We start from the raw sequence: 43,416 nt of genomic DNA, 5'->3' as shown, positions 1-43,416 counted from the left end.
GAGCCCATCACGCACCGCTCACCCGCTCTCGCCCAGAGTGAAACGGATCACCCATTCGAGGGAGTCGAGGCATGACACGGGCCCCACGGCGAACAGTGGCGTGCCCGCGCGGGCGTCCTAGGGGGACGGCGAAGGCCGTCAGACCGTGACGGCGAAGCGGGAGGCGTCGAAGACGCCTTCCGCGACGATCACGGCGGGCCCGGTCATCTCGACGGTGCCGTCCGGGGTCTCGCTGATCACCAGGCGTCCGCCGGGGACGTCCACGGTGTAGGTGACGGGGTGGCCCAGGACGGCCGGGTCGGCGCCGTCGCGGCGGGCCGTCGCGACCATCACGGCGCAGGCGCCCGTGCCGCAGGAGCGGGTCTCGCCCGAGCCCCGCTCGTGGACCCGCATGGCGACGTGGCGGGGGCCGCGGTCGACGACGAACTCCACGTTGACGCCGTCCGGGTAGGTGGCGGCCGGGGCGACGGCGGGGGCGGTGAACAGGTTCCCGGCGTCGGCGAGGTCGTCGACGAAGGAGACGGCGTGGGGGTTGCCCATGTTGACGTTGCGCGCGGGCCAGTCGCGCTCACCGACGGTGACGGTGACCTCGCCCTCGGGGAGCTCGGCCCGGCCCATGGCGACGGTGATCCCGCCGGGCTCGCCGTCGGGGCCCGGCTTGGCGATGTGGGCGTGCCGGACGCCGGCGCGGGTGGCGATCGCGAGGTCGCCCGCCTCGGCGAGGCCCGCCGCCTGGAGGTAGCGCGCGAACACCCGGACGCCGTTGCCGCACATCTCGGCGACGCTGCCGTCGCTGTTGCGGTAGTCCATGAACCACTCGGCCTCGTCGGCCATCGCCCGCGCCTCGGGGTGGGCGGCGGAGCGCACCACCCGCAGCACGCCGTCCGCGCCTATGCCCGCACGCCGGTCGCACAGGAGCGCGACCGCGGTCGGGGACAGCTCCAGGCGCCCGTCGTGGTCGGGGATGATCACGAAGTCGTTCTCGGTGCCGTGACCCTTGAGGAAGGCGATCTGCGCGGTGCTCACGCTTCGATGGTACGGGGCCTCGCCCGGGGGCCCTCCGCCGGTCCCCGCGCCGGTCAGCGCAGTCGCGCCACGCGCAGGACGGCGAGGAGGACCACCACGGCGACGACGGCCGTGTAGGCGGCCACGTACCGCCAGTCCGGGCGCCGCCCGGAGCCGCGCGGCGGCAGGCCCGGCCAGGTGTAGCCCACGCGACGGGCCGCCATCACGCCCCAGCCGGCGGCGCAGCAGCTGATGAGCAGGCCGAGTACCGCGACGAGGGGTCCGCCGTCGCCGAACTCGAAGGCGAGCGGGAAGGCGAACATCAGCGAGCCGACGGCGGCGAGCACGACGATGGGCGCGAGCTGCCACAGCCTCAGCCTGCGCGGCGGGCGCAGCTCGCGGAACGACTCGGGCGCCGTCGCGTCCGCCGTCGTCCCCTCGGTGTCGTCGGGGCCGTCCGGGGTGAGCACGTCCGGCTCTCCCCCGGCCACCGCCGGGAGGTCGCCCCAGGGCTGCGGCTGATGCGGTCTGTCACGAGGGCCGGCCTCCATCGCCACGCGCCCTCCCAACTCGGACTCCACGGCTCGATCGAAGCTTGATGATGGCACGTCGGACGCGCTCCCCAGGGCGTGCGGAGCGTCCCGATGCCATCACGTGATCAGGCTGTAATAGCCCGTTCGACCAACGCCAGCGCTCGCTCGGGAAGTTCCGCCCGTCGCTCGGCGGCGCCGCTCAGCCAGTGGACGCGCGAATCCCGCCGGAACCACGAGTCCTGCCGGCGCGCGAAGCGCTTGGTGGCGCGGACGGTCTCGGTGCGGGCCTCGTCCTCGGTGCACTCCCCCGCCAGGAAGGCGAGCACCTGCTGATAGCCGAGGGCGCGTGAGGCCGTGCGCCCCTCGCGCAGGCCCTCGCGCTCCAGGGCGCGCACCTCGTCGACGAGCCCGGCCTCCCACATCCGGTCCACCCGGACGGTGATCCGTTCGTCCAGTTCGGGGCGCTCGACGTCCACGCCGATCTGCAGGGCGTCGTAGACGGGCTCCTCGCCGGGCAGGTTCGCCGTGAAGGGCCGGCCGGTGAGCTCGATGACTTCCAGGGCGCGCACGATGCGGCGGCCGTTGCCGGGGAGGATCGCGCGGGCGGCGGCCGGGTCGGCGGCGGCCAGCCGGGAGTGGAGGGCGCCGGGGCCGAGCTCCTCGAGCTCGGCCTCCAGCCGGGCGCGGACGGCCGGGTCGGTGCCGGGGAAGTCCATGGCGTCGATGGTGCCCTTGACGTAGAGCCCGGAGCCCCCGACGAGGATCGGCGTACGTCCCTCGGCGAGCAGCCGGTCGATGTGGGCCCGAGCCAGTCGCTGGTACTCGGCGACGCTGGCGGCCTCGGTGACGTCCCAGATGTCGAGCAGGTGGTGCGGCACGCCCTGCCGCTCCTCCATGGTCAGTTTGGCCGTGCCGATGTCCATGCCGCGGTAGAGCTGCATGGAGTCGGCGTTGACGACCTCGCCGCCCAGGTGCTGGGCGAGGGCGACGCCGAGATCGGACTTGCCTGCCGCCGTGGGACCGACGACGGCGATGACCCGGGGTGCGGGAGCTGCGTTTCTCACCGCTTCAGTCTCCCAAACCTCCGGAGCACCCCACGAACGAGCGACGTGACGCGACGCGGGCGGCTTCGTTGCCTGTTGCGAGGTTCCGAGAGCCGGTTCGCGGACCGGCGTGCGTGAGCGGCGCCATGGGACGCCCCTGACGACGCGGGATTTCGCTCACACCAGTAAGGTAATGGAGTAGATATGGGCGTGTTTGCAAGGCTTCTCGGCAGGTCGTCGTCGAAGTCCTCGGCGTCAACGGAAGAGGCCGCGGCTGCCACTCCGACGGCGGAATCCACCGACGCCGCGGGGACGGCCGAGGCGCAGCCGGAGGCGGCGGCCGAGACCGAGGCCGAGGAGGCCGCGGAGGAGGCGGCAGACGGGGTGGAGATCCCGAAGCAGCAGTCGGCGGAGAAGGCGGCCGACAGCGAGGCCGGTGAAGGCGCCCGCAAGTAGTTCGGCGAGGAAAGACGAGGGGCGGCCACCATGGGTCTGCTGGACAATCTCAAGGCCAAGCTCGGCCCGTTGAAGGACAAGGCCGGCGATCTCGCGCAGCAGCACGGGGACAAGATCGAGCAGGGGCTCGAGAAGGCCGCCAAGGTGGTCGACGAGAAGACCAAGGGCAAGTACAGCAGCCAGATCCAGACCGGTACGGGCAAGGCCAAGGACGCCCTGGGCCGCCTGGCCGAGCAGGACGGCAAGTCCGGGGGCCCGGCCGGCGGGAAGGGCCCCGGGGCCTCCTGACCCTCGTCATCACCTTGAGTCGGCGACGGCCGTGGAGCACGCTCCACGGCCGTCGCCGTGTACGCGGCTCACGACCGGCGGCGGGTCACGACCAGGCGGCCACGAGGTAGCCCACGCCGTAGGGGGCCTCGTCGTACAGCAGGGCCCCGCCCAGTCCGGCGCCCTCCGCCGCGCCCGCCAGGACCTGCCAGGGGGCGCGTCCGGCCGCCTGGAGCTCGCGGGCGACTCCGGGGTCCAGGGCGGCCAGGGCGGCCGTGTCGGCGGCGCCCAGGGCCCGTGCCGCCTCGGCGTCGAAGGGCTCGGCCCGCTCGTCCAGGTATCCCGGCGCCTTGACCGTGCGGCAGGCGCTGCCGTCGCCCATCACCAGGAGTGCGGTCCGCTGGGGCGTGGCGGCCAGTTCCCGGCCGGTCGCCAGGCACCGCTCGCTCTCGAGCGTCGCTCCGACGCCCAGGCCCTCGACCGGCGCGGCGGCCCACTTCGTGCGCTCCAGCAGCCAGGCGGCGACGGCCAGGGACTGCGGGAGGGTGCGCTCACCGGCGGGTTCCCCCGCGCCGAGCCGCACGTCGAGGTCCACTCCCAGGCCGCGGAAGGACCCGGGGGAGCCCGGCGGGTAGGCGCCGTCACCGGCGTGCGGGGCGGGGCCCACGACGACGAGCCGGTCGGGCCGGGCGGCCGCCAGCACGGCCACCGCGTCCAGGCAGGCGGCCCGCAGGCCGTCCAGCTCGGACGCGGCCCCGGCGGCCACGTCGGGGACCAGCAGGGGCGGGCAGGGGCATACGGCGGCGGCGACGAGCATGGCCGCACCCTAGCAATTCGCGATCAACGCTCGTCGGGCTTCCCCGGACCGTCGTGCGGCCGTTTCCCCGCCGGGTTCCGCAGGCCCACCTGTGACCTGCGCGGACCCGTCACGTCCCGCTGTGCCGCCGTGCCCGCTCAGTCGCAGCCGCAGCCCGGGCCCGCCGCGGGCGCCGGCGTCGGCGCGGGGGCGCCGATGCGCGGGATGCCCAGCATCACGCCCTGGGGCTTCTCCGCCGGAGCGGCGTTGCGCTTCTCCCACGCGTCGCCCGCGGGCGTGCGGCGGACGGCCTTCGCCGCGCCCTCGGCCAGCAGGTGGTGCGGGGCGGCGTAGGTGATCTCGACGGTGACCACGTCGCCCGGGCGCACGTCCTCGTCCGGCTTGGTGAAGTGGACCAGGCGGTTGTCGGGGGCGCGGCCGGAAAGGCGCCGGGTGGCGTCGTCCTTGCGGCCCTCGCCCTCGGCGACCATGACCTCCAGGACCCGGCCGACCTGCTTCTTGTTCTCCTCCCAGGAGATCTCCTCCTGGAGGGCGACCAGACGCTCGTAGCGCGCCTGCACGACCTCCTTGGGGATCTGCCCGTCCATGGTCGCCGCCGGGGTGCCGGGGCGCTTGGAGTACTGGAAGGTGAAGGCGTTGGCGAAGCGGGCCTCACGGACGACGTGCATGGTCTGCTCGAAGTCCTCCTCGGTCTCGCCGGGGAAGCCCACGATGATGTCGGTGGAGATGGCGGCGTCCGGCATGGCGGCGCGCACCTTCTCGATGATGCCCAGGAAGCGCTCCTGGCGGTACGAGCGGCGCATCGCCTTGAGGACCGTGTCCGAGCCGGACTGCAGCGGCATGTGGAGCTGGTGCATCACGTTCGGCGTCTCGGCCATCGCGGCGATCACGTCGTCGGTGAAGTCGCGCGGGTGGGGCGAGGTGAAGCGGACGCGCTCCAGGCCCTCGATCCGGCCACAGGCGCGCAGCAGCTTGGAGAACGCCTCGCGGTCGCCCATGTCGGAGCCGTAGGCGTTGACGTTCTGGCCGAGGAGGGTGATCTCGCTGACGCCCTCGGCGACGAGCGCCTCGACCTCGGCGAGGATGTCGCCCGGGCGACGGTCCTTCTCCTTGCCGCGCAGCGCGGGGACGATGCAGAAGGTGCAGGTGTTGTTGCAGCCGACGGAGATGGAGACCCAGGCCGCGTAGGCGCTCTCACGGCGCGTCGGCAGCGTGGAGGGGAACGCCTCCAGCGACTCGGCGATCTCGACCTGCGCGTCCTCCTGGACGCGGGCGCGCTCCAGCAGCACCGGCAGCTTGCCGATGTTGTGGGTGCCGAAGACGACGTCGACCCAGGGGGCCCGCTTGACGATCGTGTCGCGGTCCTTCTGGGCGAGGCAGCCGCCGACGGCGATCTGCATGCCGGGCCGCTTCGTCTTCATCGGGGCCAGGCGGCCGAGATTGCCGTACAGCTTGTTGTCGGCGTTCTCCCGCACCGCGCAGGTGTTGAAGACGACGACGTCGGCGTCGCCCTCGGCGGTGCCTTCGGGCGCGCGGACATAGCCCGCTTCCTCCAGGAGGCCGGACAGCCGCTCGGAGTCATGGACGTTCATCTGGCACCCGTAGGTGCGCACCTCGTATGTCTTCGCACTCATCTCAATCGACCAGGGTACGTGGTCCCTCGGACAGCGTGCCCCCACGTTTCCCCGGTACCCCCGCCCCGTCCCGTGATCTCCGCCCCGAGCCGCTCCCCGCCGAGGCCTGGTCGACGCGGCGGCGGGCTGGCAGGATCCGAGCGTGCTTCCCCGATTCGCGCGCCCCGGCGGGCGTCGTGCCGCGCGGGCGGGCGCGGTGGCGGCCGCCGTGCTCGCCCTGCTGCTGTGGTCGCTGTGGCCGCCCGACCGGGGCCCGGAGCCGGTCGGGGAGATCACGGTCGCGACGGGGGTGCCGACCGGGGTGTACGAGAAGTACGGCGACGTCCTCAAGGAGGACCTGGGCCAGGACCTGCCGGCCCTGAAGGTACGGCTGCGGCACAGTCAGGGCTCCCTCGACAACCTGCGGCAGCTCGCGAGCGGCGAGGCCGACTTCACGTTCGCCACGGCCGACGCGGTGGCCACCTACCGGGACCGCAAGCAGCCGGGTGCCGGACGGCTGCGGGCGTGCGCGCGGCTCTACGACGACTACATGCAGCTGGTCGTGCGCAAGGACTCCCCCGTGAAGTCCACCCGGGATCTCGCGGGGCTGCGGGTGGGGGTGGGGGCGGACGGGTCGGGGGTGCAACTGATCGCCCGGCGGCTGCTCCAGGCCGCCCGTCTCGACTTCGAAAAGGACATCACGCCGGTGCGGGTGGGCATCGACCGGATGCCGGGGCTGCTGGAGAAGGGCGAGCTCGACGCGTTCTTCTGGTCCGGCGGACTGTCCACCAACGCCGTCAAGGTCCTGGGAGAGCGGCTGCCGATAAGGCTCGTCCAGCTCGGGGACCTCATCGAGCCCCTCCACCGGATGGGGCGGCAGACGCGCTACTACCGGTCGGCGATGATGCCGACGGACGCCTATCCCGAGCTGAACGCCCCCGGCGTCGTCCAGACGATCGCGATCGCGAACCTCCTGGTCACCAGGGACGACACCGACGCGGATCTCACCGAGAGCGTCACCCGCACGGTGATCAAGAGCCGTGACCACATCGGCAGCAAGGTGAACGCCGCGCAGAAAGTGGACCTCCGCACGGCCATCTTCACCGACCCCCTGGAGCTCCACGCCGGAGCGCGCCGCTATTACCTGTCGGCCAAGCCCTGAACCTGTTTCCGGTCGCGACGCCGTCGGCTCAGCCGCCATGGCGCGGTACGGCGATCGTCGCGCGCAGTCCGGTCGGCCTGTTCGGCTCGTACGAGAGCGTGGCGCCGCCGGCGGCGAGCAGGGCGCGGGAGATGGACAGCCCGAGGCCGGAACCGGAGACGTTCTGGTGGCGGCTGCTGCGCCAGAAGCGGTCGCCGATGCGGGCGAGCTCCTCCTCGGTGAGGCCCGGGCCGCCGTCGGCCACGGTGATGTCGACCCGGTCGCCGGAGACGGCGACGGTGACCTCGACACGGGCGTTCTCGGGCGTGAACTTGAGCGCGTTGTCCACGACCGCGTCGAGCGCGCTGGAGAGGGCGATCGGGTCGGCCCAGCCGGTCGCCGCGGACGGCCCCCGGTAGGTGAGGGCGATCTTCCCCCGGTCGGCGACCGGCGACCAGGCGCCCACCCGGTCGGTGACTATCTCGGCGATGTCGGTGAGCCGGCCGTCGCCGGAGGCGTGCTCGGCCAGGGCGAGGTCCAGCAGGTCGTCCAGGACGCGGGCCAGCCGCTTGCCCTCGGCGCGCACCGAGCCGACCTCCGCGTGGCCCTCGGGCAGATCGAGGGCCAGCAGGTCGATGCGCAGCAGCAGCGCGGAGAGCGGGTTGCGCAGCTGGTGCGAGGCGTCGGCGACGAAGGCGCGCTGCTGTTCCAGGACGTCCTCGACGTTGTCGGCCATCTCGTTGAAGGAGCGCGCCAGTCTGCGCAGTTCCGGGGGGCCGCTGTCGGCGACGACGCGGGACTTCATCCGGCCGGTGGCGATGTCGTGGGCGGCGACGTCGAGGGTGCGTACGGGCTTGAGCACCCATCCGGTGAGCCGGAACGCCGCCGCGACCGCCACCAGCATCGCCGCCGTCTCTCCGGCCGCGATGAGCAGCCAGTCGCGCAGGATGAGGGAACGCAGCCGGCCGGTGGGCGAGTCCGTGACGACGACGGCGACGACGTCGCTGTCGCGGATGACGGGCGAGGCGACGGTGAGCCGGTCGTGGCGCCAGGGCCAGATCTGTCCGGGGTCGCGGCTGCGGCGTCCGGCCAGCGCGTCCTGGAAGGCCGCCCAGCTCTCGCCGCGCCGGGGCAGGACCCAGCCCGCGGGGGCGACCGTCAGGGGCTTTCCCTCGCGGGAGAAGACGCCGGCGCGGATGCCGTAGAGCTTCTCGTAGCGGGCGAGTTCGTGCTGGAGGCTGAGCTGCCGGTCGCCGCTGTCGCCGACTTCGGGCGGCTCGGGGGTGCGGTAGCCGACGAACTGGGCGAGGGCGGCGAAGCGTGCGGTGTCGTCGATGCGGTCGACGACGACCCGCTGCTGGCGCACGGCGGCCATGCCGGCGGCCAGCGGGAGGCCGAGGGTCATCAGGATGCCCGCCATGAGCACGATGAGCAGGGGGAGGAGTCGGGCGCGCACGGGTGGCCGCGGCTACCGGACCGGGACGACGATCTTGTACCCGACGCCCCGTACGGTCTCGATGAGGGCGGGCATCCGCAACTTGGCGCGCAGCGAGGCGATGTGCACTTCCAGGGTGCGTCCGGTCCCTTCCCAGCTGGTGCGCCACACCTCGCTGATGATCTGTTCCCTGCGGAAGACCACCCCGGGACGCTGGGCGAGCAGGGCCAGCAGGTCGAACTCCTTGCGGGTGAGGGCGACGGCCGAGCCGTGCACGCAGACACGGCGGTTGGGGAGCTCGATGGTCAGGTCGCCCAGGCTGAGGACGTTCGCGTCGCCCTCGGGGGCGCGCGACCGGCCCGGCGCGCTCTCCTGGTGCGGGATGCGCCGGGCGACGGCGTGGATGCGGGCGAGCAGTTCACCGGTGTCGTAGGGCTTGACCACGTAGTCGTCGGCGCCGAGGTTCAGGCCGTGGATCTTCGAGCGGGTGTCGGCGCGGGCGGTGACCATGATGACGGGCGTGGTGGTGCGCTTGCGGATCCTGCCGCAGACCTCGAAGCCGTCCTGGTCGGGCAGTCCGAGGTCGAGCAGGACGACGCCGAAGGGCGACCGGTCGCCCGGCAGCAGGGCCTGGAGGGCCTCCTCGCCGCTCCTCGCGTGCGTGACGTCGAAGCCGTGCCGGCCGAGGACGGCCGACAGGGCCGCGGCGACGTGGTCGTCGTCCTCCACGAGCAGCAGTCTCATCGGCCTCCTCCGCGCGGCTCGGTGCGGTATCACCGCATCCACGCGGATGCGCTCCCGGTACGTCAAGGGGTTCTGCCCGCGCGAGGGCATCCGTTATCCAGCCGGTACCACGGAGCGAGGCGTTCCGGCGATCTGACGCTGTGTGTCCGGTTGAGTCCGGATCGTTATGCTCAATTTCAGCTCAGATGTAATGACGTTGGTCTTCGCCGCTCATTAGGGTCCTCCCCAACCGAGGAGGACGGAGCGAGGAGCGCCGATGAACGAGATATCGGTGACCAAGGACGTGGCGCCCGCCGCGGACGCCCTGGTCGTCCTGGACAAGGTCAACAAGCACTTCGGCGCGCTGCACGTGCTCCAGGACATCGACTTGACCATCGCCCGCGGCGAAGTGGTGGTCGTCATCGGGCCGTCGGGATCGGGCAAGTCGACCCTGTGCCGCACGATCAACCGGCTGGAGACGACGGACTCCGGTTCCATCACCATCGACGGGAAGCCGCTGCCCCAGGAGGGCAGGGAGCTGGCGCGGCTGCGCGCCGACGTGGGCATGGTCTTCCAGTCGTTCAATCTCTTCGCCCACAAGACCGTGCTGGAGAACGTGACGCTGGGGCAGGTGAAGGTCCGCAGGAAGGACCGGAAGTCGGCCGAGGCCACGGCTCGTTCCCTGCTCGACCGGGTGGGCGTGGGCGCCCAGGCGGAGAAGTACCCCGCACAGCTCTCCGGCGGCCAGCAGCAGCGTGTGGCGATCGCCCGGGCGCTGGCCATGGACCCGAAGGTGATGCTCTTCGACGAGCCGACCTCGGCCCTGGACCCGGAGATGATCAACGAGGTGCTGGAGGTCATGCAGCAGCTCGCCCGGGACGGCATGACCATGGTCGTCGTCACCCACGAGATGGGCTTCGCCCGCTCCGCCGCGAACCGCGTGGTCTTCATGGCGGACGGCCGCATCGTCGAGGAGGCGCGGCCGGACCAGTTCTTCAGCAACCCGCGCAGCGACCGGGCCAAGGACTTCCTGTCGAAGATCCTCCACCACTGAGCGCTCCGCGCCGCCCCTTCCCCGCCGCTTCACCGCCACCCGAGGTCCCGCAGACGCAAAGGATGTCCTCCATGAAGCTCCGCAACACCGCAGCGGCGGCCGCCGCCGTCATCGCGCTGGCCGCCTCCGCCACCGCCTGCGGCAAGTCGGGCAGCCCCGACGACAAGAGCGACAAGTCCAGCGGCGGCGCCTCCGCGGCCGCCGAGCTGCCGAAGTACCAGGTGAACTCCGCCGCGGACGTCAAGGGCTCGTCGGTCTTCGAGAAGATCATGGGCAAGACGATCACCATCGGCACCAAGGCGGACCAGCCCGGCCTCGGCTTCGAGAACCCCGGCACCAAGAAGCGCTCCGGCTTCGACGTGGAGATCGCCCGGATGATCGCGGCCGATCTCGGTTTCGACGAGGCGCACATCAAGTTCGTGACGGTCCCCTCCGAGGCGCGCGAGACGCAGATCGCCAGCGGTGGCGTCGACCTGTACGTGGGCACGTACACGATCAACGACGAGCGCAAGAAGCAGGTCGGCTTCGCCGGCCCGTACTACGTCGCCGGGCAGGACCTGCTGGTGAAGGCCGACAGCTCGATCAAGGGCCCGGACGACCTCAAGGGCAAGAAGGTCTGCTCGGTGACCGGCTCCACCCCGCTGAAGCGGATCAAGGAGGCCAAGTACGGCGTGGCCGAGGCCAAGGCGCAGCAGGGCTACCAGCTGTGCGTCCAGGAGCTGGTCAACGGTTCGGTCGACGCGGTCACCACGGACGACTCGATCCTCAAGGGCTACGCGGCCGAGAACAAGGGCGCGCTGAAGGTCGTCGGCAACCCCTTCTCCAAGGAGCCCTACGGCGTCGGCCTCAAGAAGGACGACACGGCGCTGCGCGAGGCGGTCAACAAGGCCATCGAGGCGCACGAGAAGAACGGCGACTGGAAGAAGGCCTACGACGCCACGCTGGGCCGCTCGGGCGTCCCCGCCTCCACCCCGCCCGCGGTCGAGCGCTACTGACCGGCGAGTGGTGCCGGACGACCGCCTCGCGATACCCGGAGAAGTGACGTGAACGTTCTGTCGGACAACTTCGCGATGTTCCGCGAAGGTTTCATCGGCACCGTGGAACTAACGGTGCTCAGCGCGCTGCTCGCCTTGGTGCTGGGCACCCTCGTCGCGGCGTTCCGCGTCTCTCCGGTGCCCGCGCTGCGCGTCTTCGGCACCACGTGGGTGACGCTGCTGCGCAACACCCCGCTGGTGCTGTTGTTCCTCGCCGTCACCCTGGGGCTGCCGGCGCTGGGGCTGAAGGGCTGGGACTCCTTCTGGCTCGCCGTGCTCGCCCTGGGCTGCTACACCTCGGCGTTCATCTGCGAGGCCCTCAGGTCGGGGATCAACACCGTGCCGGTGGGTCAGGCGGAGGCCGCCCGGTCGATCGGGATGACGTTCGGGCAGACGCTGGTGCAGATAGTGCTGCCGCAGGCCGCCCGCACCTCGATACCGCCCATCGGCAGCCTGCTGATCGCCCTGGCCAAGAACACGGCCATCGCCTCGGGCTTCAACGTCACCGAGCTCGGCTCGGTGCAGAAGACCCTCAACGCCGCGTCGGGCTACAACATTTACGTGATCTTCCTTTGGATCGCGATCTGCTACATCATCATCACCTTCACCATCAGCGGCCTGTTCCGGCTGCTGGAGAACCGACTGGCGGTGGCCCGATGAGCGGCAGCGTCCTCTACGACGTCCCCGGCCCCCGGGGCCGGGCCCGCAACCGCCTCTACGGCGCCCTGTCCACCCTCGCGATCGCCGGGCTGATCGGCTTCGTGATCTACCGGCTGGACGCCACCGGGCAGTTCCAGGCCGGGCTGTGGGACGACTACGAGTACACCGAGACCCAGCAGCGGATCGTCGACGGCCTGCTGACCACCCTCAAGACCTTCGCGATCGCGGCCGTCCTCTCGCTGGCGCTGGGCACGGTACTGGCCACCGCACGGCTCTCCGACCACCGGCCGGTGCGCTGGGCGGCCACGGTGGTGGTGGAGTTCTTCCGGGCCATGCCGCTGCTCATCATGATCTTCCTGCTGTACGCGGCGGTGTTCACCTCCGACCCGATGTGGGCCCTGGTGATCGGGCTGACGCTGTACAACGGCTCGGTCCAGGCGGAGATCTTCCGCTCCGGGATCAACGCCGTGCCCCGGGGGCAGAGCGAGGCCGCGTACGCGATCGGGCTGCGCAAGACGCAGGTGATGACGGCCGTGCTGGTGCCCCAGGCCGTCCGCTCGATGCTGCCGTCGATCATCAGCCAGCTCGTGGTGACCCTCAAGGACACCTCGCTCGGCTTCATCATCCTCTACGAGGAACTGCTGTTCGTCGGCAAGGCCTTCGCCCAGCAGACCCCGCCCGTGAACGGCGTCTACGCCTTCATCCCGATGGTCATCGTCTTCGGCTCGATCTACATCCTGCTGTGCCTGGCGCTGTCCTCCGTCGCCACGTGGGTCGAACGGCGCACACAGCGCTCCCGCAAGGGGAAGCCGCCGGCGCTGCCGGCCGCAGGCATCGTGCCGGGCGCCGAGCCCACCGCGGGCGCCTCCGGCGCGGACGGCACCGGGACCGCCTGAACGGACGGCGGTTGACGCCCCGTCGGTCGCACCGGACCGGCGGGGCGCACGCCTTCGGCGCGCCGTGACGGCGGCTCTGATCACTTGACGCACGCACCGGCAATGGGTTGCATACGTTCTGTGATCGCGCACCGTTTTCCCCCTGCCAGTCCCCGTACGTCCCGTACGCGCCACGCGTACGGCGAGGTCACCGTCCGTTCCGGGGGCGAGGGGGCCGCACCGTGGACCCGGTGATCGTCGTCGGGGCCGGGCCCGTCGGGCTCACCCTGGCCCTGGCCCTGGCCCGGTACGAGGTGCCCGTCACCGTCCTGGACGAGTCGCCCGGCGAGGCCGGTACGCCACAGGAGCGCCGCCTGGCCCGTACGGCCGTGCTGCGGCCGGAGACCGCCGCGCTGCTGGAGCGGCTGGGGTGCGTCACTTCGGAGGGCGCCCGCTGGTCGGGCTGGCGCACGCTGCGGCGCCGGACGGAAGTGGCGCGGATCCCATTCGCACCGCCCGGCGGCGCCGGAAAGGCCGCGGAACCCGCCGAGTTCGAGGACGCGTTCGAGGCCGGTGAGGCCGCCGAGGAGCGCCCGGGTGACGAGCCGCGCGCCGACCCTGCAGCAGAACCGTCTCCCCTGCATCTGCCCCAGCACGCCCTCGCACGCGAACTGCGGGCGGCGCTCGACGGCGAGGCGGACGTGCGGATCGTCCACGACAGCCGCGTGGCCCTCCTCGAACAGGACTCCTCCGGCGTCACCGCGCACACCCGGGGCGAGGGCGGTGGCGACAACGACACGGTGTGGCGGGGCAGTTATCTGATCGGCTGCGACGGCGCCCGCTCCGTCGTCCGCAAACTGCTCGGGGCCCGCTTCCCCGGGCGTACGGCCGTGGAGCGGTACGCGGTCGCCGCGCTCCGCGCCGAGCTGCCCTGGCCGGGCGAGGCCGTGCTGCACCGGTCGCCGCCGCGCGGCGGCGAGGTGACGGCCCGTCCGCTGCCCGACGGGGTGTGGCGGCTCGACTGGCCGCTGCCGCCCGACGGCGGGCTGGTCACCCCCGACGCGCTGCTCGCCCGCGTCGGCGACTCCCTGGCGGCGTGGTGCGGCGAAGCCCCGGCGTACGAGCTGCTGGACACCGGTGTGTACGCCGTGCACCACCGTCTCGCGCGCCGCTGGCGCTGCGGGCGCGCCTTCCTCGCGGGCGACGCCGCGCATCTGCTGGGCGCGCTGGGCACCCAGGGGCTCGACGAAGGGCTGCTGGACGCCGAGAACCTCGCCTGGAAGCTGGCGCTGGCCTGGCACCACGGCGCCTCCGAAGCCCTGCTCGACAGCTACCAGGCCGAGCGCCGGGAGGCCGTCGCAGCCCGGCTGCGCGCCGCCGACCGGATGCTGCCCGCGGTACGCGGCGAGGGCGGCTGGCGGACGGTGCGGCGCACCCTCGTGCCGGGCGCCGCGCGCTCCCACGACGCGCTGCTGACGGAAGGCCACTTGGGGCGCGGGCTGCTGGGCGCGCCGGCCGTCCACTCCCGTACGCCCCTGCTGCCGGCCGCTCCGCCCGCGAGCTCGGTGCTGGTGGCCACGGCCGTGGGGGCGCCGGTCGCGGACGTGCCGGTGACCGCGCCGGACGGTTCGGAGGCGTGGCTGCGCGACCGGCTGGGCGGCGACCTGCTGGTGGTCCTCGTCGCCCCCGGCACGGGGGTGTGGGAGCGCCGCCACTGGGTGGGCGCGGGCCTCATGCCCGCCCTGGCGGCGGCCGTCTCGGCCCTGCCCGTGGCGGCGGAACTGCTCGTCGCCGAGGGGTATCCGGGGGCGGACGCGCACACCGTTCTGGTGGTCCGGCCGGACGGCCGGCTGGTGGCCGCGCTGGCGGGGGTGCGGGCGGCGGAGCTGTACGCGTGCGCGGACGCGGCGCGGGGCGGCGCCGCCGGAGGCCCCGGGGGCGCCGAGGCGCCCCCGGAGGAGTCGACTTCCCAGGAAGCCACCAGTGAGGCTACGGCCAACCGTTGACCGGCCATGGTCGCCATGGTTGACTCCGGAGCGTGACTGACAGCGGCTCGCGTTTCTGGCGGAGGGTCCATCTGGACCTGCTCCGCTACGCGGGCTGTGTCTGTCGTCCGTCCTGCTGATCCGCTCTTCCCTCCGCGCTGCCGTGCGCTCCGTGCGCCGCGCGCGTTCTTCGCGATCACTCAGGACGGTTCGACTGTGCCCGCTTCCGTACGTACGAACGTTTCGCACGCCGCCTCGCCGGACGCCTCCGGGGCGCCCTCCCAGGCGGATCTCCTGGACTTCGCCGGCCGGACGGCCGCCGACGCCCGTCTCGTCGCCTCGCTCCCGCTCGACCCCCATGGGCGGACCTGGATCCGGCTGGAGGGTCCGGGCGGCGGCGAGGCATGGCTCATCGGCTGGCCGCCGGGCAGTGGCACCGGCTGGCACGACCACGGGGGCTCGCACGGCGCGTTCGCCGTGGCCTCCGGGAGCCTGACCGAGCAGTCCCTGGCCGCGCGGCTGCCCACCGAGGGGTGGAAGCTGCTGGAACTGGCGGACGGCATCGACCGCGAGCGCCTGCTGGCGGACGGGAACGGCCGGGCCTTCGGGCCGCACCACGTCCACCAGGTGCTCAACGCCTCGCGGGAGCGGCACGCCATCTCCGTGCACGCGTACTACCCGCCGCTGCCGATGATGCGCCGGTACAGCCGCAGCGGTCAGGTGCTGCGGCTGGAGGCGGTCGAGTGGGCGCGGGAGTGGGCATGAGGGACCCGGGGGCGGGCATGAGGGAGCGGTCATGAGGGTGGAGGAGTTGCTGGCCGAGGCGCGCGCGCAGCTCGACCGCGTGGGGCCGGCCGAGGCGGCCGCCGTCCGGGCGGACGGCGGCCTGCTGGTGGACATCCGCTACGCGGCGCTGCGGGAGCGCGACGGGACGGTCCCTGGGGCGCTCGTCGTGGAGCGCAACGAGCTGGAGTGGCGGCTCGACCCGGCCTGTGAGCACCGCGCGGCGCGGGCGACGGATCACGGCCTGCGGGTGGTCGTGTTCTGCGACGAGGGGTACGCCTCGTCGCTGGCCGCCGTCTCCCTGCGCCGGCTGGGCCTGTACCGGGCCACCGATCTGGTGGGCGGCTTCCAGGCGTGGCGCGCGGCCGGCCTGCCGGTGACGCCCTGGCGTCCGGCTCAGGCGTCCGGCAGGTAGTGCTCGAGGAGCTCCGGGTCGTCGCCCTCCTCCTCCAGGGCGTCGCGCACCACGCGCAGGGCGAGCCCCTCGGAGTAGCCCTTGCGGGCCAGCATCCCGGCGAGGCGGCGCAGCCGCTTCTCCCGGTCCAGACCCCGGGTCGACCGGAGCTTGCGCTGGACGAGCTCACGGGCCGTGCGCTCCTCCTGCTCCGCGTCGAGCCGCCCCACGGCCTCGTCGACGATCGCCGAGTCGACGCCCTTGGTGCGCAGCTCCCGGGCGAGGGCGCGGCGGGCCAGGCCCCGGCCGTGGTGGCGGGACTCGACCCAGGCGCCGGCGAACGCGGTGTCGTCGATCAGGCCCACGTCCTCGAACCGGGACAGCACCTCCTCCGCCGCCTCGGCCGGTATGCCGCGCTTGGCCAGGGCGTCGGCGAGCTGTTTGCGGGTGCGCGGGGTTCCGGTGAGCAGGCGCAGGCAGATCGCCCGCGCCTGCTCCTCCGGTGACGGTGGTGCTCCGGCCCCGGCCCTCGACGGGGAAGCGGAGCCACCGCCCGTTCGGTCGTCCGCGCGCGGCTCACGTGGCACGGGCCCGTCGCCGTGCCACGGCTGTGCATCAGACACGGCGCGGCTTAGCTCTTGGCCGCGGCCTTCGCCGCCTTACCGGTGGACTTGGCGGCCGGCGCGGGCACCGACTTGGCCGGCTCGCCCGCGGCGGCACCCGCGGCGTCGGCGGCGGGCTCCTCCGCCTGGGCGCCGGGCCGGACGCCCACGCCCAGCTTGTCCTTGATCTTCTTCTCGATCTCGTTGGCGAGGTCGGGATTGTCCTTGAGGAAGTTGCGGGCGTTCTCCTTGCCCTGGCCGAGCTGGTCGCCCTCGTAGGTGTACCAGGCACCGGCCTTGCGGATGAAGCCGTGCTCCACACCCATGTCGATCAGGCCGCCCTCGCGGCTGATGCCCTGGCCGTAGAGGATGTCGAACTCGGCCTGCTTGAAGGGCGGCGCGACCTTGTTCTTGACGACCTTGCAGCGGGTGCGGTTGCCGACCGCCTCCGTGCCGTCCTTCAGCGTCTCGATGCGGCGGATGTCGATGCGCACCGAGGCGTAGAACTTCAGGGCCCGGCCACCGGTCGTGGTCTCCGGGGAACCGAACATCACGCCGATCTTCTCGCGGAGCTGGTTGATGAAGATCGCGGTGGTCTTGGACTGGTTGAGCGCGCTGGTGATCTTCCGCAGCGCCTGGCTCATCAGCCGGGCCTGGAGACCCACGTGCGAGTCGCCCATCTCGCCCTCGATCTCCGCGCGCGGCACCAGGGCGGCCACGGAGTCGATGACGATCAGGTCGAGCGCGCCGGAGCGGACCAGCATGTCGACGATCTCGAGAGCCTGCTCGCCGTTGTCCGGCTGGGACAGGATCAGGTTGTCGATGTCGACGCCGAGCTTTCTGGCGTACTCGGGGTCGAGGGCGTGCTCGGCGTCCACGAAGGCGACGGTGCCGCCGGCCCGCTGGGCGTTGGCCACGGCGTGCAGCGTCAGGGTCGTCTTACCGGAGGACTCCGGTCCGTAGATCTCCACCACGCGGCCGCGCGGCAGGCCGCCGACACCGAGGGCGACGTCGAGAGCGGTCGACCCGGTGGAGATGACCTCGATGGGCTCATTCGGCCGCTCGCCCAGGCGCATGACCGCGCCCTTGCCGAATTGCCGTTCAATCTGCGCGAGCGCGGCGTCGAGCGCCTTCTCGCGGTCGGTTCCTGCCATGGGTTCCACCCGGTTCGCTTGAGTCGATCGCTTCACGTCCACGACGCTAACGCCTGCCACTGACAATGCGCCCGGGCGTCGCTCCGGCCTGTGGATAACTCGCGTCCAGCAGCCCGGGACACCCATGAGAATAGATGTTCGATTTTCGTGTCAAGCGCGCCACCCGGCGCGCCGGAAACCCCGGAATCAGCGCCTCCGCGACGTCTCGGTGACCCTGTGGCGCTCGGCGTGCGCGGTCGGTCAGCGGCGGTCCTCGGGGATCTCCAGCGCCCGGCACACCGCGCGCCAGACGTCCTTGGCGTTCCAGCCGGCGTCCAGCGCCTGGTGCACGGTCCTCCCGCCGAGCTCGGACATCACATGATCGCGAGCGAAGGAGTCGGCGTACGCCGCGCCGAAATAGTCAGCCATTCGCTGCCAGAAGACCGTCAACCGCATGCGCCCAGTATCCCGCCCCTGAGAGTGCAGCCGACCATGAGCCGCTGACCGGCGGCGCTCCGCGCCCTACGGTCTTGTCCATGGCACCGTCCGGAGCATCCGCCACCGCCCGCGCCGAGCGCTTCATCTGGCTGACCGCCCGCGTCCTGGAGCAGCGGAGATTCGCGTTCCACTTCCTGGGTGGGCAGGCCGCCGCCGTCGAGGCCGCCCTCGACGCGTACGCGGGCGACGACGGGGGCTTCGGCCACGCCCTGGAGCCGGATCTGCGCGGCCCCGTGAGCCAGCCGCTGCACACCGCGCACGCCCTGCGCGTGCTCGACGAGATCGGGCGTTGCCGCGACCGGCGGGTGGAGCCCGTGTGCCGCTATCTGACGGCGGTGTCCACCGCCGACGGAGCGCTGCCCGCCCTCCACCCCTCGCTGCGCGGCTATCCGGCGGCCCCCTGGATTCCACTGGTGGACGACCCGCCCAGCGATCTGCTCGCCACCGGCCCCGTGGTCGGCCTGCTGCACCGCAACGCGGTGTGGCACGCCTGGCTGTTCCGGGCCACCGACTTCTGCTGGGCCGCCGTCGACGCCCTCGGCCGGGGGGCGCGCACCCACCCGTACGAGGTCGAGGCGGCGGTCGCCTTCCTCGACGGGGCACCCGACCGCGCCCGGGCCCGGGCCGCGGCCGACCGGCTCGGACGGGCGGTACGGGAGCAGCGACTGGCCGTGCTGGACCCGGACCGGGCGGCCGACCACCCCCTCCCGGAGGGCTACGCGCCCGGCGAGCACCACTTCCCCCACGACTTCGCGCGCACGCCCGGCTCGCTGGCCCGCGCCTGGTTCTCCGACACCGAGATGGCGCGGTCGCTGGACTTCCTCGCCGCGGCCCAGCAGGACGACGGCGGCTGGCCGGTCCGCTGGCGGGCCTGGGCCCCGGGCACGGTCCTCGAGGGCCGGCCCATGGTGACCCTCGACGCCCTGCTGACCCTGCGCGCGTACGGCCGCCCCGTCTAGCCCCGCAGCCCGCCCCGGCCCCGCCGGCCGGGCCCCGCCTCGCCCCCGAAACCACCCCCGAAACAGCCGCTGACCTGTGCTTCCGGGGCATTGTCAGTGGTGCGGTGCACGATGGGGGGCATGGCGAACGACAAGGCGGCCCCACCCTCGGGGCCGGATCCGGCCTCGGCCCTCGACGCGTTCTCCCCCGCGACCCGCTCGTGGTTCACGGGGGCCTTCTCCGCGCCCACGGCCGCCCAGGCCGGTGCCTGGCGGGCCATCGGCGAGGGCTCGGACGTCCTGGTCGTCGCCCCCACCGGCTCCGGCAAGACGCTGGCCGCCTTCCTCGCCTCCCTCGACCGGCTGGCGAGCAGCCCGCCGCCCGCCGAGCGCAAGAAGCGCTGCCGGGTGCTGTACGTCTCCCCGCTCAAGGCCCTCGCCGTGGACGTCGAGCGCAATCTGCGCAGCCCGCTGACCGGCATCCGCCAGGAGGCCGCCCGGCTGGGGCTGCCCGAGCCGGAGATCCGCGTCGGCATCCGCTCCGGCGACACCCCGGCGGCCGAGCGCCGCGCCCTGGTCACCCGGCCGCCGGACATCCTGATCACCACGCCCGAGTCGCTGTTCCTGATGCTCACCTCCGCCGCGCGGGAGGCGCTGACGGGCGTGGAGACGGTCATCCTCGACGAGGTCCACGCCGTCGCCGGGACCAAGCGGGGCGCGCATCTGGCGCTGACCCTGGAGCGCCTCGACGTCCTGCTGGAGCGCCCCGCCCGGCGCATCGGCCTGTCCGCGACCGTGCGCCCGGTGGACGAGGTGGCCCGCTTCCTCTCGCCCCGGCGCAAGGTGGAGATCGTCCAGCCGCCGTCCGGCAAGGAGTTCGACCTGTCGGTGGTCGTGCCCGTCGAGGATCTCGGCGAGCTCGGCGGCTCGCCCGTGCAGGAGGGCGGCGATGGCAAGGACCGCCCGTCGATCTGGCCGCACGTCGAGGAGCGCATCGCCGATCTCGTCCAGGCCCACCGCTCCACGATCGTCTTCGCCAACTCCCGCCGCCTCGCCGAGCGCCTGTGCAACCGGCTCAACGAGATCGCCCACGAACGGGCCACCGGCGCCCCGCTGCCCGAGCACCACTCCCCCGCCGAGCTGATGGGCGGCTCCGGCCCCGCGAAGGGCGCGCCGCCCGTCCTCGCCCGCGCCCACCACGGCTCGGTCTCCAAGGAACAGCGCGCCCTGGTCGAGGAGGACCTGAAGGCGGGCCGGCTGCCCGCCGTCGTCGCCACCTCCAGCCTGGAGCTGGGCATCGACATGGGCGCCGTGGATCTGGTCGTACAGGTCGAGTCGCCGCCGTCGGTGGCCTCCGGGCTCCAGCGGGTGGGCCGCGCGGGCCACCAGGTCGGCGCGGTCTCCACCGGTGTCGTCTTCCCCAAGTACCGGGGCGATCTGGTGCAGGCGGCCGTGGTGACCGAGCGCATGCGGCGCGGCGCCATCGAACGCTTGCGCGTCCCCGCCAATCCGCTGGACGTCCTCGCCCAGCAGATCGTCGCCATGGCGGCCATGGACACCTGGGACGTCGAGGAGCTGCTGGCCCTGGTGCGCCGGGCCGCGCCCTTCGCGGCGCTGCCCGAGTCGGCCTACTCCGGCGTCCTCGACATGCTCGCCGGGCGCTATCCGTCCGACGCCTTCGCGGAGTTGCGCCCGCGCCTGGTCTGGGACCGCGTGGCCGGTACGGTCACGGGGCGGCCCGGCGCGCAGCGGCTCGCCGTCACCTCCGGCGGCACCATCCCCGACCGGGGCCTCTTCGGCGTCTTCCTGGCCGGCGCGGACCCCAAGAAGGGCGGCGGCCGGGTCGGTGAGCTCGACGAGGAGATGGTCTACGAGTCCCGCGTCGGCGACGTGTTCACCCTGGGCACGACGTCCTGGCGGATCGAGGACATCACCCGCGACCGCGTCCTCGTCACCCCCGCCCCCGGCACCCCGGGCAGGCTGCCGTTCTGGAAGGGCGACCAGCTGGGCCGCCCGCTCGAACTGGGGCGCGCGCTCGGGGCGTTCCTCCGCGAGATCGGCGGGCTGGCGCCCGACGCCGCCCGCGACCGGCTCACCGCCGCCGGCCTCGACGACTGGGCCGCCGGCAACGTCCTGTCCTACCTCGACGAGCAGCGCCGCGCCTGCGGGCACGTGCCCGACGACCGCACCGTCGTCGTCGAACGGTTCCGCGACGAGCTGGGCGACTGGCGGGTGGTCGTCCACTCCCCCTTCGGCGCCCAGGTCCACGCCCCCTGGGCGCTGGCCCTCGGCGCCCGGCTCGCCGAGCGCTACGGCATGGACACCCAGGTGATGCACGCCGACGACGGCATCGTCCTGCGGCTGCCCGACGCCGACCTGCTCGGCCTGAACCTCCTCGACGCCGACCCCGCCCGGCAGGACGGCGCGTACGACGCCGAGCAGTCCCCCCTCGGCGCCGCCGACGTCCTGTTCGACAAGGGCGAGGTCGAGGGGATCGTCACCGACCAGGTGGGCGGCTCGGCCCTGTTCGCCTCCCGCTTCCGCGAGTGCGCCGCCCGCGCCCTGCTGCTGCCGCGCCGCGATCCGGGCAAGCGCACGCCGCTGTGGCAGCAGCGCCAGCGCGCCTCCCAGCTGCTGCAGGTCGCGAGCGAGTTCGGCTCGTTCCCCATCGTCCTGGAGGCCGTCCGCGAATGCCTCCAGGACGTCTTCGACGTCCCGGGCCTGACCGAGCTGATGGGCGACATCGAGGCGCGCCGGGTCCGTCTGGTGGAGGTCACCACCCCCGAGCCGTCCCCGTTCGCCCGCTCGCTGCTCTTCGGCTACGTCGCCCAGTTCCTCTACGAGGGCGACTCCCCGCTGGCGGAGCGGCGCGCCGCCGCCCTGTCCCTCGACTCCCGGCTGCTGGCCGAACTGCTGGGCCAGGCCGAGCTCCGCGAGCTGCTCGACGCCGACGTGCTGACGGAGCTGGAGCGCGAGCTCCAGTGGCTGACCGAGGACCGCCGTGCCAAGGACGCCGAAGGCGTCGCCGACCTGCTGCGGCTGCTGGGTCCCCTCACCGACGCCGAGCTGGCCGCGCGCGGGGCCGAGCCGGGGTGGGCCCGGGAGCTGTCCGACGCCCGCCGCGCCCTGCGCGTCCGGATCGCCGGCGAGGACCACTGGGCCGCCGTCGAGGACGCCGGGCGGCTGCGGGACGCGCTGGGCACGGCCCTGCCCGTCGGCGTCCCCGAGGCGTTCACCGAGCCCGTCAAGGACCCGCTGGGCGATCTCCTCGCCCGCTACGCCCGCACCCACGGCCCGTTCACCTCGGCGGAGGCGGCGGCCCGGTTCGGCCTCGGCGTCGCGGTGACCGACGGCGCGCTGCACCGGCTGGCGGCGGCCGGCCGGCTCGTACAGGGCGAGTTCCACCCCGCCGGCCTGGGCCAGGAGTGGTGCGACGCGGCCGTCCTGCGCCGGCTGCGGCGCCGCTCCCTGGCGGCGCTGCGGCACGAGCTGGAGCCCGTGCCGCCCGCCACCCTCGCCGCGTTCCTGCCCACCTGGCAGCACGTCGGCTCCCACAGCCTGCGCGGCGTCGACGGACTGCTGCGCGCCGTCGAGCAGTTGCAGGGCGCCCCGGTGCCCGCGTCCGCGCTGGAGAAGCTCGTCCTGCCCTCCCGGGTGACGGGCTACACCCCCGCCATGCTCGACGAGCTCACGGCGGCGGGCGAGATCGTCTGGGCCGGCGCGGGCGCCCTGCCCGGCAAGGACGGCTGGGTCTCGCTGCTGCTCGCCGACGCGGCCCCCCTGCTCCTCCCGGCCCCCCATCCACTGGAGCTCTCCCCCCTCCACCAGGCCGTGCTGGACGCCCTCGCCGGTGGCTACGGCCTGTTCTTCCGGCAGATCGCCGAGCAGGTCCGCGCCACGAGCGCGGCGGCGGACGGCACCGACGGCACGGACGCCCGCATCGCCGAGGCCGTCTGGGATCTCGCCTGGTCCGGCAGGCTGACCAATGACACGCTCGCGCCGCTGCGCTCGCTGCTCGGCTCCGGCCGCACGGCCGGCTCCACAGCCCACCGGGCCAAACGGGCCGTTCCGCGCGGCCGTTACGGTTCCGTCCTCGCCCGGACGGGCCCGGGGCTCCGGCCCACCGCCTCGCGCGGCGGTCCTCCCACGGTCGCGGGCCGCTGGGCGCTGCTGCCGGAGCGCGAGCCCGACGTCACCCACCGGGCCCACGCCCTGGCCCGTACCCTGCTCGACCGGCACGGCGTGGTGACCCGAGGGGCCGTCGCCGCCGAAGGGGTGGAGGGCGGTTTCGCCGCGGCCTACCGGGTGCTGTCGGCCTTCGAGGAGACCGGCCAGGCCCGCCGCGGCTATGTCGTCGAGGGCCTGGGCGCGGCCCAGTTCGCCATGGACGGCGCGGTCGACCGGCTGCGCGCCGCCAGCACGGCCCGGGAGCGCTCCGGCGCGGCGGCGGGCGCCGCCCCCTGGGACGACCGCCCGGCGGACGCCCGGGACGGCCGGCGCCGGGCGGTCGTCCTCGCCGCCGCCGATCCCGCGAACGCCTACGGCGCCGCGCTGCCCTGGCCCGATCCGCCCGCCGACGCGACCCACAAGCCCGGCCGCAAGGCCGGCGCCCTGGTCGTCCTCGTCGACGGCGCGCTGACGCTCTACGTCGAGCGCGGCGGGAAGACCGTCCTGGCCTGGCCCCGGGAGCCCGGCGCGGAGACCGCCGCCGACGACCCCGCCGTGCGTGAGGCGGCCACGGCCCTGGCCGAGGCGGCGCACGCCGGCGCGCTGGGCACGGTCACCGTCGAGCGCGTCAACGGCACCCCGGCGCTGTCCTCCCCGCTGGGAGCCGTGCTGGAGGCCGCGGGCTTCCACGCCACACCGCGCGGGCTGCGCCTGCGCGCGCCCTGACCCACGTCGCATCATGGGCCGTAGCCGCGAAGGAGGCGCCCCATGCCCGAAGGAGACACCGTCTGGCGCACCGCGCGGGCCCTGCACGGGGCCCTCGCGGGCGGCGCGCTGATCCGCAGCGACCTGCGCGTGCCCCGGCTCGCCACCACCGATCTCACCGGCCGCGAGGTCCTCGAGGTCGTCCCGCGCGGCAAGCACCTGCTCACCCGTGTCGGCGGCGGCCTCACCCTCCACTCCCACCTCGGCATGGACGGCTCCTGGCGCGTCCACGCCACCGGTGAGCGCCCGCGCGGCGGCCCGCAGCACCAGATCCGGGCCGTCCTCGCCACCGCCGACCGCACGGCCGTCGGCTATCGCCTCCCCGTGCTGGACCTGGTGCGCACCACCGACGAGTCCACGCTCGTCGGCCATCTGGGCCCCGATCTCCTCGGCCCCGACTGGGACGCCGACGAAGCCGTCCGCCGGCTGCTCTCGGACCCCGGGCGCACGGTGGGCGAGGCCCTCCTCGACCAGCGCAATCTCGCGGGCGTCGGCAACGTCTACAAGTCCGAGCTGTGCTTCCTGCTGCGGATCACCCCGTGGCTGCCCATGGCGTCCGTGCCCGACCCCGAACGGCTGGTGGCCCTGGCGAAGAAGCTGCTGGAGGCCAACAAGTCCCGCCTCTCGCGGATCACCACGGGCGACGCGCGCCCGGATCGCGCCCTGTGGGTCTACGGTCGGGCCGACCGGCCGTGCCGGCGCTGCGGCACGCCCGTCCTCACGGCCGGCCAGGGGCCGGAGGGCCGGGAGCGGACGACCTACTGGTGCCCCCACTGCCAGACGGGTCCTCCCCCGCCCGCCGGCTGATCCCCGGTCCCCGCCCACTCATCCGAATGGGTGAACCGACAGCACCGACACAAGCCGGCCGACGGCACCGGCACCGGCACCGGCACCGGCACCGGCACCGGCACAAGCCAAAGGCCATGGACGGGCAGCGGCTCAGTGCCGCGGCCCTGGACAGGCAGCCACTCAGTGCCGTGCCCCGCCGCGCCACCACCGCCGCAGCGCCCGCAGGACGGCCCCACCGGCCTCCTCCGCCTCCCGGCCGTCCGCCCGGGCCCGGGGCGTGCAGTGCACCGGCAGCAGGCTCAGCCCCCATCCTCCGGCCGCGACAAGCCCCTCCACGAATCCGGCCCGGCCCGGGTGGAGCAGCAGCCTGAGGACGGCCCAGCACCACACCCCGGTCAGGAGGCTTCCCACCACCCAGCCGAGCGGCCCCAGGGGCGGTGGGCGCCCGGGCTCGTCACCCCGGACCATGGCGTGCTTCAGGCGTTCTCGGCCTGGAACATCCAGTGGTGCTTCTCCAGGTCGCCCGTCAGGCCGATGAGGAGGTCCTGGGTGACGGGGTCCGGGTCGGCCGTCGCCCGGACGCGCTCGCGCATCCGCGTGATCACGGCGCCGAGCGCCTCGACCAGCGTCCGTACGGCATCGGTGTCCTTGGTCCAGCCGCTGCCGATCGTGCCGATGCCGCTGGTCTTGGCGACGGTCTCGGCCCGGCCGTCCGGGGAGACGCCGAGCGCCGAGGCCCGTTCGGCGACCGTGTCCGCGTGGGTGCGGGCGCTGGCCACGACCTCGTCGAGCTGGAGGTGGATGGAGCGGAAGCGCGGGCCGATCACGTTCCAGTGGACCTGCTTGGCGACGAGGGAGAGGTCGACGAGGTCCACGAGCGCGCCCTGGAGGGCGTCTCCGACGGTCTTGCGGTCCGGTTCGGACAGCGGGCTCTTCACCACAGACATCCGCGTTCCTCCTGCTCCACAGGCTGCTCCAGGGAAGGGTGCGGAGAGTGACCGGATCGCTCCGGTTCCTCCGCTCTCCTCACCATTGCACCAGGGGCGGGGGAAGCCCGCAGAACGCGGAGATCCCGGTCAGATCATCCGACCGGGATCTTTCTGGGAAACGGTTGTCCTCCGGACCGTCTCAGGCCGGGTCAGGCGGCGACCACGTCCACGGCTTCCGCCGGGGCCTTGATGGTCACGCGCTCCCCCGGAACGCCCGTCACGGACGTCACGGACACCGAATTGAACATCGGCCGCATCGGCGCGGGTACCGGCTCGCTCGCCGCCGCCGACTGCGCCAGCTCGGCCAGCGACAGTTCGTCGCTCACCTCGCGCATGACCTCTGACATCCGAACGTCCAGAGCGTCGCAGATTGCGGAGAGAAGCTCGGAGGACGCCTCTTTCTGCCCACGCTCGACCTCGGAGAGATATCCGAGCGAGACCCGGGCGGACGAGGAGACCTCGCGCAGAGTGCGGCCCTGGCGTTGGCGCTGCCGACGCAGCACGTCACCCAGCAGGCGACGGAGCAGAATCATCGGTGGCTCCCTCCTTGGACCGCGAATCCGGTTCCTTCACGCCCCACCGTACCGCCTCGGGGTGCGGCCGTGCGGGGAGCTATGTCGTGTTCACTCAGGGCTGCAAACATCAATTCCCCCCGTTGTGTTCCGTATCCTTTGCCCCCGCGTTCCCCGCCAGTTCGCGTACGAGCAGCGCGAGGACCGCTCGTACGCTTTCGGCCCGGATGCCCGCCCGGTCGCCGTCCAGGGACAGCTCCCGTACGGCGGCGGCGCCGTCCGGTCCCTCGACGGCCACGAAGACCGTGCCGACGGCCTTGCCGTCCTGCGGCTCGGGCCCGGCCACCCCCGTGGTGGCGAGCCCCCAGTCCGCGCCCAGCACGGCCCGGACGCCGTGCGCCATCTGCCGTGCCACCTCGGCGTCGACGGCGCCGCGCGCCGCGAGCAACGGCCCGTCCACGCCCAGGACGTCGCGCTTGACGTCGGTGGCGTAGGCCGTGACCGAGCCCCGTACCGTGCGGGAGGCGCCCGGCACGGCGGTCAGCTCCGCGGCGACCAGCCCGCCCGTGAGCGACTCGGCGACGGCCAGGCTGTGACCGTGCGCCTCCAGCGCCGCGAGCGCCGCCGCGGCCGGCCCGCCCCCCTGGCCGCTCATCGTGCGGACTCCCGCCGACGCGCGGCCCGCCGCAGCCGGAACGCCTGGCCGATGTACTCGAGGCCGGTGGAGACGGTCAACACCACCGCGACCGCCATCACCCAGAAGCGCAAGGTCGCCAGCGGGCCGACCAGCGGCAGGATGTACATGCCGACGCCCACGCCCTGCGCGAGCGTCTTCATCTTCCCGCCCCGGCTGGCCGGGATGACCCCGAGCCGGATGACCCAGAACCGCATCAGCGTGATGCCGATCTCGCGGAAGAGGATCACGCCCGTCACCCACCAGGGCAGGTCGTCCAGGGCGGAGAGACAGATCAGCGCGGCACCCATGATCGCCTTGTCGGCGATGGGATCGGCGATCTTGCCGAAGTCGGTGACCAGGTTGTACGTCCGCGCGAGATGACCGTCGAAGAGATCGGTGATCATGGCGACCGCGAACGCCGCCCAGGCGAAGGAACGCCAGGCCTCGTCATAGCCGCCGTTGTGCATCATCAACAAGACGAATCCGGGCACAAGGAGCAGCCGCACCATGGTGAGGATGTTGGCGATGTTCCACAACCCGGCGGGCCGGACACCCTTCGCCGGGGCCGGACCTCCTGTGGCGGAGGCCGGGAGTCCGCTCATCTGCCCGCCTCCTCGGTACACCCGCCCTCGATCCCGAGCGGTTCGGCGACGAGGTCCACGCCCTCGCTCGCCACGACCTTCGCCGTGACCATCCGGCCGGGCTCCAGCCGGTGGTCCGTGCCGAGCAGCACCTGGCCGTCGGTCTCCGGCGCCTGGTGGGCCGCCCGGCCGATCACTCCGTCCTCGTCGTCCACGCGGTCGACGAGTACTTCGATCGTCTCACCGATGCGCTCCTCCGCGCGCTGCGCGGTCAGCTCCTCGGCCAGCCGGGAGACCCGCTCCAGCCGCTCGGCGACGATCTCGGGGTCGAGCTTGTTCTCGTACGTGGCGGCCTCGGTGCCGTCCTCATCGGAGTACCCGAAGACGCCGATGGCGTCCAGTCGGGCCCCCACCAGGAAGCGCTCCAGCTCGGCCACGTCCTCCTCGGTCTCCCCGGGGAAGCCGACGATGAAGTTGGAACGGGCACCCGCCTGCGGCGCCTTGCCGCGGATGGTGTCGAGCAGCTCCAGGAAGCGGTCGGTGTCGCCGAAGCGGCGCATGGCCCGCAGCACCTTCGGGGCCGAGTGCTGGAAGGAGAGGTCGAAGTAGGGGGCGACCTTCTCCGTCGAGGTCAGCACGTCGATCAGGCCGGGCCGCATCTCGGCCGGCTGGAGGTAGCTGACCCGGATCCGCTCCAGGCCGTCCAGCGCCGCCAGCTCCGGCAGCAGCGTCTCCAGCAGGCGGATGTCGCCGAGGTCCTTGCCGTAGGACGTGTTGTTCTCGGAGACCAGCATGATCTCCTTCACACCCTGCTCGGCCAGCCAGCGCGCCTCGCCGAGCACGTCGGAGGGGCGGCGCGAGATGAAGGAGCCGCGGAAGGAGGGGATCGCGCAGAAGGAGCAGCGCCGGTCGCAGCCGGAGGCGAGCTTCACGGAGGCGACGGGGTTGTTGTCCAGCCTGCGGCGCAGCGGGGCACGCGGCCCGGAGGCCGGGGCCACGCCCTCGGGCAGGTCCTCCGGAGGGGTGTCCTGCGCGTGGCCGGGGAGGGCCACACCGGCCGCCTCCTGGCGCTCGGCGGGGCTGATCGGCAGCAGCTTGCGGCGGTCGCGCGGGGTGTGGGCGGCGTGGATGCCACCGGAGAGGATGGTCTGGAGCCGGTCGGAGATGTCGGCGTAGTCGTCGAAGCCGAGCACGGCGTCGGCCTCGGGGAGCGCCTCGGCGAGGTCCTTGCCGTAGCGCTCGGCCATGCAGCCGACGGCCACGACGGCCTGGGTGCGGCCGTGCTCCTTGAGGTCGTTGGCCTCCAGGAGGGCGTCGACGGAATCCTTCTTGGCGGCGTCGACGAAGCCGCAGGTGTTGACGACGGCCACATCGGCGTCGGCGGCGTCCTCGACGAGGTCCCAGCCGTCCGCCGCCAAGCGGCCTGCCAGCTCCTCCGAGTCCACCTCGTTACGGGCGCAGCCAAGTGTGACAAGAGCGACGGTACGGCGTTCGGGCATAGGGCTCAGCCTACTTTGTCCCGGCGCCGCATCCGCTGCCGAGTGGCCGACGGGCGCGGAGAGCCTGATCACCCACAGACTCCTCGCGCCCGTCGCGGCGGCCTCTCCAGCGGGTTCCGCCGCAGGTCAGCCCGCCGAAGGGTCACCCCGGGTGTAGCTCAGGCGCTGGACCTGGCCATCGGCGCCCAGGTTCTTGACCTCTTTGCCGTTCACGAACAGTTGCACGGCTCCGGCGTTGCCCAGGACCAGGTCGATGCGCTTGTTGTCGGTGAAGGTCTTGGACGCGCCCCGGGCGAGGACGCCCTCCTCCAGGAGCTTGCCGTCGCCGTCCTTGGCGGACATCCAGGTCTGGCCGTTCTCGGCGGTGAGCTTGACGGTGACCTTGTTGCCGGGGACGCCGGCGATGGCGCTGGCCGAGGCATCCCCCTTGGGGCCGGCCTTTGGCTCGGCCTTGGGGTCCGTCTTGCCCTTGCCGGGGACGGCCTTGGCGCTGGACGCCGTGGACGGCTTGCCGGAGGCGGGGTCGGCGGAGACGGGGCCGCTCTTGGCCCCGCCGTTGAAGAGCGTGAAGCCCACGAAGCCGACGACCGCGACGATCGCGGCGACCATCGCCGCGGTCCAGTTGGGCCGCCGGGGTTCGGGCCGGATGCGCTCGGCGTCGAAGAGCGGGGCCGCCGGGGTCGGCGCGGGGCGCCCGCCGTGCTCGGCGTCGTACTGCGTGACGAGCGGCACCGGGTCCAGGCCGACGGCGCGCGCCAGGGTGCGGATGTGCCCCCGGGCGTAGACCCGGCCGCCGCAGCGGGTGAAGTCGTCCTGTTCGATCGCGTGGACGATCGGCACGCGTACGCGGGTGGTGGAACTGACCTCGTCCACGGTCAGTCCGGCACTGATACGGGCTTGCTGAAGGATTCGTCCGACGGAGGGCCGGTCCTCCTGCCGGTCCTCCTCGGAGCCGGGGATCCGGTCGTCCTCTGAAGAGTTGCCGATGGACACGTGGGCGCCTTTCGAGCGTGCAGCCACCTGCTGGAGATTCAGTCTAGGGGGCATGCGAAACGGTCGGGCAAGCGGGAAGCCGGACTTTGTAGGCCATCAGAAGGCTCTGTGATCACGACGGTGGCACATCGCCCCTCCCCCCTCGCTCAACTCCGCTCGAGCCCGAGAGAAACGGTGGACCAGGGATCTTTTCCAGCTGCCGCTGCCGGGCCGCTACGCCTGGTCCTCTCCTCGGATGATCGCGAGCACACCGTCCAGCTCATCGGGCTTCACCAGCACGTCACGCGCCTTGGAGCCCTCACTGGGGCCCACGATGTTGCGCGATTCCATCAGGTCCATCAGTCTGCCCGCCTTGGCGAATCCCACACGCAATTTCCGCTGGAGCATCGAGGTCGAGCCGAACTGGGTGGAGACGACCAGCTCGGCGGCCTGGCACAGCAGGTCGAGGTCGTCGCCGATGTCCTCGTCGATCTCCTTCTTCCTGGATGTGCCGACCGTGACGTCGTCGCGGAAGACCGGCGCCATCTGGTCCTTGCAGTGCTGGACGATCGCGGCGACCTCGCCCTCCGTGACGAAGGCGCCCTGCATCCGGATGGGCTTGTTGGCCCCCATGGGCAGGAAGAGGCCGTCGCCCTTGCCGATCAGCTTCTCGGCGCCCGGCTGGTCGAGGATGACGCGGCTGTCGGCGAGGGAGGAGGTGGCGAAGGCGAGCCGGGAGGGCACGTTGGCCTTGATGAGGCCCGTGACGACGTCGACGGAGGGCCGCTGGGTGGCCAGCACCAGATGGATGCCGGCGGCGCGCGCGAGCTGGGTGATCCGGACGATGGAGTCCTCGACGTCGCGCGGGGCCACCATCATCAGGTCCGCGAGCTCGTCGACGATCACCAGCAGATACGGGTAGGGCGACAGCTCCCGCTCGCTGCCCTGCGGCGGGGTGACCTTTCCGGCGCGCACGGCGGCGTTGAAGTCGTCGATGTGCCGGAAGCCGTAGGCCGCCAGGTCGTCGTAGCGCAGGTCCATCTCGCGCACGACCCACTGGAGGGCCTCGGCGGCCCGCTTGGGGTTGGTGATGATCGGGGTGATCAGGTGCGGGATGCCCTCGTAGGCCGTCAGTTCGACGCGCTTGGGGTCGACCAGCACCATCCGGACGTCCTCGGGGGTGGCCCGGACCATGATCGAGGTGATCAGGCAGTTGATGCAGGACGACTTTCCGGAGCCGGTGGCACCGGCGACCAGGATGTGCGGCATCTTCGCGAGGTTGGCCATCTCGTAGCCGCCCTCGACGTTCTTGCCCAGCGCGACGAGCATCGGGTGGTCGTCGCCGGCGGCGTCCGCCAGCCGCAGGACGTCCCCGAGGTTGACCATCTCGCGGTCGCTGTTGGGGATCTCGATGCCGACCGCGGACTTGCCGGGGATGGGGCTGATGATGCGCACGTCGGGGCTGGCGACGGCGTAGGCGATGTTCTTGGTGAGCGCGGTGATCCGCTCGACCTTGACGGCCGGGCCCAGCTCGACCTCGTAGCGGGTGACCGTCGGGCCCCGGGTGAAGCCGGTGACGGCCGCGTCGACCTTGAACTCCGCGAAGACGTTGGTCAGCGAGGCCACTATGGCGTCGTTCGCGGCGCTGCGGGTCTTGCCCGGGCCGCCACGCTCCAGCAGGCCGAGCGAGGGCAGCGCGTAGGTGATGTCACCGGCGAGCTGGAGCTGCTCGGCGCGCGCGGGCAGGCCGCCGGGCACGGGCTCGGGGGCGGGCTTGGTCAGGTCCGGGACGCTGGCCGGTACGGACGGGCGGCCCGGGGCGTGGTCGGCGGCCTCGTCCGCGGCGGGCTTCTTCCGCCCGGCGGCGCGCCCGCTCCCGGCCCGTCCGCCGTCCGTGGTGGCACCGGAGACGGCGCTGCTGAGGTCGGCGACGAGCGGGGTCGGCGGGACGCCGTGGAGCACGGCCCCGTCCAGGGAGGCGGCGGCCGCCGCGGCGAGGTCCACGGCGTCCGGTTCCCGGTCCCCCGGGGGTGCCACGGCGGCGCGACGGGGCTTGCGGCGCCGTTCGAGCGCCTCCTCCTCGGCCTGTTCGGGGCCGGCGGAGGTGGCGGTACGGCGGGGACGCCGGGCGGGCGCGGCACGCCACTCGTCGTCGTAGTCGTCGTGGTCGGCGTATCCGGCGACGGCCTCGTGCCCGTACTCCCCCGGGTGCGGCTCGATGACCCCGAGCCGTATGCCGAGCTCCCTCAGCCGGCGCGGGATGGCGTTGACCGGGGTGGCCGTGACCACGAGCAGCCCGAAGACGGTGAGCAGCGCGAGCAGCGGTACGGCGAGCATCTCGCCGACCGTGAAGAGCAGGGGCTTGGAGGCGACCCAGCCGATCATGCCGCCGGCGTCGCGCACGGCCTGCCAGCCGGCGCCCCGGCCGGGCGATCCGCAGGCCACGTGGACCTGGCCGAGGATGCCGAGGACCAGTGCCGTCAGGCCGATGACGATCCGTCCGTTGGCCTCGGGTCGCTCGGGGTGGCGGAAGAGCCGGAGCGCTATGACGGCGAGGAGTATCGGTACGACGAGGTCCAGGCGGCCGAAGGCCCCCGTGACGAACAGGCGGATGAGGTCGCCCACGGGGCCGTCCAGGCTGGACCAGGTGCCGACGGCCACGATGAGGGCGAGGGCGAGCAGGAGCAGCGCCAGCCCGTCCTTGCGGTGGGCGGGGTCGAGGCCCCTGGCGCCCCGGCCGACGCCGCGGAAGACGGTGCCGGCGCCGTGCGCGAGGCCGCGGCCGACCTTGCGGGCGCCGCCCGGCGGGCGCTTGGCGGCGACCTTCTTGGCCGGTGCCTTGCGCGCGGGCGGCCGGCTCGCGGGCCGGGCCGGGGACTTCTTCGCGGCGGTCTTCCTGGCGGGGGCCCCTGCGCGCCCGGCGCGCTGTTTGGAGGTGCCCGCCGTGCCCTGGGAACCCTTGCCGGACGTACGTGAGGCCATGGTGCCGAGGTTACCGGTGTCGGCCGCGCGGTACACGTGCGGCCGGGCGTTCACCCGTTCGTGTCGACGGGCCGTAGTGACGCGGGTGACGCAGCGTCAAACCTCGGGCGACACCTCCCCGGAGCGGCGTCGCGGCGAGGGTGCGGTCAGCTCTGTGAGGGGACCGGGCTGGCGCCGCTGCCGGCCCCGGGCTCCAGCGCGTCCAGGGCGCGCCGCAGTCCGGTGAGCTTGCGCTCCAGGTGGGCTGCGGTGGCGACGGCGGCCGCGTCGGCGGACTCGTCCAGCTGTTTGGAGAGCGCCTCGGCCTGCTCCTCGACGGCGGCGAGCCGCGCGGAGAGCTCGGCGAGCAGCCCGGCGGGCTCCTGGGGCTCGAGCACTCCGGTACGGCCGGAGTGGCCGCCGTTCTCCAGCTGGAGGCGCAACAGGCTGGCCTGCTCGCGCAGCTGGCAGTTCTTCATGTACAGCTCGACGAAGACCGAGACCTTGGCGCGCAGCACCCACGGGTCGAAGGGCTTGGAGATGTAGTCGACCGCGCCCGCCGCGTAGCCCCGGAAGGTGTGGTGGGGGCCGTGGTTGATGGCGGTGAGGAAGATGATCGGGATGTCCCGCGTCCGCTCCCGCCGCTTGATGTGCGCCGCGGTCTCGAAGCCGTCCATGCCGGGCATCTGCACGTCCAGCAGGATCACCGCGAAGTCGTCCGTCAGCAGCGCCTTGAGCGCTTCCTCCCCTGACGATGCCCGTACCAGCGTCTGATCGAGCGCGGAGAGAATGGCCTCCAGCGCCAGCAGATTCTCCGGCCGGTCATCGACCAGGAGGATCTTGGCCTTCTGCACCATGCCCCGTCCTCCTCGTCCCGGCTTGGGGTCTCCCCGGCTCGCGGAGCCGGGGGAAGCACCGGGCGCCGCCCCGGGGGACGACTCCCTAGCGCCGCCCGTCCTTGTGCCGGTCATGGTAGCCGCACCCCGCCCGTCGCCACACCCTGTCACCGCGATGTCACTGTGCACGTAGCAGAAACGCGGTGGGGGACCAGAAGGTTCCCCGAATACCGCGCTCCCACACGCCTTCGGCCACACTGAGTCAGCGAATTGTCAAAGAGTGAACGAGATTCCGTCACTCTGCGCGCATCCACTGCTCCATCACCGTGAGGAGATGGTCAGTATCCACAGGTTTCGTGACATAGTCGGACGCTCCGGCGTCGATGCTCTTCTCCCGGTCGCCCTTCATGGCCTTCGCGGTCAGCGCGATGATGGGCAGCCCCGCGAACTGCGGCATCCTGCGGATCGCCGCCGTCGTGGCGTAGCCGTCCATCTCCGGCATCATGATGTCCATCAGGACCACCACGACGTCGTCGTGCTGTTCCAGCACCTCGATCCCCTCGCGGCCGTTCTCCGCGTAGAGCACCGACAGACCGTGCTGCTCCAGCACGCTGGTGAGGGCGAACACATTGCGGATGTCATCGTCGACGATCAGCACCTTCTCGCCGTTGAACCCGCCGCTGAAACCGCCTCCGTAGCCGTTGCCCGTGTTGTCGGTGCCGAAGCCGCCGTGCGTCATCCCGCCGCCGAAGGCGGCCGGCTGCGGCCAGCCCGGCGCCGAGGGCTCCGGGGACGGCGCGCCGGGCAGCCGCGCGCCCGGCACCGCCCCGTCACCCTGCCCGTCCCGGGCCGGGGCGGCCGCCCGGCCGGCGGCCTGGGCCGCGCGGCGGCGGCGCAGGAAGAGCCCCGCGGCCTGCCGGGCGGGCGAGGCGTCGCCCTCCGGCCCGCCGTGCCCGGCCCCGGGCGTCTCCTGCCCGGCGCCCCCGACGCCCTCCACGCCCGGCTGCGGATAGCCCTGGGGCGGCAGCTCGCCGGGGTTGAGCGGCAGGTAGAGGGTGAAGGTCGAGCCCCGGCCGGGCTCGCTCGCCGCGTCGATCTCCCCGCCGAGCAGCCGGGCGATCTCCCGGCTGATGGACAGACCCAGGCCCGTGCCGCCGTACTTGCGGCTCGTCGTGCCGTCGGCCTGTTTGAACGCCTCGAAGATCACACGCATCTTGCTCTGCGCGATGCCGATGCCCGTGTCGGTGACCGAGAAGGCGATCATCTCCGCGTCGGCGTCCCGCAGCGAGCCGGCCTCCAGCAGCTGTTCCCGGATGCTGTCCGGGACCTCCGCGCCGGCCGGGCGGATCACCAGCTCGACGGCGCCGGTGTCCGTGAACTTCACCGCGTTCGACAGCAGGTTGCGCAGCACCTGGAGCAGCCGCTGCTCGTCGGTGTGGAGCGTGGTCGGCAGCTCCGGCGAGACCCGCACGGAGAAGTCCAGGCCCTTCTCCGCCGTCAACGGCCGGAAGGTCGCCTCCACATAGTCGACGAGCTGGACGAGCGCGATCCGCGACGGGCTGACGTCCATCTTGCCCGCCTCGACCTTCGACAGGTCCAGGATGTCGTTGATCAGCTGGAGCAGGTCCGAGCCCGCCCCGTGGATCGTGTCGGCGAACTCGACCTGCTTCGGCGAGAGATTGCCCTCGGCGTTGTCGGCGAGCAACTTGGCCAGGATCAGCAGCGAGTTGAGCGGCGTGCGCAGCTCGTGCGACATGTTGGCGAGGAACTCCGACTTGTAGCGCATGGAGACCGCGAGCTGCTCGGCCCGCTCCTCCAGCACCTGCCGGGCCTCCTCGATCTCGGTGTTCTTCACCTCGATGTCGCGGTTCTGCCGCGCCAGCCGCTCGGACTTCTCCTCCAGCTCGGCGTTGGAGATCTCCAGCGCCTTCTGCCGGTTCTCCAGCTCCGCCGACCGCTCGCGCAGTTGCTCGGTGAGCTCCTGCGACTGCTTGAGCAGCACCTCGGTCTTGGTGTTGACGCTGATGGTGTTGACGCTGGTGCCGATCATCTCGGCGATCTGGCTGAGGAAGTCCTTCTGGATCTGCGCGAACGGCTGGAAGGACGCCAGCTCGATCACACCGAGGACCTGCCCCTCGAAGAGCACCGGCAGCACGATCACATGGGCCGGGGGCGCCTCGCCCAGCCCGGAGGCGATCTTCAGATAGCCCGGCGGCACGTTCTCCACCAGGATCGTGCGCTTCTCCTTGGCCGCCGTGCCGATCAGCGACTCGCCCGGCAGGAACGAGGTGGGCATCGACCCCATCGAGTAGCCGTACGAGCCGAGCATCCGCAGCTCGTAGGCGTCCGCGCCGCTCTCGCCCTCGTGCGGGTCCGTCGGCATCGCCAGGAAGAACGCGCCGTGCTGCGCGGAGACGACGGGCGTCAGCTCGCTCATGATGAGCCCGGCGACGTCCTCCAGATCGCGGCGGCCCTGCATCAGGCCGGAGATCCGGGCGAGGTTGCCCTTGAGCCAGTCCTGCTCCTTGTTGGCAAGGGTGGTCTCGCGGAGATTGGCGATCATCGTGTTGATGTTGTCCTGGAGCTCCAGGATCTCGCCGGCCGCGTCGACGTCGATCTTGAGGTTGAGGTCGCCGCGGGTCACCGCGGTGGCGACCTCGGCGATGGCCCGCACCTGACGGGTAAGGTTCCCCGCCATCTCGTTGACGGACTCGGTCAGGTCGCGCCAGGTGCCGTCCACGTCCCGCACCCGCGCCTGGCCGCCCAGCTGGCCCTCCGTACCCACCTCACGGGCCACGCGGGTCACCTGGTCGGCGAAGGACGACAGCTGGTCGACCATCGTGTTGATGGTCGTCTTCAGCTGGAGGATCTCACCGCGCGCGTCGATGTCGATCTTCTTGGTGAGATCGCCCTGCGCGATGGCGGTGGTCACCATCGCGATGTTGCGGACCTGGCCGGTCAGGTTGGACGCCATCGAGTTCACCGACTCGGTGAGGTCCTTCCAGGTGCCGCTGACGCCCGGGACGCGCGCCTGGCCGCCCAGGATGCCGTCGGTGCCCACCTCGCGGGCCACGCGCGTGACCTCGTCCGCGAACGACGACAGCGTCGTCACCATCGTGTTGACGGTGTCGGCCAGCTGCGCCACCTCGCCGCGCGCCTCGACAGTGATCTTCTTGGTCAGGTCGCCGTTGGCGACCGCGCCCGCGACCTGCGAGATGTTGCGCACCTGAATGGTCAGGTTGTTGGCCATCAGGTTGACGTTGTCGGTGAGGTCCTTCCAGATGCCGGTGACGTCCCGCACCCGCGCCTGACCGCCCAGCTGCCCCTCGGTACCCACTTCACGGGCCACCCGCGTGACCTGCTCGGCGAAGTCCGACAGCTGGTCGACCATGGTGTTCACCGTGGTGACGAGCTCCAGGATCTCGCCCTTGGCGTCGACCGTGATCTTCTTCGACAGATCGCCCTTGGCGACCGCCGTGGTCACCTCGGCGATGTTGCGCACCTGGGACGTCAGGTTGTTGGCCATGAAGTTGACCGACTGCGTGAGGTCCTTCCAGGTGCCCGAGACGCCCTGCACCTCGGCCTGGCCGCCCAGGATGCCCTCGGTGCCCACCTCACGAGCCACCCGCGTGACCTGCTCGGCGAACGAGGACAGCTGGTCGACCATCGTGTTGAGGGTGTTCTTCAGCTCCAGGATCTCGCCCCGGGCGTCCACGTCGATCTTCTGCGAGAGATCGCCGCGCGCCACCGCCGTCGCGACCTGCGCGATATTGCGGACCTGCGCGGTCAGGTTCTCCGCCATGCCGTTCACCGAGTCGGTGAGGTCACGCCAGACGCCCGCCACTCCCGGCACCTGCGCCTGACCGCCCAGCCGCCCGTCCGTACCCACCTCACGGGCCACCCGGGTCACCTGCTCGGCGAAGGCCGAGAGCTGGTCGACCATCGTGTTGATGGTGTTCTTCAGCTCCAGGATCTCGCCGCGCGCGTCCACGTCGACCTTCTGCGACAGGTCACCGCGCGCCACCGCCGTCGTCACCTGGGCGATCTGCCGCACCTGCGAGGTGAGGTTGCCCGCCATGAAGTTGACCGAGTCGGTCAGCTCCTTCCAGGTGCCGCTGACGCCCGGCACCCGCGCCTGACCGCCGAGCCGGCCCTCCGTGCCGACGTCCCGCGCCATCCGCGTCACCTGGTCGGCGAAGGACGACAGCTGGTCCACCATGCCGTTGACGGTGTTCTTCAGCTGGAGCATCTCGCCGGACACGTCCACCGTGACCTTCTGCGACAGGTCGCCGTTCGCGACCGCCGTGGTCACCTGCGCGATGTTGCGCACCTGGCCGGTGAGGTTGCGGAAGGCGGTGTTCACCGAATCGGTGAGGTCCTTCCACGTACCCGCCGCACCCGGCACCGCCGCCTGACCGCCGAGCTCGCCCTCGACGCCGATCTCCCGCGCCACCCGCGTCACTTCGGCGCCGAAGGACTGCAGCTGGTCCACCATCCCGTTGACGGTGTTCTTCAACTCCAGCATCTCGCCGGAGACGTCCACGGTGACCTTCTGGCCCAGATCGCCGTTCGCCACCGCCGTCGTCACCTGAGCGATGTCCCGGACCTGGCCGGTGAGGTTACGGAACGCGGTGTTCACCGAATCGGTGAGGTCCTTCCACGTCCCCGCCGCACCCGGCACCTGAGCCTGACCACCCAGCCGGCCCTCGGCACCGACCTCGTTGGCCACCCGCGTCACCTCGTCGGCGAACGTGCGCAGCGTCTCCGTCATCTGATTGATCGTCTCGGCCAGCTGCGCGATCTCGCCGCGCGCGCTCACCGTGACCTTCTGCGAGAGGTCGCCGTTCGCGACCGCCGTCGTCACCTGCGCGATCCCGCGCACCTGGGCGGTCAGATTGCCGGCCATGAGATTGACCGAGTCCGTCAGGTCCTTCCAGACGCCCGCCACTCCCGGCACCTGCGCCTGGCCGCCCAGCTCGCCCTCCGTACCCACCTCACGGGCCACGCGCGTGACCTCGGAGGCGAAGGACGACAGCTGGTCCACCATCGTGTTGACGGTGTTCTTCAGCTCCAGCATCTCCCCGGCCACGTGCACCGTGACCTTCCGGGAGAGATCGCCCTTCGCGACCGCCGTCGTCACGAGAGCGATATCACGCACCTGAGCGGTCAACCGGGACGCCATCGTGTTGACGGAGTCCGTCAGGTCCTTCCACGAACCCGACATACCGCGCACCCGGGCCTGCCCGCCGAGCTTGCCCTCGGTGCCGACCTCGCTCGCCACGCGCGTCACCTCGTCGGTGAACGCCGACAACTGGTCGACCAGCCCGTTGACCGTACGCCCGACCTTCAGGAACTCGCCCCGCAACGGGTGCGCCGCGGAACCGTCCGCTCCCTGGGAGCGCAGGTCCATCCGCTGTTCCAGATCGCCCTCGGCCACCGCCGACAGCACCCGGCCCACCTCGGACACCGGCCGCGCCAGATCGTCCACCAGGGCGTTGCAGGCGTCGATCGCCGCCGCCCAGGACCCTTCACAGGCGCCGAGCTCCAGCCGCTCCGTGAGCTTCCCCTCACGGCCGACGACCCGCCGCACCCGGTTCAGCTCGCCCGTGAGCTGCAGATTACGGTCCGCGACCTCGTTGAACACGGCGGCGACCTCGGCCATCACCCCGTCCCCGGGCACCGTCAACCGCTTGCGGAAATTCCCGTCCCGCATCGCCTCCAGGGCCGACAGCAGACGGTGCAGGGCAGCGGCGTCCACCTCGATCGTCCCGTTGGGCCGGGCCCGTCCGCCCTTCGCGCGCGTGCTTGCGGCCCGCGCCGTCGCGCCAGACTCCACCGTCGTCCCTCCCGCAGGTTCGATCATCCTCGTCGGGCTTCCGCTTCGAGCTGTCCCAGTGTTTCACCCCGGCCCAACCAGGCCATAACCATCGGCAGCATCGCACACGGTCCACCGGCACCCCCAAGTGTGGAATCCCTGTGCACCGGCATCCGCGCACACGGCGGAGGTAAGTAACCTGGCATCCGGCCGGGCAAGGAGGGGCGCTGCACATGGGTGAGCAGATCGCCGAGACATTGATGAGGAGACCTGTGATCACCGCGCGGGCTGCCGCCACCTTCGAGCCGGTAGGACGCTCGGTAGCGGCCGCCCGTGCCTTCGTCCGGGACACCCTCCAGGGCTGGGGCTTCCTCGACGTCATCGACGACGCCGTCGTCCTCACCAGCGAGCTGGTCACCAACGCCGTCGTCCACGCGGGCACCGCCGCCGAGGTACTGTGCGTCCGCATGACCACGGGCGTGCGCGTCGAGGTCGCCGACCGCTACCCCGAGCGCGAGCTGCCCGTACAGAGCCCCGGCCAGCCCCTGGGTGGCCTCGACCGCGAAGGCGGCCGCGGGCTGCTGCTGTGCGCCTCCCTGGCCTCCCGCTGGGGCGTCGAGTACAGCCCCACCCGCAAGACCGTCTGGTTCCGCATCGACCTGCCCGACCGCCCGGCCGGCACCCGCTCCGCCGGCCCCGCCCTCCCCGCCGAGGCCCTGCCCGTCGCCGACGCCCGCGTCCGCGTCGCCGTCATCCAGATCGACCGCCAGGGCGCCGTCAACGCCTGGAACGACGACGCCCACGACCTCTTCGGCTTCACCGCCAAACAGGTCATCGGCAAGCCCCTCACCGACCTCGCCGCCTGGCCCCACACCCCCGGCACCTCCACCGGCATCGAGGAGGCCCTGCGCCTCTCCCGCTGGGAGGGCTCCTACGGCATAAGGGGCGCCGACGGCCGCATCGTCCCCGTCTACGCCTCCCACCTCCGCGTCCGCGACACCGCCGGCGCCCCCTCCACCGTCTGCCTGCTCGTCCGCGACGACGAGCGCGCCGTCCTCCAGACCCCGCCGCGCACCAGCGCCACAGACCCGGCCACCAGCGAGCGCGGCACCGCCACGGACCCGTTCGAGGTCTTCATCGGCTCCCCCGCCCCCGACGACCTCGACGGCCTCCTCCAGCGCACCGTCGAACGCGCCCGCGACATGCTCGACGGCGACTCCGCCTACCTGCTGCTGGCCACCGACGACGAGACGGAACTGGAGGTCCGCGCCTCCACCGGCCTGCCCTCCGCCCGCCAGCGATTCGCCCGCGTCCCCGTCGAGGCCGGCACCGGACGCTACGGCTCCGCCCGGATGCCCGCCGTCCACGACGACCTCAGCGCCGTCCCCGGCGCCGTCCCCCTCCTCGCCGACACCGGCATGCGCTCCGTCGTCACCGTCCCCCTCAAGGTCGAGGGCCGCCTCACCGGCTCCCTCGGCGTCGCCGCCGAGTCCCCCCGCCGCTACGGCAACGAGGAGGCGCTGCGCCTCCAGTTCGCCGCCGACCGCATCGCCCTCGCCGTGGAGTCCGCCCGCCTCGGCGAACTGGAACGGCTGCGCCGCGGCTCGCTCTCCTTCCTCGTCGAGGCCTCCGACCTCCTCGCCGGCACCCTCGACCGCGACCAGACCCTGGCCCTGATGGCCCAGATGACCGTCCCCACCCTGGCCACCTGGTGCGCCGTCTACACGATCGCCGACCAGAGCTCGGACCCCGAGCTCTCCTACGTCCTCCACGAGGACGAGGACCGCATCGACGGCCTCAAGGCCCTGCTGTCCAAGGTCGCCCCGCCCGACCCGGTCCCCACCCCCGGCGCCCGCGTCTGGACGGCCCCCACCGAGGCCGCCCACGCCGCCGCCCTGCGCACCTCCCTGCGCAGCTTCGGCCTCGCCGACGCCAAGGGGGACATCCCGGCCCCTGGCCCCTCCCTCGCCACGGCGGCCGCCGTCGGCGGCGAGACCGTGGTCCTGCCGCTCGTCGCCCGCAACCGCGTCATCGGCATGCTCACCCTCGGCAAGCCCAGCGACGACCACTTCCGCCAGGAGATCCTCGAACTCGCCGAGGACCTCTCCCGCCGGGCCGCCCTCGCCCTCGACAACGCCCGCCTCTACAGCGAGCGCACCGCCATCAGCCAGAGCCTCCAGCGCAGCCTCCTGCCGCCCGAGCTCCCGGACGTCCCCGGCGTGGAGGTCGAGGTCATCTACCGCGCGGCCGGCGAGGGCAACGAGGTCGGCGGCGACTTCTACGACGTCTTCCCCATCCGCGACGGCGCCTACGGCTTCGCCATCGGCGACGTCTGCGGCACGGGCCCGGAGGCGGCGGCCGTCACCGGCCTCGCCCGGCACGCCCTGCGCCTGCTCGCCCGCGAGGGCTTCGGCGGCCCCGCCGTCCTCCAGCGCCTCAACGCCGCCATCCTCGACGAGGGCGCCCGCAGCCGCTTCCTCACCCTCCTCTACGGAGAGCTGCGCCCACAGCCCGACGGCAGCGCCCTCCTCAAGGTCGTCTGCGCCGGCCACCCCCTGCCGCTGCGCCTGCGCCAGGACGGCACCGTGGAGCCCGCGGCGGACCCGCAGCCGCTGCTGGGCGTCATGGAGGACCTGGAGCTCTACGAGCAGACCGTCACCCTCGACCCGGGCGACGTCCTGCTGTGCGTCACGGACGGCGTCACCGAGCGCCGCGAGGGCACGCGCATGCTCGGCGACGACGGCCTGACGGACGTTCTGACGACCTGTACGGGCCTGACGGCCGGCGCGGTCGCGGCGCGCGTCCTCCGCGCGGTGGAACGCTTCGCCGCCGAGCCCGCCTCGGACGACATGGCCATCCTGGCCATGCGGGTGCCGGAGCGTCAGGACTGAGAAATGAAGAAGGCCCCCGCCATTCGGCGGGGGCCTTCTTTCCAGAGCCCCAAAACGGAATCGAACCGTTGACCTTCTCCTTACCATGGAGACGCTCTGCCGACTGAGCTATTGGGGCTTGTCGCTGTCGACGGGATAAAGCATACCCCACGTTCGCACGGGCTTTTGGCCACCGGGCGGCGTTGCTCAGGCAGCGGCGGGAAGCAGCCCGCCGAGCGCGTTGCAGGCCGATACGAGCCGCTGCAGTTCCCGGCGCGACGACACTTCGCCGATGGGCAGGGCCAGGCATTCGTCGGCGGCCCGTTCGGTCTCCGGGAGCCACCACTCCCGCGCCGGTCGAACAAAGGACGGCAACCGGTGTACAGGCGTCTGTACGGGCACATGGCACCGGACGCCACGGGCTCGCAACGCCCGGGCGAACGCGTCCCGGTCGGGACGGCCGTTACCGAGGACGCGAACGACGTAGGAGTCGTAGCGATGCTCGATGCCGGAGGCGATCGTGGGGGGCACCACTCCGGAGAGACGGGCGGCGAGGTAGGCGGCGTTGGAGCGGCGGCGGGTGACGTCCGGGAAGTCGGGGGCGCACTCGTCGTGTTCGACGACGGGCACGGCACGGTCGAATACCACCTGCCGCAAGCCGCTCAGATCGGCCGGATGGCCGAAGAGGGGGACGGGCACGACGGCGGAGGTACGCGGTGTCAGGACGCCGGCCACGGCGGCCGGGTCGAGGCAGAAGGTGGTGGGATCGATGTCGGCGAAGACGGGGAGGGCCCCTACGTTCCGGACGGCCATGGCGGCCCCGGCGGTCGCGAAGGAGGGAACGATGACCTCGCTCCCCGCACGGACACCTGCGGCGACGAGCTTCTCTTCAGTCCGCATGCCGGGGATGCTGCCCACGGGAGGTGAACCCGATGAAAACAAAAAAGCTCTGACGCGTGAACCGAAGTCCACACATCAGAGCTTTTTTGAATAAT

36 protein-coding genes and 1 tRNA gene are annotated in these 43,416 nt (G+C 72.5%); 15 read left to right on the top strand and 22 right to left on the bottom strand.

Annotated elements, in window-relative coordinates:
• Window positions 1-138 precede the first annotated feature (138 nt).
• The 3 genes from dapF to miaA all read right to left on the bottom strand — a co-directional run bounded on the left by dapF (window position 139) and on the right by miaA (window position 2,602).
• Window positions 139-1,026, bottom strand: coding sequence for a diaminopimelate epimerase (gene dapF / locus ACX9I7_RS27960; protein WP_397611713.1), 888 nt, complete (start codon window positions 1,024-1,026; stop codon window positions 139-141).
• A gap of 53 nt (window positions 1,027-1,079) precedes the next feature.
• Window positions 1,080-1,556 carry a hypothetical protein gene (locus tag ACX9I7_RS27955; protein ID WP_206280047.1) on the bottom strand — a complete coding sequence of 159 codons (477 nt, stop codon included), beginning with the start codon at window positions 1,554-1,556 and terminating at the stop codon, window positions 1,080-1,082.
• A 107-nt stretch (window positions 1,557-1,663) separates the two neighbouring features.
• Window positions 1,664-2,602, bottom strand: a complete 939-nt coding sequence (gene miaA, locus ACX9I7_RS27950; protein WP_189449333.1) for a tRNA (adenosine(37)-N6)-dimethylallyltransferase MiaA — start codon at window positions 2,600-2,602, stop codon at window positions 1,664-1,666.
• Between the two features lie 183 nt (window positions 2,603-2,785).
• On the opposite strand from miaA, the gene ACX9I7_RS27945 reads away from it, so the two are divergent.
• Window positions 2,786-3,037, top strand: coding sequence for a hypothetical protein (locus tag ACX9I7_RS27945; RefSeq protein ID WP_126916407.1), 252 nt, complete (start codon window positions 2,786-2,788; stop codon window positions 3,035-3,037).
• A gap of 30 nt (window positions 3,038-3,067) precedes the next feature.
• Complete coding sequence (locus ACX9I7_RS27940) at window positions 3,068-3,325, top strand: antitoxin (protein WP_126916406.1); 258 nt, start codon at window positions 3,068-3,070, stop codon at window positions 3,323-3,325.
• Between the two features lie 85 nt (window positions 3,326-3,410).
• Here ACX9I7_RS27940 and ACX9I7_RS27935 read toward each other — a convergent pair whose 3' ends face one another.
• Together ACX9I7_RS27935 and miaB are read right to left on the bottom strand one after the other, a co-directional pair.
• Complete coding sequence (locus ACX9I7_RS27935; RefSeq protein WP_459388889.1) at window positions 3,411-4,121, bottom strand: class III extradiol dioxygenase subunit B-like domain-containing protein; 711 nt, start codon at window positions 4,119-4,121, stop codon at window positions 3,411-3,413.
• Between the two features lie 137 nt (window positions 4,122-4,258).
• The gene (gene miaB / locus ACX9I7_RS27930; RefSeq protein ID WP_387572074.1) at window positions 4,259-5,755 is read right to left on the bottom strand and encodes a tRNA (N6-isopentenyl adenosine(37)-C2)-methylthiotransferase MiaB; all 1,497 of its coding nucleotides are present in this window, start codon (window positions 5,753-5,755) and stop codon (window positions 4,259-4,261) included.
• Window positions 5,756-5,897: 142 nt separating this feature from the next.
• On the opposite strand from miaB, the gene ACX9I7_RS27925 reads away from it, so the two are divergent.
• Complete coding sequence (locus ACX9I7_RS27925; protein WP_387572077.1) at window positions 5,898-6,896, top strand: TAXI family TRAP transporter solute-binding subunit; 999 nt, start codon at window positions 5,898-5,900, stop codon at window positions 6,894-6,896.
• Between the two features lie 28 nt (window positions 6,897-6,924).
• Here ACX9I7_RS27925 and ACX9I7_RS27920 read toward each other — a convergent pair whose 3' ends face one another.
• A complete protein-coding gene (locus ACX9I7_RS27920) occupies window positions 6,925-8,331 on the bottom strand; it encodes a sensor histidine kinase (RefSeq protein ID WP_387572080.1) in 1,407 nt (468 codons plus the stop codon).
• Window positions 8,332-8,343: 12 nt separating this feature from the next.
• Window positions 8,344-9,054, bottom strand: a complete 711-nt coding sequence (locus ACX9I7_RS27915) for a response regulator transcription factor (protein WP_459388888.1) — start codon at window positions 9,052-9,054, stop codon at window positions 8,344-8,346.
• Between the two features lie 256 nt (window positions 9,055-9,310).
• Here ACX9I7_RS27915 and ACX9I7_RS27910 point away from each other — a divergent pair, with 256 nt between their 5' ends.
• From ACX9I7_RS27910 to ACX9I7_RS27875, 8 genes are all read left to right on the top strand, one after another.
• Window positions 9,311-10,087 (top strand): amino acid ABC transporter ATP-binding protein, encoded by a 777-nt coding sequence (locus ACX9I7_RS27910; protein ID WP_126916400.1) that lies wholly within the window; start codon window positions 9,311-9,313, stop codon window positions 10,085-10,087.
• Between the two features lie 71 nt (window positions 10,088-10,158).
• Window positions 10,159-11,082 carry a glutamate ABC transporter substrate-binding protein gene (locus ACX9I7_RS27905; protein ID WP_459388887.1) on the top strand — a complete coding sequence of 308 codons (924 nt, stop codon included), beginning with the start codon at window positions 10,159-10,161 and terminating at the stop codon, window positions 11,080-11,082.
• Between the two features lie 48 nt (window positions 11,083-11,130).
• On the top strand, window positions 11,131-11,781 hold the full coding sequence (locus tag ACX9I7_RS27900; protein WP_126916398.1) for an amino acid ABC transporter permease: 651 nt from the start codon (window positions 11,131-11,133) through the stop codon (window positions 11,779-11,781).
• Window positions 11,778-12,677, top strand: coding sequence for an amino acid ABC transporter permease (locus tag ACX9I7_RS27895; protein ID WP_459388886.1), 900 nt, complete (start codon window positions 11,778-11,780; stop codon window positions 12,675-12,677). Before ACX9I7_RS27900 ends, ACX9I7_RS27895 begins: the two co-directional genes overlap by 4 nt.
• A gap of 221 nt (window positions 12,678-12,898) precedes the next feature.
• Window positions 12,899-14,662 carry an FAD-dependent monooxygenase gene (locus ACX9I7_RS27890; protein ID WP_459388885.1) on the top strand — a complete coding sequence of 588 codons (1,764 nt, stop codon included), beginning with the start codon at window positions 12,899-12,901 and terminating at the stop codon, window positions 14,660-14,662.
• 32 nt (window positions 14,663-14,694) lie between these two features.
• Window positions 14,695-14,781 (top strand): putative leader peptide, encoded by an 87-nt coding sequence (locus ACX9I7_RS27885; RefSeq protein WP_358631730.1) that lies wholly within the window; start codon window positions 14,695-14,697, stop codon window positions 14,779-14,781.
• Between the two features lie 76 nt (window positions 14,782-14,857).
• Entirely contained in the window at window positions 14,858-15,406 is a 549-nt protein-coding gene (locus tag ACX9I7_RS27880) for a cupin domain-containing protein (RefSeq protein ID WP_387572094.1), read from the top strand.
• 31 nt (window positions 15,407-15,437) lie between these two features.
• Window positions 15,438-15,839 (top strand): rhodanese-like domain-containing protein, encoded by a 402-nt coding sequence (locus ACX9I7_RS27875; RefSeq protein ID WP_387572095.1) that lies wholly within the window; start codon window positions 15,438-15,440, stop codon window positions 15,837-15,839.
• Here ACX9I7_RS27875 and recX read toward each other — a convergent pair.
• The 3 genes from recX to ACX9I7_RS27860 form a co-directional block, all read right to left on the bottom strand.
• Complete coding sequence (recX, locus tag ACX9I7_RS27870) at window positions 15,821-16,405, bottom strand: recombination regulator RecX (protein WP_387572185.1); 585 nt, start codon at window positions 16,403-16,405, stop codon at window positions 15,821-15,823. The genes ACX9I7_RS27875 and recX overlap by 19 nt on opposite strands.
• Window positions 16,406-16,449: 44 nt before the next feature.
• Complete coding sequence (gene recA, locus ACX9I7_RS27865) at window positions 16,450-17,574, bottom strand: recombinase RecA (protein ID WP_358631682.1); 1,125 nt, start codon at window positions 17,572-17,574, stop codon at window positions 16,450-16,452.
• 240 nt (window positions 17,575-17,814) lie between these two features.
• Window positions 17,815-18,009, bottom strand: coding sequence for a DUF3046 domain-containing protein (locus tag ACX9I7_RS27860; RefSeq protein ID WP_086566421.1), 195 nt, complete (start codon window positions 18,007-18,009; stop codon window positions 17,815-17,817).
• Between the two features lie 80 nt (window positions 18,010-18,089).
• Here ACX9I7_RS27860 and ACX9I7_RS27855 point away from each other — a divergent pair, with 80 nt between their 5' ends.
• The 3 genes from ACX9I7_RS27855 (at window position 18,090) to ACX9I7_RS27845 (ending at window position 24,728) form a co-directional block, all read left to right on the top strand.
• Window positions 18,090-19,010: a hypothetical protein gene (locus ACX9I7_RS27855; RefSeq protein WP_459388884.1), complete on the top strand. Its 921-nt coding sequence runs from the start codon at window positions 18,090-18,092 to the stop codon at window positions 19,008-19,010.
• A 120-nt stretch (window positions 19,011-19,130) separates the two neighbouring features.
• A complete protein-coding gene (locus tag ACX9I7_RS27850; RefSeq protein ID WP_459388883.1) occupies window positions 19,131-23,882 on the top strand; it encodes an ATP-dependent helicase in 4,752 nt (1,583 codons plus the stop codon).
• A 42-nt stretch (window positions 23,883-23,924) separates the two neighbouring features.
• On the top strand, window positions 23,925-24,728 hold the full coding sequence (locus ACX9I7_RS27845) for a DNA-formamidopyrimidine glycosylase family protein (protein WP_387572105.1): 804 nt from the start codon (window positions 23,925-23,927) through the stop codon (window positions 24,726-24,728).
• Between the two features lie 162 nt (window positions 24,729-24,890).
• Here the strand turns inward: ACX9I7_RS27845 and ACX9I7_RS27840 are convergent, their stop codons facing one another.
• From ACX9I7_RS27840 to ACX9I7_RS27795, 10 genes are all read right to left on the bottom strand, one after another.
• Window positions 24,891-25,124 carry a hypothetical protein gene (locus ACX9I7_RS27840; protein WP_387572107.1) on the bottom strand — a complete coding sequence of 78 codons (234 nt, stop codon included), beginning with the start codon at window positions 25,122-25,124 and terminating at the stop codon, window positions 24,891-24,893.
• 62 nt (window positions 25,125-25,186) lie between these two features.
• Entirely contained in the window at window positions 25,187-25,657 is a 471-nt protein-coding gene (locus ACX9I7_RS27835; protein WP_387572110.1) for a Dps family protein, read from the bottom strand.
• Window positions 25,658-25,848: 191 nt separating this feature from the next.
• A complete protein-coding gene (locus ACX9I7_RS27830) occupies window positions 25,849-26,232 on the bottom strand; it encodes a helix-turn-helix domain-containing protein (RefSeq protein WP_086566431.1) in 384 nt (127 codons plus the stop codon).
• Window positions 26,233-26,341: 109 nt separating this feature from the next.
• Window positions 26,342-26,866: a CinA family protein gene (locus ACX9I7_RS27825; RefSeq protein ID WP_387572113.1), complete on the bottom strand. Its 525-nt coding sequence runs from the start codon at window positions 26,864-26,866 to the stop codon at window positions 26,342-26,344.
• Window positions 26,863-27,489, bottom strand: coding sequence for a CDP-diacylglycerol--glycerol-3-phosphate 3-phosphatidyltransferase (gene pgsA, locus ACX9I7_RS27820; protein WP_358631703.1), 627 nt, complete (start codon window positions 27,487-27,489; stop codon window positions 26,863-26,865). The genes ACX9I7_RS27825 and pgsA overlap by 4 nt, the downstream gene beginning before the upstream one ends.
• Window positions 27,486-28,967 carry a 30S ribosomal protein S12 methylthiotransferase RimO gene (rimO, locus tag ACX9I7_RS27815; protein ID WP_459388882.1) on the bottom strand — a complete coding sequence of 494 codons (1,482 nt, stop codon included), beginning with the start codon at window positions 28,965-28,967 and terminating at the stop codon, window positions 27,486-27,488. The genes pgsA and rimO overlap by 4 nt, the downstream gene beginning before the upstream one ends.
• A gap of 126 nt (window positions 28,968-29,093) precedes the next feature.
• The gene (locus tag ACX9I7_RS27810; RefSeq protein WP_387572117.1) at window positions 29,094-29,960 is read right to left on the bottom strand and encodes a helix-turn-helix domain-containing protein; all 867 of its coding nucleotides are present in this window, start codon (window positions 29,958-29,960) and stop codon (window positions 29,094-29,096) included.
• A gap of 213 nt (window positions 29,961-30,173) precedes the next feature.
• The gene (locus tag ACX9I7_RS27805; protein ID WP_459388881.1) at window positions 30,174-32,921 is read right to left on the bottom strand and encodes an FtsK/SpoIIIE family DNA translocase; all 2,748 of its coding nucleotides are present in this window, start codon (window positions 32,919-32,921) and stop codon (window positions 30,174-30,176) included.
• Window positions 32,922-33,067: 146 nt separating this feature from the next.
• Window positions 33,068-33,757, bottom strand: a complete 690-nt coding sequence (locus tag ACX9I7_RS27800) for a response regulator (RefSeq protein ID WP_126916383.1) — start codon at window positions 33,755-33,757, stop codon at window positions 33,068-33,070.
• 274 nt (window positions 33,758-34,031) lie between these two features.
• Window positions 34,032-39,572, bottom strand: a complete 5,541-nt coding sequence (locus ACX9I7_RS27795) for a HAMP domain-containing protein (RefSeq protein ID WP_459388880.1) — start codon at window positions 39,570-39,572, stop codon at window positions 34,032-34,034.
• A 212-nt stretch (window positions 39,573-39,784) separates the two neighbouring features.
• On the opposite strand from ACX9I7_RS27795, the gene ACX9I7_RS27790 reads away from it, so the two are divergent.
• Window positions 39,785-42,442, top strand: a complete 2,658-nt coding sequence (locus ACX9I7_RS27790) for a SpoIIE family protein phosphatase (protein WP_459388879.1) — start codon at window positions 39,785-39,787, stop codon at window positions 42,440-42,442.
• A 45-nt stretch (window positions 42,443-42,487) separates the two neighbouring features.
• Here ACX9I7_RS27790 and ACX9I7_RS27785 read toward each other — a convergent pair.
• Both ACX9I7_RS27785 and ACX9I7_RS27780 read right to left on the bottom strand, forming a co-directional pair.
• Window positions 42,488-42,560, bottom strand: a tRNA-Thr gene (locus ACX9I7_RS27785).
• A 68-nt stretch (window positions 42,561-42,628) separates the two neighbouring features.
• Window positions 42,629-43,321 (bottom strand): DegT/DnrJ/EryC1/StrS family aminotransferase, encoded by a 693-nt coding sequence (locus ACX9I7_RS27780; protein ID WP_459388878.1) that lies wholly within the window; start codon window positions 43,319-43,321, stop codon window positions 42,629-42,631.
• Window positions 43,322-43,416 lie beyond the last annotated feature (95 nt).

The sequence above is a fragment of the Streptomyces sp. L500 genome (assembly GCF_054551825.1).
This window is presented reverse-complemented; position numbering and strand designations above follow the sequence as displayed.

Bases quoted from the DNA above. Each gene is read 5' to 3' on its own strand.
- ACX9I7_RS27955 (WP_206280047.1), bottom strand. From the start codon at position 1,556: ATGGAGGCCGGCCCTCGTGACAGACCGCATCAGCCGCAGCCCTGGGGC.
- ACX9I7_RS27945 (WP_126916407.1), top strand. From the start codon at position 2,786: ATGGGCGTGTTTGCAAGGCTTCTCGGCAGGTCGTCGTCGAAGTCCTCG.
- ACX9I7_RS27940 (WP_126916406.1), top strand. From the start codon at position 3,068: ATGGGTCTGCTGGACAATCTCAAGGCCAAGCTCGGCCCGTTGAAGGAC.
- ACX9I7_RS27935 (WP_459388889.1), bottom strand. From the start codon at position 4,121: ATGCTCGTCGCCGCCGCCGTATGCCCCTGCCCGCCCCTGCTGGTCCCC.
- miaB (WP_387572074.1), bottom strand. From the start codon at position 5,755: ATGAGTGCGAAGACATACGAGGTGCGCACCTACGGGTGCCAGATGAAC.
- ACX9I7_RS27915 (WP_459388888.1), bottom strand. From the start codon at position 9,054: ATGAGACTGCTGCTCGTGGAGGACGACGACCACGTCGCCGCGGCCCTG.
- ACX9I7_RS27910 (WP_126916400.1), top strand. From the start codon at position 9,311: ATGAACGAGATATCGGTGACCAAGGACGTGGCGCCCGCCGCGGACGCC.
- ACX9I7_RS27905 (WP_459388887.1), top strand. From the start codon at position 10,159: ATGAAGCTCCGCAACACCGCAGCGGCGGCCGCCGCCGTCATCGCGCTG.
- ACX9I7_RS27895 (WP_459388886.1), top strand. From the start codon at position 11,778: ATGAGCGGCAGCGTCCTCTACGACGTCCCCGGCCCCCGGGGCCGGGCC.
- ACX9I7_RS27875 (WP_387572095.1), top strand. From the start codon at position 15,438: ATGAGGGTGGAGGAGTTGCTGGCCGAGGCGCGCGCGCAGCTCGACCGC.
- recA (WP_358631682.1), bottom strand. From the start codon at position 17,574: ATGGCAGGAACCGACCGCGAGAAGGCGCTCGACGCCGCGCTCGCGCAG.
- ACX9I7_RS27860 (WP_086566421.1), bottom strand. From the start codon at position 18,009: ATGCGGTTGACGGTCTTCTGGCAGCGAATGGCTGACTATTTCGGCGCG.
- ACX9I7_RS27855 (WP_459388884.1), top strand. From the start codon at position 18,090: ATGGCACCGTCCGGAGCATCCGCCACCGCCCGCGCCGAGCGCTTCATC.
- ACX9I7_RS27850 (WP_459388883.1), top strand. From the start codon at position 19,131: ATGGCGAACGACAAGGCGGCCCCACCCTCGGGGCCGGATCCGGCCTCG.
- ACX9I7_RS27845 (WP_387572105.1), top strand. From the start codon at position 23,925: ATGCCCGAAGGAGACACCGTCTGGCGCACCGCGCGGGCCCTGCACGGG.
- ACX9I7_RS27835 (WP_387572110.1), bottom strand. From the start codon at position 25,657: ATGTCTGTGGTGAAGAGCCCGCTGTCCGAACCGGACCGCAAGACCGTC.
- ACX9I7_RS27830 (WP_086566431.1), bottom strand. From the start codon at position 26,232: ATGATTCTGCTCCGTCGCCTGCTGGGTGACGTGCTGCGTCGGCAGCGC.
- ACX9I7_RS27825 (WP_387572113.1), bottom strand. From the start codon at position 26,866: ATGAGCGGCCAGGGGGGCGGGCCGGCCGCGGCGGCGCTCGCGGCGCTG.
- pgsA (WP_358631703.1), bottom strand. From the start codon at position 27,489: ATGAGCGGACTCCCGGCCTCCGCCACAGGAGGTCCGGCCCCGGCGAAG.
- rimO (WP_459388882.1), bottom strand. From the start codon at position 28,967: ATGCCCGAACGCCGTACCGTCGCTCTTGTCACACTTGGCTGCGCCCGT.
- ACX9I7_RS27805 (WP_459388881.1), bottom strand. From the start codon at position 32,921: ATGGCCTCACGTACGTCCGGCAAGGGTTCCCAGGGCACGGCGGGCACC.
- ACX9I7_RS27800 (WP_126916383.1), bottom strand. From the start codon at position 33,757: ATGGTGCAGAAGGCCAAGATCCTCCTGGTCGATGACCGGCCGGAGAAT.
- ACX9I7_RS27790 (WP_459388879.1), top strand. From the start codon at position 39,785: ATGGGTGAGCAGATCGCCGAGACATTGATGAGGAGACCTGTGATCACC.
- ACX9I7_RS27780 (WP_459388878.1), bottom strand. From the start codon at position 43,321: ATGCGGACTGAAGAGAAGCTCGTCGCCGCAGGTGTCCGTGCGGGGAGC.